At 41.9% G+C, this 52,328-nt stretch carries 66 protein-coding genes (1 of these 66 running past the window's edge); 45 read left to right on the forward strand and 21 right to left on the reverse strand.

The window, feature by feature from the left end; translation table 11 throughout:
• The 18 genes from P8629_RS02530 to P8629_RS02615 form a co-directional block, all read left to right on the forward strand.
• Window positions 1-823, forward strand: the 3' end of a protein-coding gene (locus P8629_RS02530; RefSeq protein ID WP_278164155.1) for an acetolactate synthase 3 large subunit. Its footprint begins 881 nt before the window's first position; the window shows 823 of its 1,704 coding nt (coding positions 882-1,704); its start codon lies beyond the left edge, outside the window; it ends in the stop codon at window positions 821-823.
• An 11-nt stretch (window positions 824-834) separates the two neighbouring features.
• Window positions 835-1,326: an acetolactate synthase small subunit gene (gene ilvN, locus P8629_RS02535; protein ID WP_278164157.1), complete on the forward strand. Its 492-nt coding sequence runs from the start codon at window positions 835-837 to the stop codon at window positions 1,324-1,326.
• Window positions 1,327-1,376: 50 nt separating this feature from the next.
• Window positions 1,377-2,393: a ketol-acid reductoisomerase gene (gene ilvC, locus P8629_RS02540; protein ID WP_278164159.1), complete on the forward strand. Its 1,017-nt coding sequence runs from the start codon at window positions 1,377-1,379 to the stop codon at window positions 2,391-2,393.
• 326 nt (window positions 2,394-2,719) lie between these two features.
• On the forward strand, window positions 2,720-4,114 hold the full coding sequence (locus P8629_RS02545) for an ExeA family protein (RefSeq protein ID WP_278164161.1): 1,395 nt from the start codon (window positions 2,720-2,722) through the stop codon (window positions 4,112-4,114).
• Window positions 4,115-5,839 (forward strand): pilus (MSHA type) biogenesis protein MshL, encoded by a 1,725-nt coding sequence (mshL, locus tag P8629_RS02550; RefSeq protein WP_278164162.1) that lies wholly within the window; start codon window positions 4,115-4,117, stop codon window positions 5,837-5,839.
• Entirely contained in the window at window positions 5,840-7,327 is a 1,488-nt protein-coding gene (locus P8629_RS02555) for a tetratricopeptide repeat protein (protein WP_278164164.1), read from the forward strand. It begins immediately after the preceding gene.
• Entirely contained in the window at window positions 7,324-9,006 is a 1,683-nt protein-coding gene (locus P8629_RS02560; protein WP_278164166.1) for a GspE/PulE family protein, read from the forward strand. Before P8629_RS02555 ends, P8629_RS02560 begins: the two co-directional genes overlap by 4 nt.
• Before the next feature lie 20 nt (window positions 9,007-9,026).
• Window positions 9,027-10,235, forward strand: coding sequence for a type II secretion system F family protein (locus P8629_RS02565; protein WP_278164168.1), 1,209 nt, complete (start codon window positions 9,027-9,029; stop codon window positions 10,233-10,235).
• Window positions 10,232-11,818, forward strand: a complete 1,587-nt coding sequence (locus P8629_RS02570) for a hypothetical protein (protein WP_278164170.1) — start codon at window positions 10,232-10,234, stop codon at window positions 11,816-11,818. The genes P8629_RS02565 and P8629_RS02570 overlap by 4 nt, the downstream gene beginning before the upstream one ends.
• The gene (locus P8629_RS02575) at window positions 11,815-12,453 is read left to right on the forward strand and encodes a hypothetical protein (protein WP_278164172.1); all 639 of its coding nucleotides are present in this window, start codon (window positions 11,815-11,817) and stop codon (window positions 12,451-12,453) included. Before P8629_RS02570 ends, P8629_RS02575 begins: the two co-directional genes overlap by 4 nt.
• Entirely contained in the window at window positions 12,454-12,945 is a 492-nt protein-coding gene (locus P8629_RS02580) for a hypothetical protein (RefSeq protein ID WP_278164174.1), read from the forward strand.
• Window positions 12,946-13,000: 55 nt separating this feature from the next.
• Window positions 13,001-14,443: a DNA recombination protein RmuC gene (gene rmuC / locus P8629_RS02585; RefSeq protein WP_278164175.1), complete on the forward strand. Its 1,443-nt coding sequence runs from the start codon at window positions 13,001-13,003 to the stop codon at window positions 14,441-14,443.
• A gap of 211 nt (window positions 14,444-14,654) precedes the next feature.
• Window positions 14,655-14,897, forward strand: coding sequence for a 30S ribosomal protein S16 (gene rpsP, locus P8629_RS02590; protein ID WP_278164177.1), 243 nt, complete (start codon window positions 14,655-14,657; stop codon window positions 14,895-14,897).
• 20 nt (window positions 14,898-14,917) lie between these two features.
• Window positions 14,918-15,463 carry a ribosome maturation factor RimM gene (gene rimM / locus P8629_RS02595; RefSeq protein ID WP_278164179.1) on the forward strand — a complete coding sequence of 182 codons (546 nt, stop codon included), beginning with the start codon at window positions 14,918-14,920 and terminating at the stop codon, window positions 15,461-15,463.
• A gap of 11 nt (window positions 15,464-15,474) precedes the next feature.
• The gene (gene trmD, locus P8629_RS02600; protein WP_278164181.1) at window positions 15,475-16,188 is read left to right on the forward strand and encodes a tRNA (guanosine(37)-N1)-methyltransferase TrmD; all 714 of its coding nucleotides are present in this window, start codon (window positions 15,475-15,477) and stop codon (window positions 16,186-16,188) included.
• A gap of 100 nt (window positions 16,189-16,288) precedes the next feature.
• A complete protein-coding gene (gene rplS, locus P8629_RS02605; RefSeq protein WP_278164183.1) occupies window positions 16,289-16,636 on the forward strand; it encodes a 50S ribosomal protein L19 in 348 nt (115 codons plus the stop codon).
• 102 nt (window positions 16,637-16,738) lie between these two features.
• A complete protein-coding gene (gene xerD / locus P8629_RS02610) occupies window positions 16,739-17,632 on the forward strand; it encodes a site-specific tyrosine recombinase XerD (RefSeq protein ID WP_278164184.1) in 894 nt (297 codons plus the stop codon).
• Window positions 17,633-17,711: 79 nt separating this feature from the next.
• The gene (locus tag P8629_RS02615) at window positions 17,712-18,431 is read left to right on the forward strand and encodes a DsbC family protein (protein WP_278164186.1); all 720 of its coding nucleotides are present in this window, start codon (window positions 17,712-17,714) and stop codon (window positions 18,429-18,431) included.
• 69 nt (window positions 18,432-18,500) lie between these two features.
• On the opposite strand, the gene P8629_RS02620 is transcribed toward P8629_RS02615, so the two are convergent.
• From P8629_RS02620 to P8629_RS02695, 17 genes are all read right to left on the reverse strand, one after another.
• Entirely contained in the window at window positions 18,501-19,721 is a 1,221-nt protein-coding gene (locus P8629_RS02620) for a hypothetical protein (RefSeq protein ID WP_278164187.1), read from the reverse strand.
• A 12-nt stretch (window positions 19,722-19,733) separates the two neighbouring features.
• A complete protein-coding gene (locus P8629_RS02625) occupies window positions 19,734-20,804 on the reverse strand; it encodes a hypothetical protein (protein WP_278164189.1) in 1,071 nt (356 codons plus the stop codon).
• 96 nt (window positions 20,805-20,900) lie between these two features.
• The gene (locus P8629_RS02630) at window positions 20,901-21,593 is read right to left on the reverse strand and encodes an RluA family pseudouridine synthase (protein WP_278164191.1); all 693 of its coding nucleotides are present in this window, start codon (window positions 21,591-21,593) and stop codon (window positions 20,901-20,903) included.
• Window positions 21,594-21,787: 194 nt separating this feature from the next.
• Window positions 21,788-22,906 (reverse strand): phage integrase Arm DNA-binding domain-containing protein, encoded by a 1,119-nt coding sequence (locus P8629_RS02635; protein ID WP_278164193.1) that lies wholly within the window; start codon window positions 22,904-22,906, stop codon window positions 21,788-21,790.
• Entirely contained in the window at window positions 22,876-23,112 is a 237-nt protein-coding gene (locus P8629_RS12860) for an excisionase (protein WP_442908688.1), read from the reverse strand. Before P8629_RS12860 ends, P8629_RS02635 begins: the two co-directional genes overlap by 31 nt.
• The gene (locus tag P8629_RS02640; protein ID WP_278164195.1) at window positions 23,109-23,639 is read right to left on the reverse strand and encodes a hypothetical protein; all 531 of its coding nucleotides are present in this window, start codon (window positions 23,637-23,639) and stop codon (window positions 23,109-23,111) included. The genes P8629_RS12860 and P8629_RS02640 overlap by 4 nt, the downstream gene beginning before the upstream one ends.
• Window positions 23,636-24,487, reverse strand: coding sequence for a DNA adenine methylase (locus P8629_RS02645; protein ID WP_278164197.1), 852 nt, complete (start codon window positions 24,485-24,487; stop codon window positions 23,636-23,638). Before P8629_RS02645 ends, P8629_RS02640 begins: the two co-directional genes overlap by 4 nt.
• Window positions 24,484-24,696, reverse strand: a complete 213-nt coding sequence (locus P8629_RS02650) for a DUF7220 family protein (RefSeq protein ID WP_278164198.1) — start codon at window positions 24,694-24,696, stop codon at window positions 24,484-24,486. The genes P8629_RS02645 and P8629_RS02650 overlap by 4 nt, the downstream gene beginning before the upstream one ends.
• Window positions 24,693-24,962: a hypothetical protein gene (locus tag P8629_RS02655; RefSeq protein WP_278164199.1), complete on the reverse strand. Its 270-nt coding sequence runs from the start codon at window positions 24,960-24,962 to the stop codon at window positions 24,693-24,695. The genes P8629_RS02650 and P8629_RS02655 overlap by 4 nt, the downstream gene beginning before the upstream one ends.
• Window position 24,963: 1 nt before the next feature.
• A complete protein-coding gene (locus P8629_RS02660) occupies window positions 24,964-25,479 on the reverse strand; it encodes a hypothetical protein (protein WP_278164200.1) in 516 nt (171 codons plus the stop codon).
• A 9-nt stretch (window positions 25,480-25,488) separates the two neighbouring features.
• Window positions 25,489-27,435: a DNA cytosine methyltransferase gene (locus P8629_RS02665; RefSeq protein ID WP_278164201.1), complete on the reverse strand. Its 1,947-nt coding sequence runs from the start codon at window positions 27,433-27,435 to the stop codon at window positions 25,489-25,491.
• Window positions 27,428-27,874 carry a hypothetical protein gene (locus P8629_RS02670; protein ID WP_278164202.1) on the reverse strand — a complete coding sequence of 149 codons (447 nt, stop codon included), beginning with the start codon at window positions 27,872-27,874 and terminating at the stop codon, window positions 27,428-27,430. Before P8629_RS02670 ends, P8629_RS02665 begins: the two co-directional genes overlap by 8 nt.
• 64 nt (window positions 27,875-27,938) lie before the next feature.
• Entirely contained in the window at window positions 27,939-28,160 is a 222-nt protein-coding gene (locus P8629_RS02675) for a hypothetical protein (protein WP_048810619.1), read from the reverse strand.
• A 169-nt stretch (window positions 28,161-28,329) separates the two neighbouring features.
• Entirely contained in the window at window positions 28,330-28,665 is a 336-nt protein-coding gene (locus P8629_RS02680; RefSeq protein WP_278164204.1) for a hypothetical protein, read from the reverse strand.
• Window positions 28,666-28,682: 17 nt separating this feature from the next.
• Window positions 28,683-29,042, reverse strand: a complete 360-nt coding sequence (locus tag P8629_RS02685) for a hypothetical protein (RefSeq protein WP_278164205.1) — start codon at window positions 29,040-29,042, stop codon at window positions 28,683-28,685.
• Between the two features lie 24 nt (window positions 29,043-29,066).
• Window positions 29,067-29,333 (reverse strand): hypothetical protein, encoded by a 267-nt coding sequence (locus P8629_RS02690; protein ID WP_278164206.1) that lies wholly within the window; start codon window positions 29,331-29,333, stop codon window positions 29,067-29,069.
• Complete coding sequence (locus P8629_RS02695; RefSeq protein WP_278164208.1) at window positions 29,330-29,527, reverse strand: hypothetical protein; 198 nt, start codon at window positions 29,525-29,527, stop codon at window positions 29,330-29,332. Before P8629_RS02695 ends, P8629_RS02690 begins: the two co-directional genes overlap by 4 nt.
• Window positions 29,528-29,661: 134 nt before the next feature.
• On the opposite strand from P8629_RS02695, the gene P8629_RS02700 reads away from it, so the two are divergent.
• Window positions 29,662-30,600 (forward strand): BRCT domain-containing protein, encoded by a 939-nt coding sequence (locus P8629_RS02700; protein ID WP_278164210.1) that lies wholly within the window; start codon window positions 29,662-29,664, stop codon window positions 30,598-30,600.
• Here P8629_RS02700 and P8629_RS02705 read toward each other — a convergent pair.
• From P8629_RS02705 to P8629_RS02715, 3 genes are read right to left on the reverse strand one after another with little or no spacing between them, the layout of a single operon-like run.
• Window positions 30,597-31,469, reverse strand: a complete 873-nt coding sequence (locus tag P8629_RS02705) for a DUF3037 domain-containing protein (RefSeq protein ID WP_278164212.1) — start codon at window positions 31,467-31,469, stop codon at window positions 30,597-30,599. The two genes, P8629_RS02700 and P8629_RS02705, sit on opposite strands and share 4 nt — an antisense overlap.
• Complete coding sequence (locus P8629_RS02710; protein ID WP_278164213.1) at window positions 31,469-32,344, reverse strand: hypothetical protein; 876 nt, start codon at window positions 32,342-32,344, stop codon at window positions 31,469-31,471. Before P8629_RS02710 ends, P8629_RS02705 begins: the two co-directional genes overlap by 1 nt.
• A gap of 3 nt (window positions 32,345-32,347) precedes the next feature.
• Complete coding sequence (locus tag P8629_RS02715) at window positions 32,348-32,794, reverse strand: hypothetical protein (protein WP_278164214.1); 447 nt, start codon at window positions 32,792-32,794, stop codon at window positions 32,348-32,350.
• A 108-nt stretch (window positions 32,795-32,902) separates the two neighbouring features.
• Here P8629_RS02715 and P8629_RS02720 point away from each other — a divergent pair, with 108 nt between their 5' ends.
• The 20 genes from P8629_RS02720 to P8629_RS02815 all read left to right on the forward strand — a co-directional run bounded on the left by P8629_RS02720 (window position 32,903) and on the right by P8629_RS02815 (window position 48,398).
• Window positions 32,903-33,139 (forward strand): hypothetical protein, encoded by a 237-nt coding sequence (locus tag P8629_RS02720; RefSeq protein ID WP_278164216.1) that lies wholly within the window; start codon window positions 32,903-32,905, stop codon window positions 33,137-33,139.
• Window positions 33,140-33,170: 31 nt separating this feature from the next.
• A complete protein-coding gene (locus P8629_RS02725; RefSeq protein WP_278164217.1) occupies window positions 33,171-33,599 on the forward strand; it encodes a phage regulatory CII family protein in 429 nt (142 codons plus the stop codon).
• Window positions 33,600-33,820: 221 nt separating this feature from the next.
• Entirely contained in the window at window positions 33,821-36,322 is a 2,502-nt protein-coding gene (locus tag P8629_RS02730; RefSeq protein WP_278164219.1) for a DUF5906 domain-containing protein, read from the forward strand.
• 279 nt (window positions 36,323-36,601) lie between these two features.
• Window positions 36,602-37,168, forward strand: coding sequence for a 3'-5' exonuclease (locus P8629_RS02735; RefSeq protein WP_278164221.1), 567 nt, complete (start codon window positions 36,602-36,604; stop codon window positions 37,166-37,168).
• Window positions 37,169-37,180: 12 nt separating this feature from the next.
• Window positions 37,181-37,717, forward strand: coding sequence for a hypothetical protein (locus P8629_RS02740; protein ID WP_278164222.1), 537 nt, complete (start codon window positions 37,181-37,183; stop codon window positions 37,715-37,717).
• 11 nt (window positions 37,718-37,728) lie between these two features.
• Window positions 37,729-38,259 (forward strand): DUF669 domain-containing protein, encoded by a 531-nt coding sequence (locus tag P8629_RS02745; RefSeq protein ID WP_011370092.1) that lies wholly within the window; start codon window positions 37,729-37,731, stop codon window positions 38,257-38,259.
• Window positions 38,260-38,263: 4 nt separating this feature from the next.
• Entirely contained in the window at window positions 38,264-40,441 is a 2,178-nt protein-coding gene (locus P8629_RS02750; protein ID WP_278164225.1) for a phage terminase large subunit family protein, read from the forward strand.
• Between the two features lie 9 nt (window positions 40,442-40,450).
• Window positions 40,451-40,885: a hypothetical protein gene (locus tag P8629_RS02755; protein ID WP_278164227.1), complete on the forward strand. Its 435-nt coding sequence runs from the start codon at window positions 40,451-40,453 to the stop codon at window positions 40,883-40,885.
• Window positions 40,885-41,049 carry a hypothetical protein gene (locus P8629_RS02760; RefSeq protein ID WP_278164228.1) on the forward strand — a complete coding sequence of 55 codons (165 nt, stop codon included), beginning with the start codon at window positions 40,885-40,887 and terminating at the stop codon, window positions 41,047-41,049. Before P8629_RS02755 ends, P8629_RS02760 begins: the two co-directional genes overlap by 1 nt.
• A gap of 184 nt (window positions 41,050-41,233) precedes the next feature.
• Complete coding sequence (locus P8629_RS02765) at window positions 41,234-41,779, forward strand: glycoside hydrolase family 108 protein (protein ID WP_278164230.1); 546 nt, start codon at window positions 41,234-41,236, stop codon at window positions 41,777-41,779.
• A gap of 1 nt (window position 41,780) precedes the next feature.
• The gene (locus P8629_RS02770) at window positions 41,781-42,086 is read left to right on the forward strand and encodes a DUF6527 family protein (RefSeq protein WP_278164232.1); all 306 of its coding nucleotides are present in this window, start codon (window positions 41,781-41,783) and stop codon (window positions 42,084-42,086) included.
• A 2-nt stretch (window positions 42,087-42,088) separates the two neighbouring features.
• Entirely contained in the window at window positions 42,089-42,607 is a 519-nt protein-coding gene (locus P8629_RS02775; protein WP_278164233.1) for a hypothetical protein, read from the forward strand.
• A 126-nt stretch (window positions 42,608-42,733) separates the two neighbouring features.
• Entirely contained in the window at window positions 42,734-42,970 is a 237-nt protein-coding gene (locus P8629_RS02780; RefSeq protein WP_278164235.1) for a hypothetical protein, read from the forward strand.
• Window positions 42,949-43,194 carry a gpW family head-tail joining protein gene (gene gpW / locus P8629_RS02785; RefSeq protein WP_278164237.1) on the forward strand — a complete coding sequence of 82 codons (246 nt, stop codon included), beginning with the start codon at window positions 42,949-42,951 and terminating at the stop codon, window positions 43,192-43,194. The genes P8629_RS02780 and gpW overlap by 22 nt, the downstream gene beginning before the upstream one ends.
• 8 nt (window positions 43,195-43,202) lie before the next feature.
• Window positions 43,203-44,651 carry a phage portal protein gene (locus tag P8629_RS02790; protein WP_278164239.1) on the forward strand — a complete coding sequence of 483 codons (1,449 nt, stop codon included), beginning with the start codon at window positions 43,203-43,205 and terminating at the stop codon, window positions 44,649-44,651.
• A 10-nt stretch (window positions 44,652-44,661) separates the two neighbouring features.
• Complete coding sequence (locus tag P8629_RS02795) at window positions 44,662-46,050, forward strand: S49 family peptidase (RefSeq protein WP_278164240.1); 1,389 nt, start codon at window positions 44,662-44,664, stop codon at window positions 46,048-46,050.
• Window positions 46,051-46,053: 3 nt separating this feature from the next.
• Window positions 46,054-46,398 (forward strand): head decoration protein, encoded by a 345-nt coding sequence (locus tag P8629_RS02800; RefSeq protein ID WP_278164242.1) that lies wholly within the window; start codon window positions 46,054-46,056, stop codon window positions 46,396-46,398.
• 28 nt (window positions 46,399-46,426) lie between these two features.
• Complete coding sequence (locus P8629_RS02805) at window positions 46,427-47,425, forward strand: major capsid protein (RefSeq protein ID WP_278164243.1); 999 nt, start codon at window positions 46,427-46,429, stop codon at window positions 47,423-47,425.
• A gap of 74 nt (window positions 47,426-47,499) precedes the next feature.
• On the forward strand, window positions 47,500-47,832 hold the full coding sequence (locus P8629_RS02810; RefSeq protein ID WP_278164244.1) for a hypothetical protein: 333 nt from the start codon (window positions 47,500-47,502) through the stop codon (window positions 47,830-47,832).
• Window positions 47,829-48,398 carry a hypothetical protein gene (locus tag P8629_RS02815; protein WP_278164246.1) on the forward strand — a complete coding sequence of 190 codons (570 nt, stop codon included), beginning with the start codon at window positions 47,829-47,831 and terminating at the stop codon, window positions 48,396-48,398. Before P8629_RS02810 ends, P8629_RS02815 begins: the two co-directional genes overlap by 4 nt.
• A 19-nt stretch (window positions 48,399-48,417) precedes the next feature.
• On the opposite strand, the gene P8629_RS02820 is transcribed toward P8629_RS02815, so the two are convergent.
• Entirely contained in the window at window positions 48,418-48,783 is a 366-nt protein-coding gene (locus tag P8629_RS02820; RefSeq protein ID WP_278164247.1) for a hypothetical protein, read from the reverse strand.
• A gap of 11 nt (window positions 48,784-48,794) precedes the next feature.
• On the opposite strand from P8629_RS02820, the gene P8629_RS02825 reads away from it, so the two are divergent.
• From P8629_RS02825 to P8629_RS02850, 6 genes are all read left to right on the forward strand, one after another.
• A complete protein-coding gene (locus P8629_RS02825) occupies window positions 48,795-49,289 on the forward strand; it encodes a hypothetical protein (RefSeq protein ID WP_278164249.1) in 495 nt (164 codons plus the stop codon).
• Between the two features lie 8 nt (window positions 49,290-49,297).
• Window positions 49,298-49,963, forward strand: a complete 666-nt coding sequence (locus P8629_RS02830) for a phage baseplate assembly protein V (protein ID WP_278164251.1) — start codon at window positions 49,298-49,300, stop codon at window positions 49,961-49,963.
• Window positions 49,960-50,307, forward strand: coding sequence for a GPW/gp25 family protein (locus tag P8629_RS02835; RefSeq protein ID WP_278164253.1), 348 nt, complete (start codon window positions 49,960-49,962; stop codon window positions 50,305-50,307). The genes P8629_RS02830 and P8629_RS02835 overlap by 4 nt, the downstream gene beginning before the upstream one ends.
• Complete coding sequence (locus tag P8629_RS02840) at window positions 50,304-51,200, forward strand: baseplate assembly protein (protein ID WP_278164255.1); 897 nt, start codon at window positions 50,304-50,306, stop codon at window positions 51,198-51,200. Before P8629_RS02835 ends, P8629_RS02840 begins: the two co-directional genes overlap by 4 nt.
• A complete protein-coding gene (locus tag P8629_RS02845; protein ID WP_278164256.1) occupies window positions 51,193-51,756 on the forward strand; it encodes a phage tail protein I in 564 nt (187 codons plus the stop codon). Before P8629_RS02840 ends, P8629_RS02845 begins: the two co-directional genes overlap by 8 nt.
• Window positions 51,756-52,328 (forward strand): hypothetical protein (locus P8629_RS02850; protein WP_278164257.1); only part of this gene is annotated, 573 nt, incomplete at its 3' end. The genes P8629_RS02845 and P8629_RS02850, both read left to right, overlap by 1 nt.

A 52,328-nucleotide genomic window follows, 5' to 3' on the forward strand; every position in this document is an offset into this window, starting at 1 on the left:
GGATGCGAAAGTCATTCATATCGATATTGACCCAGCATCGATTTCAAAGAATGTTGTGGTTGATATTCCAATCGTTGGTCCGGTTAAGCAAGTGCTGACTGAAATGTTGTCTTTGTTGAATAAATCGAAGAAACGCCCTGATCAAGAAGCGTTGTCGAGCTGGTGGGAACAAATTGAAAGCTGGCGTTCAACAAACTGTTTACGCTATGAGCAATTGGGACACAAAATTAAGCCCCAGGCTGCCATGGAAACGGTATGGCAGGTGACCAATGGTGATGCTTATGTTACGTCAGATGTTGGGCAGCACCAAATGTTTGCTGCACAGTACTATAAGTTTAATAAGCCTCGCCGTTGGATTAACTCGGGCGGTTTAGGCACGATGGGCTTTGGTTTGCCTGCTGCGATGGGGGTGCAAGCGGCTTTCCCTGATGCAACAGTGGTGTGCGTCACAGGGGAAGGTTCTATTCAGATGAATATTCAAGAGCTTTCAACCTGTTTACAGTATGGTTTGCCTATTAAAGTGTTGTGTTTAAATAATGGCTTCTTGGGAATGGTTCGTCAATGGCAAGAGTTCTTTTATGATCGTCGATATTCCATGTCTTATATGGATTCTTTACCTGACTTTGTTAAGTTAGCTGAAGCCTATGGTCATGTTGGGATTCGTATTGATAACCCTGAAACCATGAAAGAACAGCTTGAAGAAGCGTTTTCCGATAAATACAAAGATCGTTTTGTTTTCATTGATGTCATTACGGATCAACAAGAAAACGTTTATCCGATGATTCCTGCTGGTGCAGGGCTTGATGAAATGATTCTGGTATAAGGGGAAGACGAATGAAACATATTATTTCAATGTTAATTGAAAATGAATCAGGCGCCTTATCTCGTGTATCCGGTTTATTTTCGGCTCGTGGCTATAATATCCACGCTTTAACCGTTGCTCCGACCGATGATGAAACCATTTCACGCTTAACATTAGTGACGAGCGGAACAGAGCAACAGGTTGAGCAAATTGTGAAGCATTTGAATCGTTTGATTGATGTTATCAAAGTGGTAGATATCACGGAAGGTAGCCATATTGAGCGTGAACTGATGCTGGTGAAGCTAAAAGCTTCTGGCGCAATGCGTGAAGAAATTAAACGCTTAAGCGATATTTTCCGCGGCACGATTGTCGATGTGAATGCGAATATTTATACGGTTCAATTGGTTGGCGAAAGCCAGAAACTTGATGCGTTCGTAGATGCCATCGACGAAGGTCTGATTGTCGAGGTCGTTCGCTCTGGCGCAGTTGGATTAATGCGTGGCGAGAAGTCACTCCATCTGTAATCTAGCAATTTATAAAATTACTTTTTAACTTACTTTTTAAGGAAAAAACAATGCAAGTTTATTACGATAAAGATTGTGATCTTTCTATCATTCAAGGCATGAAAGTTGCGATTATCGGTTTTGGTTCTCAAGGCCATGCCCACGCAGCAAACCTACAAGATTCTGGGGTTGATGTCACTGTTGGTTTACGTTCTGGTTCTTCTTCTATCAAGAAAGCAGAAGGGTACGGTCTAAAAACTGCAGATGTTGCAACTGCGGTTGCCGGTGCTGATGTGGTGATGATTCTGACGCCGGATGAATTCCAGTCGGTACTTTATAAAGAAGAGATTGAACCAAATATCAAGCAAGGTGCTGTATTAGCCTTTGCTCATGGGTTTGCCATTATTTATAACCAAATTGAACCACGTAAAGACTTGGACGTTATCATGATCGCGCCAAAAGCACCGGGTCATACCGTTCGTTCTGAATTTGTTCGTGGTGGCGGGATTCCTGATCTTATCGCTATTCAACAAGATGCCTCTGGTAAAGCAAAAGAAATTGCACTTTCTTATGCGTCAGGTGTTGGTGGTGGTCGTACAGGGATCATCGAAACGACTTTCCGTGATGAGTGTGAAACAGATTTATTTGGTGAGCAAGCCGTTCTTTGTGGCGGTGCTGTTGAATTGGTTAAAGCTGGTTTCGACACGTTGGTTGAAGCGGGTTATGAGCCTGAAATGGCCTACTTTGAATGTTTGCACGAACTTAAGTTGATTGTTGACCTAATGTTCGAAGGTGGGATTGCAGATATGAACTACTCAATCTCTAATAACGCCGAGTACGGTGAGTATGTAACGGGCCCTCGTGTTATCAATGACGAGTCTCGTGCTGCGATGCGTGAAGCGTTGAAAAACATTCAAACAGGTGAGTATGCTAAGCAGTTCATTCTTGAAGGGCAGTCAAACTATCCTTCAATGACGGCAGCACGCCGTTTGAATGAAGAACACGGTATTGAAGTCGTTGGTAGAAAACTACGTGCGATGATGCCTTGGATTGCGTCTAACAAGATTGTTGACCAAGAAAAGAACTAATGTCATTGAAGAGGAGCATCTCCTCAATATGACTTTTTAAAAAGCCCGCTTCAAGCGGGCTTTTTTTATGTCTGAACTAAATAAAAATTCTCCAGGCCTGGGCTAAATGACAAGGGTTTAATTAAAGTAGCTAATGTTCCTAGAAGCGCTATTTATCAGGGTGGGGTGATCTTGTTGATCTTTATCAATTTCATTTTAAAGTTAGGTTATTTTTAATTTAAGTTGTTATCATAGTGTTGAAATAGAATTGAAAAAACGTTCTTCTCATCATAGGTTATAGCCATGAGAAGCTTGTATATAAAAATAAGTGTGGTAACGGTTAATTTATGTATTGTTCTTTTTTTGGGTTACAAAAATTACCATTTAAAATTTCACCAGATTTAAGCTTTTTCTATAAACAAGCTTCTCGTGATGAAATTGTGCAAGCTTTGCGCTATTCCGTTGAAAGAGGAGATGGCATTATTAAAGTGGTAGGCGAAGTCGGTGTTGGAAAAACGACTTTGTTGCGCCTATTGGTTGAGCAGTTACCCAATCATTATCAAAAAGTTTACATTTCTTCCCCTAATCTTTCCGCACTGGATTTACTGAAGTTTATTTGTTCCGAGCTCAACTTGGAAGCGACTCATGCCAACACAAAACTGGATTTAATCAATCATTTAAATACCTTTTTGATTAAAGAATATAGCCAAGGACGGCGCGTGGTGATGTTAATAGATGAGTCTCAATCTATGACGCTCGATACCTTGGAAGAAATCCGTCTGTTAGGAAACCTTGAAACAGAAGAGGATAAGTTATTACAAATGGTACTCTTTGGTCAGCCTGAGCTTGATCTAACATTGGAAGATTCTCGGATTAAACCCTTAAAAGACCGAATTGCATGTAATGTCTCAATCCCTCCTTTGAATGCAGAAGAAGTGATGCGCTATCTTAATTATAGAATGCGTGTTGCAGGTTATATGGGGCAGGATTTGTTTAATTTGAAAATTGCCAAGCATATCCAAAAACTCACTCATGGGTTGCCTCGTTCTATCAATCTTCTGGCGGATAAATTATTAATGGTCGCTTATTCAAAAGGCGACCATAAGTTAAAGCTAAAACATTTTAAGAGTTTAGATTCTGAATCTCCTAGACGCTATTTTCAATGGGGACTGAGTTTTGGATTAATGATGATTGTTGTGGTATTAGGTTGGGGGGGTTATAGTGAGTGGTTTAATGGCCTTGCGAAAGACAGTTTGGCCGCACAGTCAATTACATCTGAACCCCCAAGCCAAACGGCTCTCAAAGAGCTTCAAAAACCGCTCTCATTTATGACACCCCTTCAACTTTCCGAGAAGCTGGGTGTGGGGTTTGATGAGTTATCTAAAATGGTTATGCTCAAACAAAAAACAGAGCGTTTTATTCAAGAAGTTGATGGCAATGAACCTGTTATCTTGATGTCGGCCATGCCGATCAAGAGTTTTGATAGCGTTTATTCGACGGTTTTAGCAGGGTTAAGTGTTCAAAATAGAAAGTATTTGTTCGCAATTTTTAAACTGAACTATGCGACAAATCATTTTGAATATCAGTTGTTGTACTATCCCCGAGCAACCCGTTTTGACGTTCTGCAGGAAAAACAGCAGGATTTAGCAGCGATGACTGATGAGAGTCGCTCCAGCGTGATTTCTGCCACAGCGGTTGACCAAATGATTCAACAACTTAACAATCAAGGGAAAACACTTTAAATGTTGAACTCTAAAAAACAATTCAAACTTTTTTGTTTACGCTCTACTATTTTGGTCCCTTTAGTTTTGTTGATAGGGTGTAGCGGTGGAGAGGAAACGGTTAAAAGAGAGCCACTGGCACCACCTGTTTCTGAAAAATTCAAAATCAATAGTCATTTGGAGCCTAAACCTGCGATAAAAGATGTTGTTGAAAGTCCTTCTGACATTCCTGATTTGGTGACTGTGGATGCAATTAATGTGAATCCTTCTAAGCAAACAGTCGAGAAGCTTTATAGCATTTCTGCCATTGAAGTCCCTGTCGCCGATTTACTATTTAATCTGGCAAAGGATGCTGGTAAACAACTAGATTTATCGGCGGATGTTCAAGGTTTGGTGACCATTAATGCGATTAACCAACCATTGGAAAGCATTATGGAGCGTGTGGTTGATCAAGTTGGCGGCACTTATGAGATTACTTACGGTACCATTCGTATTAAGTTGGATAAGCCATATTGGAAAAGTTACGAAATTGATTATGTTAATGTAATTAAAAACATTAAAGACCTGACGGTCATGAAAATGTCGGTTGGTAATGTATCAAGAAATAACAGAAACAACTCAAATAATACCAACCAAGCAAGTGAGTTCACTTTAGAATCTTCCGCGATTCATGATTTTTGGGATGCTTTGCAGACCAATATTGCATCTATGGCAAGACTTGATCCTCAAGCCGTTGATAAAGAAGCAAAACAAACGACTCCAGCGGTAACCAATGACGCACGTGCGCAATTGTCATCGGCATCTCAGGCACGAAAACAGTTTCAAAATGTTGTTGTGAATAGAGAAGCCGGTATGCTGAGTGTTTATACCACCGCTAAAAAGCATCAACAAGTTAAAAATTACTTAGATGCCAGTTTAAATCGAACCAATAAACAAGTTTTGATTGAAGCGACAGTTGTAGAAGTTGAGCTAAGTGATCAATATCAAGCAGGTGTTGATTGGAGTGCGATCACTTCAAACTCAGGGGGATCTTCAGATATCTCACAAAGCTTACTCGGTACTAACTTATCTAAGAATCCAAATTTTTCAATTAATCTTTCCAGTATTGGCACTTGGAACTTTAATTTGGGTATCAAGATGCTTCAACAGTTTGGTGATGCAAAAGTTCTTTCCAGTCCGAAAATTATGGCAATGAATAATCAAGCTGCGTTATTAAAAGTCGTTAATAACGAGGTCTATTTTACGGTTGAAGTAAATCGTGAATCAGCGACTGCTGCCAGTGCGGGGGTGACGACTTATGAAACTACCGTACATACCGTTCCAGTCGGATTTATGATGCATGTTACCCCCTTTATTAGCGAAGATGAAATCTCATTAAATATTCGCCCAACTTTGTCTCGAATTGTAGCGTATGTTAATGACCCGAACCCTGATTTGGCGCGTGAGAATATTGAAAGTAAGGTTCCAGTTATTCAAGAAAGAGAAATGGATTCAGTTTTACGATTAAGAAACCGCCAGACAGCCATTATTGGTGGTTTAATCCAGGATACGCATGATAACCAACGTCAAGGTGTGCCGGGGTTAAGTGACTTGCCTTGGATTGGGGATTTGTTTTCTTATCGAGACGATACGGTTAAAAAATCTGAACTCATTATTTTTATTCGCCCCGTTATCATCACCAATCCTGATGTAGATTATGGGGATCTTCAAGCGTTTAAACCTCTTATGAAAACAAAGACGAATTAAATGAGTGTATTGTTAGAAGCCTTAAAAAAAGCGGCTGAAGAGAAGCACAGAAAAGGGCTTGGTAATGAAGACTCATTACCTGAAGAATATCGAGTTGCACCAACTCGAAAAGAGGCAATAGAAACATCGCATGATTTTGAATTTAACCCCAGAATAAACAACGAAAAAGAGGCCGAAAAGCCATCGCTTAATATCGATGCAGAGAGTGCTCCCTCAAACACGCATCCTAAAAATAAACCTTTAGACTTGGAAACCGCACTTGCGCTTGAAGAAACACCTCAATCAGACGCTTCGGTTTTAGGCAGGCAATCAGAGCAAGAAGAATTTTTGACGTCTGATACGCCTTCACACATTGATCAGTCAGTAGATAATGAGTGGAGTCTTAATAAGATTCCAGGGTACCAAGACATCGAAAATGACTCACAAAAAGAACCAAAATCTGCTGAAAATTTCATGAAGACAATCCAGTTTAAACAAGAAGGTGGGCTTAACTACGCCAAGATTGTTTTATCGATGTTGATGTTAATAGTCTTGTTTTTAGGGTTCGGTTACTACGGGGTATCTTATTTTCAAGACCAGTCTCAAAAAATGGCACAAGAGCTGCAACAATACCAAAGAGTCAAAGAGCCTATAAGAAAGCAAGACTTTGATTCCGTGGTTGATAATAAGTCTATAGCGACTGATAAAAACTTGACAGCATCTAATAATAACGTTGCCGAATCAGATGAAGTCACGAATATCTCGACCCCAAAGAACACTTCGTCGACAGTTTCTTCGTTACCGTCCAAACAGGCTTTATCCAGAGAAAAAAACTTAGCTGCTGTTGAAAAACAAAAAAAAGTGGACTTACAGTCGCACTCTATGCCAAATAAACAGTTGAAAATAGTGAGTTCAACTAAGGTGTCTGATGAAATGTTAGGGTATGAAGCCTACCAAAAAAATGATTATCGACAAGCTAAAATCCACTATTTAGACGCTCTGCAAAAAAATCCTAAAAATCTCACCGCGCTGTTTGGGCTTGGAGCAACATCTGCTAAACAAGGTGAAGTTCATGCGGCATTGAATTTTTACCGTCAAGCATTGAATGTCTCACCTTATAACAAACAAGCAGAAACGGCGGTTGCTATTTTAGAGGCATCTTTGGCTCAACCAGGGCAGTCTGATAAGCGTTTAAGGTTTATGATTAATCAAACGCCCAGCAACGCGAAATTACAGGCAGCGCTAGGCCATCAATACGCGAAACGAAAGGATTGGGTCAAAGCGCAAAAGCAATACTTCAAAGCGTACCAGCTCAAGCCCGAAAATGCAGATTATGCACTTAATCTGGCGATCAGCTTAGATCAAATGGGACAATATTCATTGGCAAAAAAATATTATCAACAGGCGCTTGTTCATTTTCCAGAAACGGGCAATACGACAAGCATCAGCAAGATTAAAAAACGTTTATTAACTCTGCAACAATATTTAGAGCAGGGAGGTGATCAGTGAAGAGTGAAGATCGCTTAGGAGAACATCTCGTTCAAAAAGGATTAATTTCTCCAGATCAGCTTCGTATTGCGCTGACAGAACAAAAAATTACCGGTAAAAAACTTGGAGAGGTCTTAATTACGTTGGATTTTCTGACGGAAGAGATCTCGCGAAAAGTGGTTGGGAATGCCGTCGGGTATTCCTCTATGTCATTGAAAGGCGTTGTCCCTGATTCGAATGCACTTAGACTCATTTCAGAGTCTTTTGCCAGAGCCAATTTGGTTATGCCAATCAGCTTTAATGACGAGCTTTTAAAAGTTGGGATGGCTAGTCCCGATGATATTTTGTTGTTGGATAAAATAAAACGTCACATCAAGCAAGATGTTCGTCTTGAACCTGTGCTGGTGGTTGAAAATGAAATTCAATATTCAATTGACCATTTCTATGGCTATGAATTATCGATCGATGGCATTTTACGAGAGCTTGAAACTGGACAGTCGAATGATTATGTCTTAACTGGACAGCATGAGTACTCTCAACCAATGGTTCGTTTGGTCGACAATATTTTGACAGATGCGGTTAAAAAAGGCGCTTCTGATGTGCATTTTGAACCCGAAGAATACTATCTTCGAATTCGTTATCGTATTGATGGTGTGTTACAAACGGTTCGTTTATTGCATAAAACTTTTTGGTCCGGTCTTGTGGTTCGTCTAAAGGTTTTGTCAGATTTAGATTTGACCGACCAGAGGATGCCGCAAGATGGCCGAATGGAACTGATTGTGCATGGCCGCCAAATCGACTTTCGTGTCTCATCTTTCCCTAGTTCACATGGTGAAAACTTTGTGCTTCGTATTTTGGATCGAGAAAAGGGGATTGTCCCTCTTGATGAATTAGGGCTCGATCCAAAAAGTTATCGAGAGCTTAAACTCATGATGTCACGCCCGACAGGGGTTGTTCTGGTGACGGGGCCTACAGGGTCAGGGAAGACCACCACGCTCTATTCTTTATTAAATGAAATCAATCAAGAAGGGGTTAATATTATGACCCTTGAAGATCCTGTCGAATATCCCATGAAAATGATTCGTCAAACCGCCATTAATGAAGAAATAGGCATGACGTTCGCTGCCGGGATTCGTTCTTTAATGCGACAGGATCCAGATATTGTCTTGATTGGTGAAATCCGAGACGGTGAAACTGCGGAAATGGCGCTTAGAGCAGCAATGACGGGGCATCAAGTTTTTACGACATTGCATACTAATTCCGCCATTGGTGCCATTCCTCGGTTATTAGATATCGGTATTTCACGTTCGATTTTGGCAGGAAATGTGATTGGAATTCTGGCTCAACGTTTAGCAAGACGGTTATGTCCCCACTGTAAAGAACCTTATGAACCTGATGGCTTTGAAAAGAAAATTGTCGGTTTTTCAGAAGGTGAACCTGCCAGGCTTTATCGAGCAACTGGGTGTCCTGCCTGCAACGATATTGGATATAAAGGTCGTTTGGCGGTATTGGAAATTTTACGTTTTTCGAAGGAAATGGATTATTTGTTGTTAGAAGGGGCTTCGCAGCACGATATTTTAGAGAAAGCGGTTGAGCAAGGGTTTACGGATTTGTTGCAAAATGCCTTGAGCGGGGTTCGTTCAGGCGATACCACCTTAGATGAAATCAGTCGCATTGTTGACCTGACAGAGCTGGTCTAGAGTTAAGGTGAGAGGCATACGTGAATAACTATCGATATCGGGGCATTACCCAGTCGGGTAAAAGGGTTCAAGGAGAAATACAAGCTTCTAACGAGCAAGATCTTGAACAGCGTTTACGCTCTATCAATATTGATTTGTTGTCTTTTAAGATGAAATCCTCACAAGGGTTTGGAAGATTGAAGCGGAGCAAGGTTACACGAAGAGATATTATCGTGATTACTGGTCAGCTTCGCCAGCTTCTAAAAGCGGGGGTGCCATTGATGGATATTTTAGATGACTTGCGTCGGACTTATGAAAATGATGCTGTGTGTGAAATCTTGTCATCTATTTATAAGTTCATGGAAGGTGGTGAGAGCTTTTCTTTGGCTCTAAAAAATTACGAAGCCGTTTTTGGAAAAGTCTATATCTCGTTAGTGGCAGTGGGCGAAAAAACAGGTCAATTAGATCGGGTGTTGGAAAATTTGGAACAGACCATGAAATGGGAAGAGTCGTTAGCGTCCAAAGCGAAGAAAGTCATGATTTATCCTGCCATTGTCGCCAGTGTTGTGATGGCGGTGGTAGTGCTGTTAATGGTTTTTGTCGTCCCTGAGTTACTTTCGTTTATTAATGAAATGGATGGCACCTTAGGGTTTGCAACGGTTTCTTTGATCGCGACGTCACATTTTATTAGAGAGTATATCGTCGTGATGGGCATATTATTGTTGGCTTCTGTTTATCTTTTAAAGTGGTGGTTAAAAAAGTCGCATGCGTTCCGTGTGAAGTTTGATCATTTTATTTTCAAAATTTATGTGTTTGGCCCCATTTTATTGAAATTGAAGATCGCTCGTTTTGCCAGTACTTTGTCAATTATGTATGGCGCAGGGGTTAATTTTAATGACAGTTTAAAATTGGCTTCAATGGTAACGGGGAATGCTTATTTAGAAGAGCGGATTTCAGAAGCTCGACATTTGATTGAGGAAGGTGAAACAATTTATAAAGCGTTTGATTTGTCTGGTCTGTTACCTCCTTTGGCGGTCAGAATGGTCAAAGTTGGCGAACAAAGCGGAAATATGGATGAAGCACTTCACAACGTCAGTGAATATTACGATACGGAAGCTAAAGATTTGATTGAAAAAATTGAACCCGCTATCGAACCTATTTTAACGGTAGCAATGGCGTTAATGGTTGGCTGGGTCATGATGGCTGTGCTTGGACCTGTTTACGAAACGATTTCGCAGGTGTCTCAGTGAACTATATTTTGTATGTGAAAGAAAAAGAAATTACCGTAATTGAGCAACAGACGTTTTGTAAGCTTGATCACGAGGTGTTGACGCTTGACTGGTCTGATGACTCAGCGGAAAAGTTTTTAAAAAGTCTTTCTAAATACAGTACGGTCACCGTGGTGTTGGATTTTATTGATGAAAATCTGCATTACGAATGGGTGCCCAAATTACTGCCATGGGAAAAGCCAGTCATGGTCGACCGTTTAACGGCCAAAGCGAAATCAGAAGGCAGCTTATTCGTTCATGCTAAATGGTTGCCTGTTTTTCGCACCAACGCTTCAGGGCGGGAGGAACAACAACTTTTAATTGCCAGTGTGTTGCGTTCTCCGGAAGTTGAGCGTTTGTTTGGCTTGTTCGAAACATTGAATGTGACTTTAATTGGTGTCTATTCTTATGCCTTTTTGATGGGCGACTTTTTCTTTGCTAAGGTCGCTCCACGTCTTCACATCAGTCGAAAACAACTTGCTCACCCGTTCTTGCTGGTTATAAGAGAAAGTCACTGTCATTTTCGCCAGATCTTTTTCCATCATGGGGTGTTAAAAATCAGTCGTCACATTGATTTGGAAGACGTCTCAGATGATGAAGCATTAATTGCATCTGCTTTAATTCATGAAACTAAAATTACGGTTAAGTATTTATACAATCAAAAGATATTACCCATTAATGCGGAAGTCGGGTTTGTCTACTTAGCGGTTGAACGTGATAATGAAAACCGTGTTGTTGAGTTGTTCAAACAGACAATTCCCTTTTCTAACTGGCAAAGTGACAACTGGTTTGCTAAAGCGGGCAATTTGAATGAACTCCTACATTTACAAGAGCATTGTCGCAATCAGGGTGCGATGAATGTATTAATGACCTTTTTGTTTAAGGTCAGGCCTGGTAGTTTTTATCATGTCCCTTATGCTGTACGCATTAAACGGTTCTTGGTGCTTCGTAAAGGTATGTACGTTATATGGATAACAGTGGCTTTGTTGGGGAGTTATGGTTTTATACAGCAGGGCATAGATAATTATCTGCTATCTGAAAAAACACAATGGATTGAAACCCAAAGTCACCAGCTACAATTAGAAAAAAGTCAGTTACAGCGCTCGATTGATTTGAAATATAATGCTGAAGATATCAAAGCCATTGTGGAGTTTTCGGAGGCTTTGTTGCATAAGCCATCTGCGATGATTGTTGAAGCTGATTTGGAATTTCTAAGTCAAGTTCTGCAACAGCATTCTCATATTTTGATGACTGACTTGAAGTGGCGAGTTAATCAGCAGTTTGATAGTGATACGCTTTTAGTATCCTTGTCAGGACAAGTAATCCCATTTAATAAAACCTATGAACAACCCGTTAAATGGGTAGATGATTTTGTTTCGAGCTTAGCGAAGTCACCCAAAGTACAATTCATTGACTTGATTCAAGAGCCGTTGGATCGACGAACTCAGAAATCTTTGCAGGTTGATGGCAAGTCAAACAATGACGATCAGGCGCTCCCCTTTGCAATTCGGTTTAATATTCAAAATTCTAGAAAGAATCCAGCTTCCTTAAAGGGAGAACCATGATGAATTCCCGTATTTTTTTTGTGAAACGGTATCTTGTTGTCGCGTTAGTGGCTTTAGGTGTGACACTATTGGTTTTTCTGGGTGGTAATTATGGGCTTTTTTTGCATAAACAACAATTAAAAGCATCGATTGATACTCATAAACAACAGCTTGAATCGGTTACACGTCAAGTACAGTTTTTGAGAGATCAAGTACAGCTTTCACAGATTTATGGCAAGAAATATACTGCGTTGACAAGTTTTGGTGCCATTTACAATTATGGCCGTGTTCTCTGGACAGATGAATTACTTAAAATTCAAAAAAAGTTAGCGCTTAAACCTTTTGTTATTCAGTTCGAACCAAGGCAAACATTATTGCAAAAGCAATTGGATTCGGTTCCTGTAGGGAAAGATATCTTTTATTTTACGCGCTTAAATCTGACCATCGGCATGCATTCAGATTTAGATCTTCTCAGGATATTTGACGAAATTACGGAAAATATTACGCCATTATATTTTATTGAGGGCTGCCATTTAATTGCTCGTCCAAGCTATGTAAAGTCTCCAAAATTTCGAGAGGATACTGCCGGCATTCGGGCTCAGTGCTCGCTGATTTTACTGGAAGCTGAACCAAACGCGTTCAAAAAGGGCTTATAGATGAAAAGATTACAGTGTATTTTTTTTATCGTATTGTGGGGTTTGAGTTATGGGAGTTCTGCCGCAGAGTTGAATCGGTTGTTTTTAACACCAGAGCAGCGCCTCTCAGTTGATTCCGAAAGGCAGGATTTTTTAAAGAAAACAACGGGTTCTGTTTTAAAAACGGAACAAACCAGTGGTAATAAAGCAATTTCAGCACGCGTTAATAAGCCGAATTCACTGCAGAAGCCTTTAAGCGTCTCGGCTATTATTATAACGCCGGATGGAACGCAGTATATTCGGTTGAACAATGATTACCGTAAGCTTCAGTCCACCCAGAAGAACCTAAAAATAGAGCAACTTCCTTTTGAAACACAATTTAAGGTTGATGAGAGACAAATTGTGATTCCGGTTGGGAATACCTATTTGCCCGATTCTAAAAAAATTATTAAAAACTATCAGTATAATCTGCGCAATAAAGCGGGAGAAACTTCCCCAAAAACCGAAAAGTGATTTATTCATTGGCGTTTTTTAAAATGCAGGCATAACAGTTAAAGGCAAACAATTAATGGACTTCATTCAGTTACTTTCTTCTCCTACGACATGGCTAATAACAGCGTTGATCGCGGCTGGTGTGTGGATCATTCGCTTACAGCAAGCACTGAACTTGGCGAATGAAAAACTACCAGGCCTGGCAGCAGTCGAAGCGGATAATCTTTTTTTAAAAGAGGAGAACGAACGTTTGAAATCAGAGATTTCTGACTTTCAGGTCATGAAAGGGGAGTCTAATCAAAGGGCAGAACAGTTAGAGCAGTTGAGAGCATTACAAAAAGAACAACAGGCAACCCACCAAGCATTGCAAACGCGTTATTCTGAAACCCAAGCGGAATTGGCCAGCATGAAAAGCCGTTTGGAAACCGAACGAGAGAGTAACGCTGAAAAACTGGCTTTACTGGACTCTGCCAAGCAAACCTTGACGCAGGAGTTTAAGGTATTATCGAATGAGATTCTGGAACAGAAGCAAAAGCAGATGGGGCAGCAGAGTAAAGAAACCATCAGTGGATTGGTGCAACCGATTCAAACCTCTTTGGATCAATTCAAACAGCGCATTGAAGCGGTGCACAAAGAAGATCTAGAAGGGCGAGCTTCTTTGACGGAACAGCTTAAACATTTAAAAGAGCTGAATCAGACCATGAGTCTGGAGGCGCAGAACTTGACTAAGGCGTTAAAGGGGGACCAAAAAATTCAGGGGAATTGGGGGGAGTTTATTCTTCGTAAACTTCTTGAGTCAACCGGGTTACGCGAGGGCATTGAATTTGAAACTGAGAAAAGCTTTAACCAAGAAGACGGTAAGCGGCTACGCCCTGATGTTATCATTAACTTACCGGATAGTAAGCACGTCATTATCGATTCAAAAGTGTCATTGGTTAGTTATGAAGCGGCGTTAAATAGTGAAACTGAGAGTGAAAAAACACAGCACGTTAAAAGTCATATTCAAAGTATCAGTAAACATATTCAGGCGTTATCGGAAAAACGCTACGACCACCTTGAGTTATTAAATGCACCGGATTTTGTGTTGATGTTTATCCCGATTGAAGGGGCGTATTTGATGGCGATCGAGCAGAATCCGGCTATTTTTGAAAATGCCTTTGATAAAAAGGTCGCGGTGGTGACACCGACGACTTTATTTACAACGCTGAAGACCATCGAACAGCTTTGGCGATATGAGCGCCAATCAGAGCATACCGTTAAGCTCATTAAGCGAGCGGCAGAAGTACACGATAAGTTTGTCGGCTTTGTTGATACATTTGAAAAGATCGGTAAGCAGCTTGGTACAGCGCAAGGCTCTTATGAACAGGCACGTAGGCAGATGTTACAAGGGAATGGTAACCTGGTGCGTCAAGCTGAAATGCTGAAAGAGTTAGCCGGCAAAACCAAAAAAGAAATCCCTCAACATATTTTAGATGAAGCAGAAGGCGAAAGGCTTTTGCATAACGAATCAGATTCGTAACTTTTTTCTTTTAGAAAAGGCATTCTTTTCTAGCAAAGTTCAAGTGAACTAAATGTCTGAAAAGATTGATAACTTTTCTAAAGTTGTATATAATCCCGCCTTTCCAGTTTCTAGAATAGATTTTTAGAGTCAAAACAAGGTGTTTTCACCTTAGTAGAAGAATTTGTTAACGGGAATTCCCGTTATCGCCGATCAAGATAGGAGATTTAAAATGGTCGTTATTCGTTTAGCCCGTGGTGGCGCAAAAAAGAACCCTTATTACAGAGTAATGGTGGCAGATCAACGTAAAGGCACTAATGGGCGTTTTATCGAGCAAGTTGGTTTTTATAACCCGACTGCACGTGGCCAAGAAGAGCCTCTTCGTCTTGATATGGCGCTTATTGAACACTGGGTGGGCAAAGGCGCTCAATTAAGCCCTCGTGTTGCAAAACTTGTTAAAGACGCTTCTAAGTAATTGGGCGTTAGACTGAGTTTATGATGTCTTCAAAGCAAGACGAGAAAATCATCCTCGGTCAAATTAATGGTATTTATGGCGTTAACGGTTGGGTGAAAATTTTCTCTCATACTGACCCTCGTCAAAATATTTTGAGTTATTCTCCTTGGCTCGTTAAAGTCAAGAATGAATGGCGTACCTTTCAAGTAGAAGAAGGTCGTTCTCAGCAAGGTGGCAAAAGTGTTGTCGCCAAGCTGGAAGGGATTAATGATCGAGATGTTGCACGCGACTATATTGGGTGTGACATTGCGATTCTTCCGGAGCAGTTACCTGAGACGGAAGAAGGCTTTTACTGGATGCAATTGATTGGCTGTCATGTGACCAATTTAGAGGGTGAAGACCTGGGTCAAGTGACAGAAATCGTTGAAACGGGTGCGCATGATGTCCTTAGAGTAGAGAAACAATCTGATAGAGGATTGATTTCTACTTTGGTTCCTTTTGTGATGGATACTTTTATTTTAGAAGTGGATGTTGAGTCCAAACAAATAAAAGTTGACTGGCAATTGGAAGATGCAACGGAATCCTGAAGTTTTTACTGATGCGCTTTGATGTGATTACGCTGTTTCCCGAAATGTTTTCGGCTTTAATCGAGTCGGGCGTTTCACGGAGAGCTTTTCAAGACGCGCTTTATCAGTTTAAAGCCTGGAATCCAAGAGCTTATACGACGGATCGTCATAAGACGGTGGATGATCGACCTTATGGGGGCGGTCCGGGGATGCTGATGATGTACCCCCCGTTAAAGAAAACGGTTGATGCGATTACCGAGGAGGTGGGAGAAAAACCCTACGTGGTTTATCTTTCTCCTCAAGGACAGCCGTTGACTCAGCAGAAGTTATCAGAGTTGCAGTCTCATGCTAATTTAACCTTAGTGTGTGGTCGTTACGAAGGCATTGACGAACGTTTTATTGAAACGGTGGTTGATGAAGAAATCTGCGTTGGAGACTTTATTGTGAGTGGGGGAGAGTTACCCGCCATGATGTTAATGGACGGGGTGATTCGATTGATCCCAGGTGTATTAGGTCATAACCAGTCAGCGGAGCAAGATTCTTTTTCTGATGGCTTGTTGGATTGCCCTCACTATACTCGACCGGTTGAGGTTGATGGTATGGGGGTTCCAGATGTGTTGCAAGAAGGGCATCATGCCAAAATAGAACAATGGCGCCATGAACAAAAACTTCTCAGGACGAAGCAAAAGCGTCCTGATTTATATACCGCTTATCTGGCAACGCATACTGCGAAGCAGGATAAATAGGTTTACAATTCGGATTCAACCTCTGGCAGCCTGGTCTGTGAATTGTTGGATAAAATTCATTTCAGCAAATATAAGCTGATTTATTTTGGAGTGCTTAGAGATGAGCGATATCATCAAGCGTATTGAAGCAGAACAGATGACAAAAGAGTTACCTGAGTTTGGTCCAGGGGATACTGTTGTTGTTCAAGTAAAAGTAAAAGAAGGTACAAACGAGCGTTTACAGGCTTATGAAGGTGTTGTAATTGCTAAGAAGAACCGTGGCCTAAACTCTTCTTTTATTGTTCGTAAGATTTCTCATGGGGTAGGCGTTGAGCGTACTTTCCAAACTTACAGTCCACTTGTTGACTCTGTAGAAGTTAAACGTCGTGGTGACGTGCGTCGTGCGAAGTTGTACTATCTTCGTGACCTATCTGGTAAGGCAGCACGTATCAAAGAAAAAGTTAAATAAGTTTTATAACTTTTCTGGAAAGGCACTCAATCGAGTGCCTTTTTTGTTTCTGCCTCTCTAAAATCCTTTCCCGCCTTTTTCGTATTATGCTATCTTTATAGCATGCTAAACCAACTGACACCTGAGATTACCGATTTTATCCAATACTTAAGACTGAATGAGGGGTTGAGTGAGAATACCTTACAGGCTTATCAGCGAGATCTTAAAAAGGTTCAGCTTACGCTGGGCGAAACCGATTTAAGTCAAGCCTCTCGAGAACAGCTCGAAGATTATCTTTTTCAGTTACATGTCGATCAGGTGAATCCAAGTTCTATTGCTCGGTGTTTGTCTGCATTAAAACGTTTCTATTTGTTTTTGATTTTTCATAACCGAATTCAATTGGATCCTGCCGCACAAATTAAAGCGCCCCAACTGATTAAAAAAATACCCTCCGTTATTTCCGAATCCCAAGTGGAAGCTTTATTAAATGCCCCTGACTTAACCACGCCTTTAGGGATAAGAGATAAGGCGATTCTGGAGTTAATGTACGCATCCGGCCTCCGCGTGTCTGAACTTGTTAATTTGCCGTATGAGCAGCTCAATTTATCAGCTGGGTTGGTTCAGGTAACCGGAAAAGGCAATAAAGAACGTATTGTTCCTATTGGTCAAATGGCAATTGAAGCGATTGAAGCTTATTTAAAATCAGCTAGGCCTGCTTTGGTTGGAAAACAAAAATGGGTTCCGACGTTATTTGTTTCTAGAATAGGGCGAACGATGACACGACAAACGCTTTGGCATCGTATCAAAAACCTGGCGCTTATCGCGGATATTCGCAGTCAGTTATCTCCGCATGGATTACGACATGCATTTGCAACGCACTTAATCAATCATGGTGCTGATCTGAGAACCGTTCAATTATTATTAGGTCATTCAGATCTTTCCACAACACAAATTTATACTCATGTTGCCAAAGAGCGCTTGCAAAGTATTCACCATCAGCATCATCCACGCGGTTAAAGTCAATCTGTTGTCATGATCTTAATATTATTTTGGGTATAATCTTTGCCAGATACATTTTAATGGTAAGGAATGAACGATGAACCCGATTTCAATAGGTAAACAACTAAGCCTAAGCATGATAATTTTAGCCGCGTTCAGTCAGGTGAATGCAGATGAGGAAACGATTCAAAAAAAATTGAACCAATTAATCCCCAATGCGCTGGCGGCTAATATCAAAGAAAGTGTCATCCCTAATTTGTATGAAGTGTCATTGGGTGCCAAAATCATTTACATGAGTGGGGATGGGCAATACATTGTGAATGGCAATATTGTTAATCTCGATACACGAGAGAATCTGACTGAAAAAGCCTTAAGTAAAGTGCGTAAAACAGCATTGGACAAGCTGTCTGCCAACAGTATGATTGTGTATTCTGCTAAAGGGTCGAAAAAGCGCACCATTACCGTTTTTTCAGATATTGATTGTCCTTATTGTCGGAAGCTGCATAAAGAGATTCCTGCTTTGAATCAGGCGGGTATTGAGGTGCGTTATATGGCTTATCCTCGGGCGGGGGTTGGCTCGGATGCTTATAAAAAGGCTGTTTCTGTTTGGTGTGCTGAAGATTCTGCCAAGGCGATGGATGATGCCATGACAAAGGGGCAGGTGGTTTCAAAAACCTGTCAGAATCCTGTCCAGAAACATATGAAACAAGCTGAAATGTTTGGTGTAACAGGGACGCCGAACATTGTGTTCGATTCAGGCAAAATGATTCCAGGCTATGCGCCTGCTAAAGAACTGATTAAGTTATTGGTGCACTAGCCATCTTAGAAAATGATTTAAAAAATTAAAAACGGCGAAGCAATCGAATATGTTTGCTTCGCGTAGAGTTTACTCGTTGATTGTTTCAACCGGTGGTTCTTCAGAGCGGTAGCTATAAGGTTGCGGTCTTTTAGCTAATTCTTGAGTGACATTTTCAAGCCCTTGAACTTTTTTCTGAATATGGTCTTGCTGGGTTTTTAATTCACGAACTTGTGTACTTAAATGCTTTAAGCTCGCATCAATTTTGTTGAGCGCCTTAGGAGTCTTATCTGGCGCAGTAGCCTTAGCAGGTTTTTGAGCGCTCAATGTTTTTTGAATTTCTTTTAACAGTTTGCGCTGAGTGCTAACAGCCCAAGCGATTCCATTCAGTTTTTTTACTTGCTCATCGGTCAAACCTGAAGAGACAACCGTGGTTGTCGGCATGGCTTGTTTTTTGGAGGCTTGGTGTAAGGCGGTTGCCTGAATTTTTTCTTGGGCGTTAAGGATTTGATCCAACAACCCTTGAATGTGTTTCAGTTGTTTTTCACGCGAGCCTGAAAGTTGATGCATTTCGTTTTTTAACTCTGTAAAGTCTGGACGGATGGTTTTAGCGTCCATTGCCGAAGCTTGGTTTTCTTTTGAGTTGGCAGTCGGTTCAGCTGATTTTTCGGGCTGATTTTTCGGTTTAGCTTCTGGTTCAGGTAATGAAGGGCGTTTTTCTCCTCTCGCAGGCATTCTGTCTTGTGCAGGCGTTGAACGGCTTAATCTTTGAATATCTGCAGCAAGCGCTTCAATTAAAGACGATAATTGATCTATCTTGAGGTTTAAGTTTTTATTAAATAAAGTGTTTTCAGTATTGATGATATCGAAAACATCTCCTTTTAAAGTTTCATTTTTTTTATTCAAGCTATTTAATAGCCAACCCATGATTCCAACGGAAATGACACTAAAGACAATAGAGACAGTCATCATGGTGGTGACGGCATTTCTTGCCGATTTTAGATCATTCGATGCCGTCCGAAGCGATTGACGCCAAGCAATATTTGAATCCGATAACTCCATCACTTGAGCTTTCTGTTCGTGCGATAGTTTGATAGCGGCATCCGCAGCATTCTGACTTTGTTCCGCAGCAAGCTGTGCGGTTTTTGCCGCTTCTAATGAAAGTGCTGCGGAATCTAAACTGTCGGCATTCCCTGATTCTTCAAGCTTTTTATTATTATCAGATGCTGTTTTAACCTCTTTTTGCATATCTGCAGAAGCGTCCTCCAGTTGTGATAATTCATCTAATAAATCGTCAGCAGTGTCACTCATAGTGTTTCGCCTTTATTTCTTTGCCAGTGAGTCAATTCGACTTTTTAGGGTGTTGTTGATATCTCTTAATTCTTTATTTCGCTGACGAATATCGCTCAAAATTGAAATCAATTCATCATTGGAAATCGGCGTAGAGAGCTCGCCAAGTTCAATCTCATAGCCCGCTTGCTTCGCCGCTTCAAAAGCTCGTTCAGTGGCTGCAAAAGTCGCTTCTATTGCTTTCTGAGTTTTATCGGCCGAGGCTTGTGCTTTTTTAGTGACTTTTACCGCTAAGCGTGTCGCTTCTTGTGCTGTATTACTCACTTCAGAGCCGATTTGTTTGATTTCATCATCAATAGAAATCGCTTCTTCCATGTTTTCAATTGATTCAGCCGTTTGTTCAATTAATGGCGTTGCGTCAGTCGTCGCTTCACTCAGATCTTCTGTTGTCGTCTGAGGTTCAGCAGTCTCTTCAGGCGAAGCTGTCTCAAGCTCTTCTGGCATGTCGGTTTCGTCAGAAAGGTTGGTTGCTTCCATATCGTCTTCAGCACCATTCTCAGTCTCCATGTCGTTGAAGCCATTCATGCCTTCAGCGACCTGTTCAGAAATATCTTCTTCAGGCAATGCCAGTTCAGCTTCTTGTTCTAAAAGAGGCTCTTCTTCTATTTCAGCAGTATCTTCATCTTCAGGGGGTTCTGAAGAGGTAGCAGGTTCATCGTTAAAGTCAGTTTCCGAAGTATCCATGTCATCGGCTAAATCATCTGCATCCTCAACGGCTTGTTCGGTGTCAGATTGTTCTGAAGGAATGTTGTCGGTTTCTTCTAAATCAGTTCCGAGTGCTTCATCCAACTCAGTTTCAATCGTTCCGGAATCTTCAATTTCTGTAAGGTTGTCAGTCACGTTATCATTTTCTTCTATCGGCATCTCATTCGCCTCATCTGTCGTTTCTTCCTCAATCTGACTGCTTTCAGCTTGGTCTAGAGCATCCAAGAGATCATCCGCCTCATCTTTTGAAGCAGTGTCTTCTGAAACTGGATCAGGCTCGCTCATCATCTGTAGCATTTCCTGAGTTGCTAAATCATCTTTATCAGCGTCAATCGTCATGATTCAATCCCTTTGAATACTTAATTCAATGTTTATTAGCGCATAATGATTATGAGTGTAAGGTCGCACCAATCATTAGACTTTTATTGTACGTCCTTAAGCAGAAAATGTGCCAGATAAAAAATTATCGAGTGTAATGGGATGTTCAAAAAGCATTATCTTTTCAGTTGATGGATGGGTTATTTTCAAGCTGGCAGCATTGAGTAGTAACCGCTTGGAGGCAACATAGCTTTTCTTGTCTGCATAAAGGTTATCTCCTAAGATAGGGTGACCAAGCATCTTCATGTGTAGTCTTAACTGATGTGAGCGCCCAGTAATAGGAGTAAGGTTAACTTCAAAAGCATCACGATACTGTGCGATGACTTCCCAGAGTGTTGAGGCATACTTCCCTTGTTTAAAATCAATCATCTGTAATGGTCGGTTTTCCCAATCACAGCGCATGGGCAAGTTAAGGTGTCCTTTCAAACTAGAGGGCTTACCAAAACAGATAGCCTGATATGTTTTCTCGGTCAAACGATCTTGAAATTGAATGCTCAAATGCCGGTGGCTGGCTTTGTTTTTTGCCAAGATCATGATGCCGGAGGTGTCCATGTCTAATCGATGCACAATGAGAGCTGAAGGAGCATGCTTTTGGGCTTGAGCTAATAAGTTTATTTCCGGGTCAAGGTCTTTTCCTGGAACAGAAAGAAGTCCTGCCGGTTTGTTTACAACAAGGATGTCATTGTCTTCATAAAGTATCCAGTCAGCTTGAAAGGGCATGGCCTTTAATTTGGGTTTCGGTTTTAGCATAGAAGAATCGTTTTTGGTTCACTGGCGTGCATACGTTAAAATAAAGACTTATTGTAAAAGAGAAGTGAGTATGAGTCATAAAGTTTCAGTTATTTTTGTTTGTCTAGGCAATAAACACGTAATTACGCAACTTATTGATTTTAAATAAAAAATATTTCTTCCCCAAAACTTCCCCAATTCCTCCCCAAATCAGATTAGTGAATTTTGGTGATTCCCATCTCTACGGCTACCCATTCTGAGCCGCGTGCATCGGTATAAATTTCGGTGGATTTTGCTGACTTATGACCGAGCACTTTTTGTTCTGAGATATTACCTTGTGCTTTGTATAGTCTTGCAGAAAGTGAACGAAGTTCATGGAAGGTCGGCAAGTTTTGCCCATCGACTACTTCACGGACTAGCCAGGTGAATCGTTTACTAATAGTCTGTTCATGACAGCTTGTCCCTTTTTTGGCAAGACCTTCATTTTTGGTATGGTGGACAAGGTGTTTGCTGATGACATTATCACGGCATTTGTTGATGATGTCTCCAAGCGTCATATTTAAAGCATCAAGCTTGATGTCTTTGTGGTATTTGTATCGTTTTTCTGGCGCGCCTTGTCGGTTCTTTTTCTGGATGACATAAAGGTATTCGCCATCGAAGTCTTTGAATTGCATCTTGGCAATATCGCTTACACGTTGTCCTGTGATTAGTGCGATAAGAATTGCATTTTCAAGCCAAGTCTCTTTGTTTATTTCCAGCACTTTAAGCACTTGATTAAGGTTAAAGCGTTGGCGTTTTACCGGAACATTTGGTGCTCTGGTTTTTTCAGCCGGGTTATCTTCAACAATTCCTTGGTGAATTGCTTCTTTGAATGCATCTTTTAGCGTTGATCTGATGGCGCTGGCCGTTCTTCTTTTGTCTTGATCGATGTAGTGGTTAATGATATCAGCTACGTCTTTGACTCGAACTTCATTCAGTGGTGTGTTGCCAATGAATGAGTAGCAGGCCTCATATTGGCTTTTGCGTGTTTTGATGGTGTTTGGTTTTAGCTTTCTATCATTCATGGAGTCAAAATAGATTTGCCAGAAATCACGAAATAGAATGCATGCAGGTTTTTTCAGCTTTTCAATTCTGCTTTTTTGGATGGCATCGTAGATGTTGTGGTTAAGGGCCACAGCATCGTTTACCGCTTGGTTTTTGTCTGTACCAAAGCTGTAGAATTTGCCATCAAGAGGCGACTTGTATTGATAGTAGGTCTTTCCGTTACGCTTGTCTTTTTTAGCGTAGAGGTTTGGTGGTAGACCTAAGCTGATCTCTCTTGGTTTTGGTGACATTGTAAAACCCTTTTTGCTGCATCGGATAGTCCTGCAACTGATACCGATGGTTGAATGTATTCTGCTTCTGAGTCAACATACCATGTATTGCCGACTTTTATTGGCTCTGGATAAATTGATGAACTTTTAATCCAATTCCTAAGTATATGCTGTTTAGGTGGTGGGTCGAAGTTTTTTGATGCCCAGGCATTTAGTGTGATATTCACGTTTCACCTCCATTTGCTTGGTTGAAAAATTCTTCTGGTGACATTGGTTCGGTATCGTATGCACCTGGTGAGTATTTGTATGCTTCGTAATCTTTGACTGATTTTGCTTGTAGTTCAGCTAAAGCTTGTTGCGGGGTTTTCCCGCCTGTTTTATTGTAGGTTCTGACTGCCGATACTAAAAAATCAGAAATAATGCTACCTATAGGCAGCGCTCCAACAGCAAGAGAACAACTGCGCGATAAGTTTTCGCAGTTAACATACAACTCGTCACGATCTGAAATCAAGTCAAGAATGTTGAGAACTAACTGGTCTGGTTCAGATTGACTAATTGATTCTGAAGCTTTCTTTTCATCGAAAGTGAAATTGCTTACTTCCCTGATTCTTACGAGAAGTGATTCAAAAGAAAATACTTCTTCCTCTAGCTCAACAAAGCGCGATTGAACTTCTTTTATTAACAGGTCGGCTTCAATTTTGTTTGGACATAAGACTAAATTTTGAAGCAGTTCATGAAGTGGTTTTTGGTTCATAGTGCCTCCTTAAAAAGTGATTGTTGTCCTTGTTGTTCTGCAGTTTTTGGATTCATCCAAAGGCACTCGATACGAGTTTCTGTTCCTCTATTTGAAGAAATTCTTGATGATTTTTGTCTCTTTTTCCATCCATTATTAAGTAGCCGGTCGTAAATCTCATGGTCATAACCTGAGATAATTACAAATCCTTTCAACTGCAGGATAAGATCAATAAGCTGATCATGCTGATCATCGGTCATTTCTTCTCGATAATATCCATATGCTCTAGCCGTCCTTGTATCTAAAACATAAGGTGGATCTAGATAAAAAAGAGTTTGTTCTGTGTCATATTTCTCTATTAAATCCAGTGCATTTTTGTTTTCAACTTGAACGCTGGCCAGACGATTGGTGAACATATCAAGCTTGCCTGGTAGTTCAGTCCATAGATGAGTAGGATTTTTATAATTTCTAAAAATATCTGTTCTAAATCCACTTTTTCCTTTAGTAGCGCTTGCTGATCCAAATCCTGCATAGGCTCTAAATAAAGTTCTACGTGCTTTTTCAATAGGACAATCTGTTTTCTCGTATGCAAGCTCAAATTCATCTCTAGAGAATGGTGTTAGTTCACATAGGCGTATAAGCTCTTTTGTCTGCGATCGATCGCGCAGAACTTTAAATAGATTGAATATGTCTTGATCAAGGTCGTTATATACTTCTCCGTATGATCGTTCTTTTTGCATGAGAACGGCAGCGCTACCACCAAAAGCTTCAACGTAGTATTTATGCTTTGGGAAGAACTGAATTACCCATGGCGCTAAACGCCACTTAGCACCGTGGTAACGCATGATTGGTGATGTGACTTTACTCATGTCTTTTCCTTGTTAAATAGTCTTCTAATCGCATAGCTTCGCAAGTAGCTTGCAATGAAGAAAATACCAGTTGAAATAGTGGCAACTTGTTCTTGTGGCAAGAAGTCAAAGAGTGGAAACAGAAAGTACACAATGCACCATCCGATGATGATGCCTACAACCTGATTTGCCGAGACTTCAATATGGGTTTGTTTTTTTGTTTGGCTCATTGTGTATCTCCAACAAATTCCATAAAGGAAATGAGTTCACCAATATTTATGAAGTCCAAATATACTGGGTAGGATGCACCTTTATTAGCAATCAGATGAACTGGTCTTGTCATGCTTCCATCATCAGGTAGAGTATAAATTGATTCATCAACTACCATTTGATCAGCATAGGTTTCAATACCTGCTGAAAAAATCAGTTTGAACTTAGCAGGACTATTAACCTGCTCGATGACCATTCCGTTTTGTAGTGCTAGTATTTGGCTCATATCAAAACTTCTTTCCATGCGCTTTGGCACGGTTTTCTGGTTGGTGGTCTGGTCGAGTCTTGTTGAATTCAAGTTTCTCTATCATGGCACTTTCGATGTCGTAGCCTTGTTGGTCAGATACTTGTATAAGATTTTTAACCAACGATGAATACCACATTTCCTGCTCGCGCAAAGTGCTATCAGAAAACAAAATTAGCATGCGGTTTAGAAATAGGTGCTTGCGGCCTATCGTCCAGTCTTCACTTACTACAGACCACTTCGGATAAAAATCATATTTAAGCCCCAAATATCCTCCTAAATCTAAGGTACGAATCAGCGCATCTGCAAGCTCAACCTCACCCATCTTGCGATGTGGTAATTTGTCATCCATTAGGTCTTTACGCTCGCCCTTTGTTGCTTCTGCGATCTCGGTAGAGATAAGCTGCATTTTGGTGTAGATACATGGTTCACCTTCCCACCATCCAGCAGCAATATTATTGGCGTGAATTTCTTGCGCCCATTCGTTTAAATCTCTCATTGTGATTCCTTAAATAGTTGCCCAGTTTTGATTTTCAACGCTTGCTGAAACTACCAACGGCTGTACCCATATCGGCATTGCACTCAGCATGAATGTTTCGCCGGCTTCTGCGAGTAGGATTGTTTGCCCCATTACGGATGCAATGGCTGCTGCGGTTGGTGCCGGTACTGCATTGCCAATACGTTCACGCCATGCAGAGTCTGATCCGCCGAATAGGTGCAGAAATTCTTCCGGGTCAACCAGACCTTGAAGCGCAGCTAGTTCTAGCGTGGTAAATGGGCGGTGCCAAGTGTTATCTAGCGATTGGATAATGAATGCACCTTTATCTTTTTCGCTTGGTAGGTTGAAGTTTTCAGCATCTTGGATGCGTGGGTCGGCAACGGACCAAGGGCCGCGATCAAGTTTTGCTTTGCCAGGTACTGCATAGGAGTGTGAATCCCATGGTCGTACACCATAATGACCAGCGGTTTGGTAATGTTCACGATTTCCATCTTTTCCAAGTCCTGGTCGTGGATCTGCGACAGCAAATGCTCCTTGTCCGGTAGTGCTTCCAGAAATAACAGTTTTGGCATGCTTGTCAAAATCTGTTACTGAGTATTTGCCTCCAAACTTTCCACCTCTAGGGTCAGCAACAGACGTGGCAGTGCCGGCAACATGCTTGGCACCTGTTACGGTGTGAGCCTGTCCATTGAAGTCAACAACGCGATAGAATCCGTTGTGACGGTTTTTGTTGGTATCTGGCATTCTTGGGTCTGCAATCGTCAATCCGCCTGCAGTTGGTCCAGTACCGGATGTTACGGTCGGTGAATGTCCATCCATCTGCACAACTTTGAATACGTTTTTATGGCGTTCGCCATTAATGCGTGGATCTGCTATGGCATAGCGTCCACCGCCAACTGCAGATTGCCCGCTGACGGCACCGCTGGTTTCATCAAAGTTTCTGACGCCAAGCTGACCGTATTTATGGGTTCCGGTCCATCGTGGATCAGCAACTGAATAGGCGCCATTGCTTGGTGTTGAGCGCCCAGCAACTGTTCCTGTTGGTTCTTCCCACTTTTTAACGCCATATACGGAGTTGTGATATTGCTCGTTCGGCATGATGCCAAAGTCGGTTAAAAACCCATTCTGTACGTTTAGGTTTTGGAGTGAACGCCAATCCTTACCGGCTTCAACAAATGCAAGGCGCACCCATGTTTTCCATTGTAGGTTTGGAATGCGGTGCATAGGCCCGGCACTTTCATCTCCTGGCATTGGAAGGTTTTCAAGAATGTCACCGACTTTTTTGAGTGATTTGGTTTCCGGCTCATAAAGGAATGGCGGGATTTTTTCTTGATGACGTGCAACCAGAAGGAAGCGCTTGCGACTTTGAGCCAAGCCGCCAATTTCACCACAGTCATGCGTTGTTTCGGCAACGGCATATCCGTGTGATTCAAGAAGTTCAATAATTTCATCTATCAGGTAGCGGCCACGTGTTGCAATGCGTGGTACGTTTTCAAGGATGAAGAACTCAACCGGATCATCTTGCCATGCCTCAAGTGCAAGCTTGATTCCACGGGTGGTAAGTCGGTTTAATGCTTGGTACTTGTCTGTTCCACTCTTGGTTTGTGATAACAGACCAGAAAACCCTTTACATGGTGGGCTGGTGAATACGATATTTGGGCGTTCGTAGCCAGCAGCTCGGCGAATATCTTCCGGTGTTGCTTCTTTCCAATCTTCTGGTGGAAGGTGACCATGCCAATCAAGGTATTGGGGAGCATCGAATAAGTCCATGACAGTGCCTTTTGCACCGGCAAGCTGATTGAAGTCTTGTATTGCTGCAGCATCGGAGTCAATGCCACCAATACAGCGAAATTCTGCTTCAATCTGACCGACTTTTGCTTGGCCCATGTTGAAACCTTTTGCGCCACCACCCAATCCGCAAAATAAGTGAAAGTGATTTATTGTTCTTTTATACATTGGTTTTCCTTTCAAAATTTATGCATGCATCATCATTGGTTATTTGAAATGCTTTTGTTTCTCTGCCTGCAGCGACGAATGAAAGGCATGAGAGTGCGATAGTGGACGCATAGTGCTGCCTTTTTCTTTCAGATGGTAGGCTTAAGATTGATTTTTTAAGTACATTGGCCGTTTGTTTATATTCATCTTGGTCTAGCTCAATAAGTTCAATGAACTTGTCGATTGAGTGGTAAGTCATGCTTGCAAAGGCGGTGATGTAGAAAACATTCCAGAATAATCCTCTGTCATCAAATCCATAGATGATTGCGGCAAGCATTGCAAATAGACCTGATAGCCCGGTCATGACTCTGAATGTTTTATCTTCAAAATTCAGGGCAATAAATGGCACTATTAAGGCTGCGAATAAAAGTGGCCCTATTACTTCGATATGCTCTGTCACTGTGTTGCTCCTTTCATAAAATCAGTTATTGCGAATATGGCAATTAGCCAGGCGATAAACCAAATCATTGCTTCACCGTAAAGTTCATGCACTGCACGATTGATTCGTTGCCGCGTGTTTCGATGACTGGCATTTGCTCAAAGTCTAGGTGGTCACACTTTCTTTGAAAGTGAACGCAGCGCAGACAGTTTTCAGCTTTTGGCTGGTGTGTGCGATTGCGTTGCTGAAACAGGCGCCATTCTTCATCTTCAATGTTTGGGTAGTCGTTTACTGTTGTTGCTTCCATGGTATCTCTCCATTTTTTCCATTAAGAAACGCACTCGGAAGTGCGCTTGTTAATGGATGCCACTCTCGCGTGGCTTGCGGTACATCATCACTTCGATCTGGACACTATCAAGGAGCATGTGACTGTACTGCCGGTGTTACATCCCCACCGCCGGCTGGGGTATCTTTCCTCACGGACGCTTATTTCTTAGTTCCCATTTGCTGGCGCAGTCGCCGTCGCAAAATAGTTTTGGCTCGATGACATCATCGCCACAGTGATGACATGATCCGTCATGTTTGATTTTGGTGAATCCTTGCTGTTTGGCTGCTTGGATTGCTTGGTTTGTTTGCATAAGCTCTTGATTTTGAGCGCGGTCGATTTCATCCATTACTGTTTTTCCTGTTTTGGTCGTTTTTTGTTGGTTTGCTTCTTTAATTATTTGGTAGAGCCTGGCAAAGTGTTCACGCGGAGTCATTTCATCACAAAGCATTAGTTGGTCTGGATTACAAGGTTTGCATGTTGCCATTGCTGTTCTCCCCGCTCTTATGTCATTTGTCTACTTTGAGACCATGAATTCATGACGATTTGTTGGTTTTCGCCATGAGATATTTCTATTTCAAGGTTGAGTGCTTCGAGTGCTTTGGCGGCACTTTCTGATTCGTTTACGGTTTGTTTGAATTCTTCCCAGCGTTTTTGTGCTTCACCTAGGGTCCTGATTTCTTCAGCGTCATAAAAAAGATAGTCAACAAGCCCAAAAATAAGTTGCATTTGGTTGACGAATTCGGTTGATCGCTCAAGCTCTGCATTGCGAAGCAGGGCGATGGTAATATCTTGTTGCTCAAGTTGTTTTTGAAGTTGTTTGACTTCTTTCTTGAGTGCCATGTTTGATTTGAGAGTTCTCATATCAATCTCATTAAAGGTGTTAGATCAGCACTGGATGCAACAAACAGCATCAGTATGATTAAGAATGTTGCTAGTTGCTTGATGTGAGAAAGTAGTGTCATTGAAATTTTCCTCTACAAATCTGTTGAATTTGGCAAATGACCAGTTAGCTATTTCTTGTTTGATTAGCTGGATGGCATCTTCTTTTTCCATGCCAAGGTAGTCATCGTTTTGTTCGTATTCGATTTCAATGGCTTCTTGGACGATGGCATGCCATGCTTGCTTGGTTGCTGAGTTGATTGGCTTGCTCATAATGCGCTACTCATTAGGTCCATAATTCTGTCGCCGTGGTCGAAGATGTCTGCCATCTCTGACTGGTTTGGCTTGGCAATAGTATCGATGCATGAGATGTGCTTGAAGACTCTTGCAAAACGCCAGAATGTCATTTGTTTTTCTAGTCCGGATTTGTGGTATTGCTCAAGAATCAGTTTGTTTAGATCGTTCATTTGTTGTCCTTATTTATTGCCAAAATCTGCCAGGCCTGGTTGTTGTTTATTTAAAGTTTATCTAAAAGATAAATATTATGTCAATAAAAATTTATAAAAAAGATAAACATTGTGAAAATTAAGTTTATTTATTTATGGTCGTTGGTATGATGTTTATTAATTTAGTAAAGAGATTTTTTGCAATGAATCTTGACGTGAACGGTCAGCCTGTAATGGCTTTTAACTTTCGTGAAAATGTAGATAAAGCTTTTGAAAACTTGATGGGGATTTTGTCGGGTATTCAAGCTGATGAAGCTATGACAAATGGTGAGGTTGTTTTTTTGCAAAACTGGCTGTCAGATCAGAAGTATTTGCATAATGATCCTGATGTTTTCGATTTGCTGGACTTGCTGAGCTCTATTTTGGAGGATGGTATTATCACCAGCGATGAAAAAGCTGATTTATCTCAGCTTGTTTCTGATGTATTGGAATATCGCGATGATTATGTCTATATGGATGATGTGGACAAAGATGCTTTTAGACGTGCCTTGGGTGTTTTTTCTGGAATAGCTGCTGATGATGAATTGACTGATGTGGAAGTGAGTTATTTGAATGAGTGGCTTGATTCACATGGTGAGCTGATATGTCACTGGCCGATCAGTGAAGTAAATAGGTTGGTGAAATCTGCTTTAGAAGATGGAGTTATCACAGGTGAAGAACGTGAAAGCATATTGTCAGTGTTGTATGAAGCGCTTGGCGGTGCATTTTCCGATGATGGTGCAGCATCAGGAAAGACAACAACATTGCCATTGGATGACATTGAATGCGTCGAGTTTGATGGCCGTGTATTTTGCATCACTGGAACCTTTGCCTATGGTACAAGAAAAGAATGCCAGGATTTGATCCTGAGATTTGGTGGAAAGGTATCAAAAGGAATTACAAAAAATTTGGATTATCTAGTAGTTGGTCCGGTAGCAAGTAGGGATTGGTTTAATACTTCTTATGGCAGAAAGATTGAAAAAGCCGTTGGTTACCGTGATGAAGGCTATGGATTGAAGATTATTTCTGAAGAAGTATGGCGAAAAAGCTTTTAAGCAGCAATCCAATTTCCTGCAGCATCAATTAGTGCATTAGTTTGAGTTTGAATTTCAACATCGACATTTTTCCTGACGAGTAGTTCTGCTTGCTGGTCGATAGCACTATCAATTTTCCGGATGGTTTTTTGTGATAGCCCTGATTCCTCATCTGGTCGAAGTATAAACAGGCCAAGTTTTTCATCATATAGGTAGTCTTTTGCTGTTCTAATATCAAGTACGGCTTCATATAGGCTTACTTTTACTTTTTCATCAGAAGAATACCATCCTGAAACTATTGTTCCTGCTCTGTTCTTGCTTTGATTTCTTAGGGGTAGATCCAACGAAACAGTAGCGGCTTCATTTGGGATATTTATTTTCCATTTGTTAGCATGGATATATTGCTTGCTAAGTTCTTCTCCAAGGTTCTTTTTTATGCCAGCGAAAACTTTTGCTCTTAGCTCTGATGTTCTGATTGTTTCGAATTTTTTCTTACGCTCTTTTTTTTGCGGGATTCCAACTGGAACCATTTGCTTAAAAAGTCTATCAAGAACTTCTTCGTATGAATTTCCTTTGGTTGGCTTCATATCTGAAAAACTGATGTTTTCAAACATGTTAAGTTCTTCAAGGATATCTACGCTTGCACCATCCATAAAGGTTTGAAATACAGAAATTTTGTTTTCGAATTCTGCGCTGTCAATGTCATCGTACAGGCAGTTTAAACGGTCTAAATTCTTGGCTACTCTGGCATGTACTATGCCGTTTTCATCAAGCATTGCAATGCCAATATTTATTTTTTCGCCAGTGATAATATTCGGGGTTAATTGGATTTGAGCCCATTTTCCCCTAATAAGTTTATTTCCACTGATATTTTGCTTGAATTTGTTCACTATATTAGCCTGTTGAATTTGCTTTTATACTCTAATTCATCTTTGCCTCTGATGCCCATGTATTCGTCAACTGATTGGAATATTTTGTTTGGGTTGATGGCATTAAAGTCGGCGAGGAATTCTAACACGTCTTTTGATGGTTTAGAGTGTATTAAACTGATTATTTCGTCATATTTCAAGCATGCTGAATCAATGACGTTTTTAGGTAAATTAAGCTTTAGGTTTGCTATGAGTTCTCGTATTTTGTGGTGGTGTTGCTTAGTGGCAATATTTTTTAGTGATGATGACCAGTTTTTCCCGCCAAATATTTGTCCGTGATCAATTGCTATGAGAACATCTCCAAATAGTATATTTCCAATATTTCTATCTACATTTGCAAAAAAATAGTCAAATGCACATATTGGCCCAAAGTGATCTTTTTTAAAGGATTCTTCCATCGCTGAAATGAGTTGTTTTTCTAATTTCTTTTGATAGAGAACTTTTGATTTTTCAGAGAGTTCTAAGTATTTATCTATGCTGAAATGTGCGAGAAGTGATGGTGCATTTTCCTTGCTTGTCCACCATCCAATAGCTTCTGATTGATTGGATATCCATTGGTTTTTTTTAGGTATGAACTTTGGTTCTAAATCTTTACCATCTCCAATTTCTATTTCAACAAGACCTGCTTGTGCCGGAACTGGTAGTTTTAGCTCTTTAGCAAAAAGATATCCTATAATTTCATTTACCATTGAGTCTTCGTTATCTGGATAAATTTTTACATAGCATTCTTTAATGCCTTTTTCTGTATTTAAGTTTGCTAGGTGGGTAAAGTCATTTCCTTGAGTAGATGGAACTAAAAGGAAATCTGTGTATTTATCATTGGCTAAATATTCCATTGATCAACTCTTTTTAAATCGTCCATCTTGTTTTTGTGGAGATATTGATTTTAGAAGTGCTCTAAACGCATCTGCCTGTTCGTCGGAGATTTCGTTGTTTTCTATGGCTTTTATAATTTCTTGAATGAGTGATTTTTTTGATTCACTGGTTAAGGCAAATAAAGGTGATGAATTAAGATATTCGCCAGGTTCTGATTGAACTGTTCCGCTGGATAAAAATGTTTTATTTTCAATTGTATGGTCTTTATCCATCCAGCCATCTGGTAATTTGAATTCTTTTTCAATTCTACGGGCGATATTTTTACCCATATTTTTTTCAGGATATTTTTCACTTCTAATTACGCTGATAACTGAAGCGTCTGAGCCAATCTTGTCAGCTATAAATGCAGCACTACCATGCTCTATTATCAAAGCTTCCAAGTTTTGTAGTCTTATTTGGCTGATATCCATCTAAATTCCCTTTTTGTATCATTATCCGTTTATTTATCTTTTTAATAAATGAGAAAAAATATAAACTTTTCTTGCCAAGTGTTTAGCTTTTAGATAAACTTCTTCGACATGAAAACATTAATTGATATCCCTACTTCAAAACTGGCTGGGTTTTTAGAGTCATCAGACCCTTATGCAAGCAATGTCAAAGCTGGCAGACAAAAAGTGTCATCTAAAGTTGCTCTGAAAATCCATAAATATTTCGGAATCCCTCTTTGGGAAATCAGACCAGATATTTATCCGCGTGAATTATTTGGGTCTGATTCCGAAGTAGATGGTTTAAGTTTAGATAAAAGCGAAATTTAGAAAAACGAGTAACTAACAGAGGTTTCACACTATGGACACATTACTGAACGCTATTCATAAGACTGTTCCTTATGGTCATGCTGCAAAGCTGGCTGACAAAATTGGCATGAGTCAGAAGATTTTGAGCAATAAGGTAAACCCTGATAACGAGCACCATCAATTAACGGTATTGGAACTTTGTCGACTCATGCCTGCCGCTGATGATTACCAGGTGCTGATTGTTATGGCTGATATGTTTGGATTTAAGATCGAGAAGAAGCAGCCAAGCACTGTGAAGAATATTATCTCGGCGTTACTTACTGTTGAGTCTGAGCATGGTGATGTTTCCCGAACTCTTGGAGAGGCACTGGAAGACGGTCGATTGACTCGTGATGAAAGAACTGCGATTTTGAGAGAGGTCAATGAGGCGATTGATTCGCTTCATGGATTGAAAGAAAGCGTCCATGGATCAAAGGTTTAATCCTTTGCGATTTTCTATTACTTATTTTTCCCCGGTCCCCTTGTTTGGTATGTTCGCGCGCGTTGCTGGTGTGCAACTAAATCGCGTTCGTTCATGTGCTTATAAGAAGCAACCAAGAGTATGGGACCCTGAGTGCAGTGAACCGTTTACGGGTGTAAAAGGTCGCAGTTTGTCTCTAGGCGATGGGTTTTTTTTTAAGGCAACTATAAGAAAGATGGCCTATGTTTGAAAATTACAATGATATTTTGAACCAGCTTAAAGGTGCTGGGCTAATAGTAGGTGACTTAAAAGTTGATACGGCAAAGCCGGTTCGGTGCGGAATAGACAATTCACAATGGGGGGTTGATGCTGCAAAGGCAAAATCAGCCGGGTGGTATCACCTGGCAAGTTACCTTATTGAAGGAAAGACATACATCATCGGTGCATTCGGTGTCTGGAAGGGTGCTGACAATAATCGAACCAAGCTTGAGCTTGACAAGAAATACAGCCTGACACTGGAACAAAAAAAAATACAGTCGGCGCGCATTCGTGAATTGAATAAGATTGCAGCCGAAGAACGCAAGCGAGAAATTGAGAAGGCAGCAAGTCGTGCTCAGTTCATTTGGAGTAAGTATCTTTCAACTGGATCTAGCGACTATCTTGAACGAAAAGGTGTTCAAGCACATGGAATTAGATTTGACCCTAAAGGATATGGAACAATTGCCATTCCGATGTCAGATGTAAAAGGCAAGATTTGGGGTCTGCAGTTGATTCGATCAGATGCGGCCATCAAGGGAACAAAGAAAATACAGAAGAAGTTTGAGCCAAAGGGATTGGGGATGCGCGGTCATTTTCACATGATCGGTTCACCGAGAGAAGTTCTTTTGATTGCCGAGGGGTATGCCACGGCTGCCACCATTCATGAGACAACCGGGCTGCCAGTTGCCGTCGCATTCAATGCAAACAATCTTGAGCCAACGGCGAAAGAGCTCAAAAAATATCATCCAAATACCAAGTTCGTTATCTGTGCAGATGATGACTACATTCAAAAATGCCAGCTATGCAAAAAGCCGACATTCGTTTCTGACCAACAATGCCAACATTGTGGCATGCCGCATAATCAAAAGAACCCCGGTATTCACTATGCTGAAATGACCGCAAATGCTGTCGGTGGAATGGTCGTTGTGCCAAATTTCATCATTGATGGTGTTGATATCAGAAATGGTAAAAAGCTGACAGACTTTAATGATTTGGCTATGCACCAGCAAGGCGGTCATCACTTGGTTCGTGCGCAAATAGAAGCCATCACAAAAGAAATTTCAGGTGGAAATTTACCGATTGCAACAGCTGCGGCTTCGCAATCTAAGGGGGAAGGGGAAAGGCGACCAACCGCACTTTCTATTATGCCGGTAAATGATCTTGTCAAACGTTTCATTTATGTCGACGATATTCATGGCGATAACTGTTTTGATACCTGGACCGGGGAAGTCGTCAAAGACAAAAAGGTTAAAAGCCTTCTTCCACAGTTTGTGCGCTGGGATGACGTCAAGTCACACCCTGAGTGGCAAGGCAAAGCTGTTTACAGAGACCAGATAGGGTTTGATCCAACAGAATCTGATTCAAATATTATTTGTAACCGATGGAATGGGTGGCCGACGAAGCCAAATGAAAACGTCACGGTTAATAAATCTGGCGTTCCGAAAGAATGTGAACATTTGATCTTATTACTTAGCTATCTATGTGATATTGAAAGAAATGGAGATGATGTTTTTAAATGGGTTCTATCTTGGCTTGCCTATCCAATACAGAATCCAGGTGCAAAACTTGATACGGCACTCATTTTTCATGGCCCACAGGGTACTGGTAAAAATTTGTTTTTCGAAGCTTATGGTGAGATTTTTGGCGAACATTTTTCCGTCATCACTCAGGATACCATGGAGGATCAGTTCAACTCAGACTGGGTTGATCGGAAATTGTTTGTGCTTGCCGATGAAATTGTCGCTGTTCAAGAAAGAACGCATGTCAAAAATAAACTCAAGACCATGATCACTGGAGACCGCATACGTATCAATCAAAAGATGATTGCTGCCTACCCGGAAAAGAATTTCTTCAATATGGTATTCCTTTCAAATGAAGCCAATCCCGTCGTGCTAGAGAAGCGAGATCGACGATATCTTGTCATCTGGACGCCAGAAGCGATGCCGGAAGGATTTTATAACCTTGTCAGGCAAGAAATAGACAAAGGCGCAAGCAAAGCACTTCACAATTATCTACTTAATTTCGACATTGGTGAATTTAAGCCCTGGTCAAAACCGCCTATGACCAGGGCAAAACAAGACCTGATTTTGCTCAATGCAGAAACACCATACGTTTTTTTGCATGAATGGATGATCGGAAATCTTGATATGCCATTCTGTCCAGCTCCTGCAGGGCTCGTTTATAAGGTGTATCACAAATGGTGCCAGGAAAATGGAGAGAAGTGGCCAAGGACAAGCCGTCAGTTTCTATCTAGCATCCGTTCAGAAGGCATTAGATCAGAAAAGGAAAACCACTTTTCTGACTATAAAAATAAACAAGACAACAAACGGACGCAGTTCTACATTCCAAGTGAAAAGCTGATGACGTATGCAAAAGAGCATGGGGAGCACGTCATTGAATGGGATCAATCCTCAAAAACAAAAAAAGACTTCTTTACTGAGTGCTTTATGGAGTTCGGCAATGCCTTCGATAAAAAGTATGCATAAACGCAAGATTTATACCCTAAGCATGGTCGGAATATACCCAGCTTATACCCTAACTTATACCCTAAGAAGCAGCGTATATACCCTTTATACCCTTATTTCACACATGCGCGCGCGCACATGTATTAAAAAGTTTTTCATTCAAAACATATCCTCTCGCGTGAGAGTGAATGCATATTTTTGGGTATATAGGGTATATGCGGGTGATTCAAGGGTATAAGTAAAGGTATAAGAGGGGTATACATAGGGTATACGTTAAAAAATAAATGAAAAGGTAAAAAAATGATTCAAGCAATGATTGACATAGAAGCTCTTGGTTTAAAGCACAAAAGCGTGATCGCTTCTATTGGCATCGTTATTTTTGATGCTGTTTCTATCAAAGGTATGTTTCACATCCGTCTGGATGTTGCAGAAAGTGCAAAGCTTTGTCTTGATATTTGCGACGACACAGTTGCCTGGTGGTCAGAGCAATCTGACGAAGCCCGTACTGAGTTGGATGGAACAACAGCGCCATTGGTTGCGGTCAAAGAGGCATTCGATTTCTTACTGCACTACAAACCAGAGCGCATCTATGCAAGATCACCACAGTTTGACTTGGAAATGCTTAAACATCATGCCGATGTGCTTGGTCTTGACGTTCCTTGGCACTTCCGCCAAGAAATGGACCACAGAACCTATCTCAAGGCATACGAAGAAACTCTCCAGCTAATGCCACACAAAGCAGATGAAAAAAAGCTGGTAAAGCACAACGCTGTTGATGATGCATTAATCCAAGCTTATGAAATCATGTCTGTTCAAAGTCAGGCAGCGGATGTGCAAAAAGTTCACTCAAGTTTTTTTTCATCATAGGTTGGAGAAAATATGTCAAACGTCGTTTCAAAAGCAGAGTTCGCAAGACAACAAGGTGTAAACAAGTCAACGGTCACTCGCTGGGATAAAGCCGGGCGATTGGTTCTGAATGAGCGTGGCAAGGTATTGGTTTCCGAGTCAATTAAGCTGCTTGCAGAAACAGACGGGCATAGAACAGATCTCAAAGAAAAACATGCTGATAGCAGAGGGAAAAATATCGGAAAGCCATCATCAGAGCAGACAGATCATGATTATTCTGATATGGAAGCCAAAGAGGAAGACATCGGCAAAGACAGAGCACATTGGAAAGCAATGACACTGGATAGTGAAAACCAGATGATGCTTCTCAATCAAGCCATTTCAGAGGGTGACCGAGTCAAGCTTGAGGATGTCATCGGAGATATCAGCGGCCTGGCTAAGTCAATTAAGCAGGGAATTCAAAATCTTGTCGACAACCTGACACCACAAATTGCAAACATTTCGGATGAAGCTGAAAAAAAACAGCGCATTGAGTCCGAAGTGCAAAAACTTATTCAACAACTGTCATAGGAGAAAAAATCATGGCAAATTTAGGCGGTACATTCGACCCACAACAACACCAACCAGTCAGCTTTGAACCATTGCAAGACGGTTACTATCAGGCACAAATCGTCGCGTCTTCAACGCACCAGACAAATAATCTTCAAGGTTACTACCTAAAGCTTGAGATGGAAGTTATCGAAGGTTCATTCAAAGGCCGTAAGGTTTGGGATCAACTCAACCTTTGGAACCCAAGCCAAAAGGCTGCGCAAATTGCGCAGGGTGTTTTATCCTCCATTGCCCGTGCATTGAACGTTGGCGCATTTGAAGACTCAAGCGTGCTGCACAATAAACCGCTGATGATTTATGTGCAGACCAAAAACGGCAATACTGAAATAAAAGCCTACAAGCCACTTGGTTCTGATCCATCACAGGCATCACCTGGCAGAGCATTTGCAGAGCAAAACCAACCTGAACAAACGCCATCACCACAAAATGCGCCAACAGCAAACCAAGCGCATCTGAATGAAGATGGTTCACCAAAATCCCCACAACAGATGATGCAAGGATAAAACCATGGCAACCCTGGCAAAAGCACAACTCGAAAGAGATAAGATTAAGGCAAAGCAAGCTCGCAAGTCTTATGAGTTGGCTTTGTCAGAATCCATGAAAACCGAGCAAGCGGAGACGGTTAAAGCCCTGATCCGAAAGGCGGTTACCAGTCAGTTAAAAAAACTGACCAAAGAATTCAGCCAAGTCGTCGATGGCCAGCAGGATGAAACGCAAATTCATTACTTGCTCAGTGACTACTCGCACGACTGGCTCAAGAGCCTTGGCCATCAGGTCAAAAAACAGCTTGATACCAAAGCACTTGGCAATACTTTCAAGCAATCTGTCACACCGCGCCAGCTGCTGTCGGTCAGTCAATGGGCTGAAAAAAATCGTTACATGAAAACAGGCACCAACTTACCTGGTCCATGGCGCAATGCCAATGCACCGCATGCCGTGGAAATCATGGACAGTTTGTCAGTTCATTCACCTGTACGCACGGTTACATTTATGAAGGCATCCGGTATCTCCGGCACCGAGATCGGTTTGAATTGGATCGGCTATGTTATCGACTATGCGCAAATGGACATGATTTTTGTCGTGCCGACGCTTGAGCTTCGAGACAGAACATTCAACCCAAAGCTTAAACGCTTATTGACTGAGACACCTTGCCTGAATGATTTGTCATCCAGTCTAAGTCGAGATGAATCCAATCGAAAAGACATGCTTGAATTGGGGCCAATGCGACTAATCAAATCTGGTGCAAACTCTGCAGAAAGCTTCCGTGCCGAGCACGTACCTTATGCCTATGGTGATGAAATCGATGCCTTTCCACTGGATGTCGGTGGAGAGGGTGATCCCGTCACCCTTATTGAAAACCGTCAAAAGACCTTTTCACGCGCCAAGTCGCTTTATACGTCGACACCAACCGAGAGAGATTTCTCATTGGTTGAAGACCTGTTTGAGTCAGGTGATCAGCGTTACCGTTACATTGCATGCCCTGAGTGCGGTCATCGCCACACACTTGCATTCAAAAACTTCAGATGGAAGCTAGATGACAAGGTACAACAGGAAGAATGCGGCAAGAAGATTGTATATCGCGCATACTTCGTTTGCCCATCTTGCGATGCTGAAATCCATGAACACCAAAAAAATAAGCTTCTTGATGAAGCGGTTTGGATTCCAAATAACCCAAGCGTTACGAAGCATCGAAGCTATCACCTGAATTCATTTTATATAAAGTTTGGCCTTGGTTTGACTTGGAAAGACATTGCGCAAAAGTGGTTGGATAGCCAAGGCGATACCAACAAACTTAAAGCATTTACCAACACTTATCTTGCCGAAACATGGCGAGAAGATGCTGAGCGTATGGATGCCATTTTATTGCTATCACGTATCGAGTCATTCCCGGAAGAATTGCCACGGCCAACCACGCGCATCGCGTTCACTGACGTGCAGAAAGACCGCCTTGAGCTTACTATCATCGATTTTGAAGACTCAGAAGAAGCATGGGATCAGCAACATATCATACTGCCTGGTGAAACGGCATTGCCAGATGTATGGGATTCACTTGATGAAGAACTCGCCAACCAAAACGTCGTGGTCGCTGGTATCGATGCCGGTTATAACACATCCATGGTCACAGACTTCTGCAAAGGCAAAAAATGGTGCATTCCAACCAAAGGGGTTGGCGGTGAGCATCGGCCACTGGTAGAAGACAAGGTAAAGCGTAACCAGCGCCTGCGCCGCCGCCGTAAAAAAGGCATGCCAATTGAACCAATCGGAACAGACCAAGGCAAGGCACTTTTATTCGCGCGCCTAAACTTAAAACCAAATACAGAGCGCGTTATCGATGAAGAAAGCGGCGAGATTATCGAAACGATCTATCACTCAACGCCTGGTTATATCCACTTTAACAACGACCCAAGTCTGGATGATGAATATTTCAACCAGCTAACTGCAGAAGAACTGCAAACCAAAAAGCGTGCCGGCCGTGAATATCGCCAATGGGTCAAGACTCGACCACGTAATGAAGCATTGGATTGCTTTATCGGCGCTTTAGCAATATTCCGCATGGCGAAAGAAATGCCAACCATACGCCGCAAAAAGTTTGTAGAACAAACATCTCAAGAAGAAGGCATCACAGAGCAACAACCACAACCAACCAAAAAACCAATCCGTCAAAGACGCAAGCTAAGAATATAGGAGAGCGCCATGTCAGAAACAGTCTATGTAGAAGATGACCTATCCGTTGTCGAAAGAGTCAATCAAGCCGTTGGTTTTAACGCTACAAATGAACTATGCGCCAGATTCGGGGGCCGAACTTTTTATGTGCCGGCCAACCCATCTGACAAGCACATCATCACCATTCTGCTTGGCAAGCAAAAAGCTATGCGGCTTGGTGAATTGATCGGTGGCCAGTCAATCGAGCTTCCGGCACTGCGTGAAGTGCGCAAGATAAAAGAAGAAGACAGAATTTGTAGACTTTATGCCGTCGGTGCGACCGATCGGGAGATATTCGACACCTTCGATATTTCAAAAAGCCAACTGGACCGACTGAAAAAACGCAATAAATCACTGATTGAAGCATACATCATAATCATTGATAAAAACTGCGGACTGTTTTCTTCTTTAAAGGGTGGAAAGTGATGTTTGAAAAAGCCAAAAAATATAATTGGATAGGTCAAAAGGAAAGACTTGTATATCTTGGAAAAGAAGGTGTATGGCATCAGTTTGCACTGGTTGAAGAGCCATGGAAAGTTTGGTGTGAAGTTTTAGAGCAAGATTTGAATATGCTGGAGAAGTCAGAATGATAACAGTTGAAAGTTGACATAATGTTAATGATATAGGCATGTAGCCATAGCTTATCAAAAAATCCAGGCCCGGCAGATTTTAAGCATAACCCTGTTAACGAGTAACTTTACAAATTTTCACAACTTCCCACAGGCGCATATTGCGCCTTTTTTTTATTCTAGCCTTAAATAATTGAGGTTAGTCATGAGTTTTGATCAATCATTCCCGAAAGTCATCAAGGTTGAAGGTGGTGACTCTGACAATAAAAACGATTCCGGTGGTAAGACAAGGTTTGGCATTACGCAGGCCGTTGCATCCGCACATGGAATTGATGACGTCAGCAAGATTACCATTCAGCAAGCTAAAGAAATCTACAAGTCTGACTACTGGGATATTCTTCACCTGGATAACATTGACCTTCTAAGTGATCAGGTCGCTTTCGAGTTATTTGATACGGGGGTCAATCAAGGTGTTGGCACAGCAGCCGTATATCTTCAGCGCAGCTTGAATGTGTTGAACGATCAGCAGAGATATTACCAAGACTTAAAAGTTGACGGTCACATCGGTGCAAAAACCATTTATGCCTTGACTGTCTATAAGGGTGTGCGTGGTCAAAAAGGCCTGAATGTATTACTGAGAATGCTGAATTGCCTGCAGGGTGCTTTCTATGTAGAGCTTTGTGAAAAGCGAGAGAAGGACGAAGACTTCATTTATGGCTGGTTTAGAAACCGGGTTTCCTTGGAGTCATAACGTGTCAAAGTTAAGAAAAGTTCATCATCAAGATGGGGCGTTAGCAGGGTATTCAATGTGGTGCCCAGGGTGTAAAGGAAAACATTTTATTCATACTTATGATCCTACTGGAGATTATGACACTTGGCATTTTAATGGTGATGTTAAAAACCCAACTTTCAGCCCATCTTTGCTTTGTCATCGTATTGAGCATTTGCCACGTTGCCATAGTTTTATAAAAAACGGTAAGTGGCAGTTTTTAAATGATTGTGACCACGAATTAAAAGGTCAGATAGTCGATATGGTTGAAATACCAGCAGGAGAATAGAGATGGATTTAGGAGACACATTTAAAAACATAGTGAGTGCTGTTGCCCCTGTTATCGGTACGGCGCTTGGCGGTCCACTTGGTGGTGCGGCTGCTTCTCAAATATCACAGGCATTGCTTGGAAAACCTGATGCGACAAAGCCTGAAATTGAAAAAGCTATTCAAGGTGCGACACCTGAGCAGCTTGCTTCGTTGAAGAAGATAGACAACGACTTTCAAATCAGGATGCAAGAAATGGGGCTTGATCTTGAAAAGATTAATCAGGCAAATACAGCCGATGCTCGTGCGCGTGAGATTGCTGTCAAAGACAAGATTCCAGCGGTTCTGGCAATACTGGTTACCGTTGGTTTTTTTGCCACACTTTATCTGGTTTATGCCGATTCAAATTCTCAAAGCGATGCATTGAAAATCATGCTTGGTTCTCTTGGCATGGCTTGGGCGTCAGTGATGAATTATTACTTTGGTTCGTCAAGCGGAAGCGCGAAAAAGAACGAACTTTTGGCCAGAGCACGGGGAAAGTGATAGATGGCTGAAAAGATTGAATGCTTTCTCAAAAGACATACATGGTTTTGCCATGTTTTAGGTTATGTCATTGGTTCTGTGCTGGGAAATTTAATCATTTATGCAGTTGCAAGTTAAGGATAGACGGTGAACGATCACATCAAAAAACTCATTTTTACAGTCGCATCTGCATTGATTATTTCCGTAATTGCAGGGGCATTTAATGTCTTTTCTGAAAGGAAAGCTGATGATGTTCGTCTGGATGGTATGGATTACCGCATCACAAACAATTCTGAAAGTATTAAACAAATCACGCGTGACTTATACAAGCCACGATTTTATGACGATAAAGTGGATATTAAATGGCAACACAAGCAGAAATAGAAGCAGCCACGACAAGACGTGACAACCTGCAGGCTGCATACGATGCTTTATTGATGGGGGATCGTGCAGTTGAGGTTAAGTTTGAAAATGAGTCTGTCACTTATCAGCAGGCCAGTGCAAAGCTTCTGAAAGATGAATTAGTGAAAGCAAAAAAACTGGTTAATCAGTTGACAGGTGTCCAACGTGGTCGCCCGACGCTTATCAAGCATAAAGCAGGGTATTGAGGTATTTCATGACGCAAAGGCTATTTGTAAAAGCAAAAACAGACGTGCAGACAAGCTATGTGTTTAAGGCTGATTCTCAGGCTTATCAGGCGTCCAGTACGGGTCGGCGCTTGTCGAATTACAGTGCACCTGATTTGGGGCCAAACTCGGCTAGCTTATCTGAGATTGATACCCTGAGAAACCGAAGCCGGTCGGCAGTAAGAAACAACCCTTGGATAAACAATGGCGTTCGTGCTGATGTTGCCAATGAAATCGGCACCGGAATCGTACCACGCCCAAAGTCGCCTGATAAGGATTTCAACAAGGCTATCCGAGAATTGTGGAATGATTGGCTTTATCAGGCAGATGCTGATGGTGTGGCAAACGTTTACGGCTTGCAGGAGCTTTCTGCACGTGCACGACGTGAGAGTGGTGAGGTATTTATTCGACAGCGTAAGCGCAAGCTAAAAGACGGTTTGATTGTGCCTTTGCAGTTTCAGCTTTTGGAGGCTGATTTTTGCCCATCACACTATAACGGGATTGCCAGCAACGGCAATGAAGTGATTGCCGGTATCGAGTTTGACAAGATCGGTAAGCGCGCAGCTTATTGGATGTATCGCCGGCACCCGGCAGATAGAATCACCAGTTTTGAGTTGAATAATCTGGTGCGCATTCCAGCTGATCAGATTCAGCACCATTTCATTCCAAGTCGTCCGGGTCAGATTCGTGGCGAACCGCAAACCATTCAAGGGTTGGTCAAGGCGTATCATTATGATCAGTACGAAGATGCTGAAATTGAGCGCAAGAAAACCCGAGCGAATTATACCGGGGTGATTGAAAAGAATTTCCCTGATGAAGATTCCGGGCAATGGAAGTATGACCCTATTACAGGTGATCCAGTCAGTGAAGATGAAGCGGGTCAAAGCTACATCGATGCAGAACCCGGAAGCTTCCCGTCTTTGTTGCCTGGTGAAAACATCAACCTATTTGATGGCGATGCCACGGGCAATGGTTATCAAGAATTTACGCGCCAACAATTACTCGGCATTTCTGCCGGTATTGGTGTGCCCTATGAGTTGGTATCCGGTGATTACAAAGATATCAATGACCGGATCTGGCGCGCGATCATGAATCAGTATCGACGAGTCATTCAGCAAGACCAGTCGCTCTGGACCATCAATCAAGTGTGCTTGGGAATGTGGCATGCATTTGTCGATATGGCGGTATTGAGTGGGAAGATTGCAGCGCCGGCAGACTTTGATGTGAATCGCCATCTTTATCTTCGCGTTGACTATATTCCCCAGGCCTGGGAATACATCAACCCATTACAGGATGTGAGTGCGTTGCTCAAGGCAAAAGATGGTGGGTTGGATAGTCGACAGCATCTAACTGCTTCTCGCGGTCGTGATGTTGAAGATGTTGATGAACAACGTGCAGAAGATAAGAGACGAGAAGAAAATCTCGGACTGGATAAATAAGGAGAATGAAATGCAAAAATCAAAAGTCATGACGGCTATTGCAAGAGTGTTTTCAAAATCTCAATCAACCCATAGTTTGGTTGGTGAGGTTTACAAGCACGCAATCGGCAAGCCTTTATTGGTTCATGCTGAGTTTGGGGCCAACAGCATTCGCGGTTATCTGGATGCACCGGTGGCGAATGATAATGGTGATGTGGAAGATGACGTTATCAAGCATGAAAATATCGGTGTCATCGATATTTCAGGCCCGATGGTAAACCGTCCGATTCGTGGGTTCTGTTCCAGTGGACCGGCGTCCTATCAGGATATTAAAGAAGACTTTGACGAGCTGATGGTCGACGACAATATCAAGACCATTGTCTTGCGCTGTGATTCTCCGGGTGGTTCAGCCTCTGGAGTGATGGACTTGTCAGATCATATCTTCCATTCACGTGGCCAGAAAAAAATTATCGCAATTGTTGATGATATGGCGTATTCGGCGATGTATGCCATTGCTTCTGCGTGTGATGAAATCTATGTCAGCCGTACCAGTGGTGTTGGCTCAATCGGTGTGGTGACTTATCACATTGATCAAAGCGAGTTTGATAAGAAGATTGGCGTCAAGGTTGAGTTTATCTATGCCGGTGACAAGAAAGTGGCCGGTAATCCGCATGAGCCATTATCTGATCAGGCGCGTACCGATATGCAAACCGAGATTGATCGTTTGTATGACATCTTTGTGTCTACCGTCGCCCGTAACCGAAATATGGATGAACAAAAAGTTCGGGAGACACAGGCTGGCTGTTTTTACGGAGATACTAGTATTTCAGTTGGACTTGCCGATAAGCTTGGAACTTTCAGCGAAGTGATCGGAAATCTGGTATCGGTTTCTGAAAATGTTGATGACAGTGCGGGTATGTCGTCGCAAGCATTAGATGACAGTGAAGGAATGAGTGCTATTCAGGACAACGCGCAGGTTGAAGGTGTTGGTGAATCAGAAGGAGAGTTAGAGGCTGGTTCTGGCGATGAAAGTGAAGAAGAAGTAGATATTGCCGCCACGGAAAACAATCTACCACAGGTAGACGCAAGTGTAGTTGGTAACAATACACTCAACGCAGAAAGCGAATCGACTCATGCTGAAAAAGCGGCACAAACTGAAAAAGTATCTAAAGACACTAAGGTGAAATCAGATGCTGAAATCAGAGCTATTTGTGCAGCGGCAGGTATTCCGGATGCTTCGGCTGAATACATTAAGGCCGGAACTTCAGTTGACCAAGTACGAAAAGACTTGTTTGAAGCAACAACCGCTGGCGAAACTGAAATTTTGACGGCCGCACCGGTGGCCTTGCACCCACAAGCATCGCAGCCGAAAACGCCAAATGCGAACAATATTTATGCTAAACGAAGAAAAGGGAGATAACCCATGTTAACTGAAAAGAATCATCCAGGTGAATTCATTCTAAGCGAGGGGAATGGTCATATCTCCCGCGAAATCATCACGATTGAAGCAGGTCAGGTCGATGTTCTTTACCCAGGGCAAGTGCTTGGGAAAGTAACGGCAACCGGTAAGTATTCTGTGTATGACGTGAATGCCACTGATGGCACCGAAACCGCTGCCGCTGTTCTGTATGACAAAGTCGATGCGACTGGTGCTGATATGGATGCGGTGGCAATCGTTCGTCTTGCGGAGCTAAAAGAGCTGGTTCTGACCGATACAACTCAGGCAGTGAAAGATGATTTCGCAAGCTTGAACTTATTTGTTCGCTAAACAAAATCTAATCTAAAGGGAGAGAGTTATGCCGACATTAGATGTTTTTAATAATGATGCGTTTTCGGTTACCAGCCTGACAGCATCAGTCAATGAAATGGATCAACTGCCAACAAAGCTTGGTGGTGAAGGTCTGTTCGAAGAAGATGGGGTCACCACCACAACCATTCAGGTTGAGAAGAAAGGTGATAGCTTGAAGCTTGTTTCCGCAAAAGAGCGCGGTCAGTCAGGTCAAACAGGTTCTAACAACAAGCGCAGTATGGTGCCATTCAACTTGGTTCATTTGCCGCAGGAAGATGCCATTCTTGCGGATTCCATTCAGAATATTCGTGCATTTGGTTCTGAAAGCGATGTTGAATCTGTTATGAGTGTAGTCAATAGCAAACTTGTTGAGTTGAAGCGTAATAATGACGCGACACTTGAATGGCAGCGTATGGGGGCCATTAAAGGTAAGATTTTGGATGCTGATGGCACTACAGTGCTTGAAGATATCTACTCTCGATTTGGAGTAAGTCAGCCAACAAAAACCATTGCAGTACAGACTGATGGTACAAAAATCCGTAAACTGGTCAATGAAGCCAAAACAGCAGCAAGCAAAAAGCTTGGTGGTGTTGTTGTTTCGCAATGGCGTGCCAAGTGTGCTCCTGATTTCTTTAACTCACTGATTGAAAATACAGAGGTCAAAGCGGCTTATGATCGATGGATGAATGGTGAAGGTCTTCGCTCTGATATGCAGGATGGATTCATGTATGCTGGTGTTTTTTGGGAACCTTATGATGCGATTGTTGATGGAAAGTCATTCATTGCATCTGGTGAAGCTTACCTTTACCCGGTGGGTGTTCCTGGTATGTTCATCACTCGATTTGGTCCGGCAGATTACATGGAAACCGTCAACACGAAAGGTCTTCCATATTACGCTAAGACAGAGCGCATGAAGTTCGATAAGGGAGTTGATATTGAAGTTCAATCCAATACCTTGTCTCTGTGTACGCGTCCAGCGGCCGTGACTAAAGTCAAAACAGTTTAATAGTTTATTTGAGTTGATTACAGAAGCCCATTCCATGAGTGGGCTTTTTTGATTTAACTTGATGGAAAAAAATCATGTTTGAAGTTGATAAAACAAAAGCCGCAAAAACTATTCTAGCCAAGGGTGGAGAGCTTATTCAATCTGGTGCTAACGAAGTCACTGCATTAGTGCGGCGTGAACGCTTAGACTCTGATCTTGGCGGAATCAAGACGGATTTTGTTCTGGAAGAAATTTTTATCTTGCCGTCGGATGTCAATTTGATAGGTGATATTGTTACCATCTCAGGCACTGACTATGAGGTGGTTCCGTTCACGTCAAAAGACCAGTATAACGGTTTGCATCGTATCAGACTCAAAGAGTTAAATGATGCAGATAAGATGCCGGCTGTTGGAGATACCTGGAAATGATTGATTTGAATCTTGATGCCACTAGTGGGGATATCGGAACTCATGTCAGTTTATTGCGTGATCTGTCAAATCATGGTCTGCAGAAAGCGATTAACCGAGCAAGTAAAAAAATGGCTCGATGGCTTCAAACGCATATTGCCAGACAAGCGGCAAGACTTATTGGCATGAAGATCAGCAGTTTCAAGAAGTATCGTATCAAGTTGAATATGCGTGATTCCAGCGGTATCAATAAGGTTTGGATTGGAACTAACCCGATAGCAGCGCATCATCTTCAAAACCCAAGATGGAAAAGACAATGGGCTGGTGCCAGAGCTGGTGGGCAAACATTTGATGGCGCATTTATCGCTGATTCTAAATCTGGCGGTAATAGAAACGGTATGAAGGTCTTTCGACGTTTGCCTGGTCAATATAGCAGTGCTGGGAAAGAGAAGTTAGAAAAGGTTAGTATCGCCATTAATGACGATGTAAAAGAGGCGATCTATCGTCTGCAGAACAGAGCCAATGCACGGTTTAAAGAGTTGTTACTGCAAGAGATTCGTTTTGAGTTGAGTAAGTTGAAAAGCTGACATCAGGCCTGGTCGATGCTCAGACTGAGATGGCAAGAACGGTCATCGAAAATGAAATGGCGAATAGTTTCCCTGCCGTTAATGGTTCTTTTCTTTTTTTAATCATCCCTCGATAATATGGCTTAATGACTTCCGGATTAATGATCAGCGCGGAAATAAAAATAATGGTTGCCCTGAACCAGTTATCTCCGGCAAGCATTACTAAGCCAATGAGTGCAATCATCAATGAGCAGATCCAGAAAAATATCATTCTGAATGTAGTTCCAAAATAAACCATATAGTCTGCAACTATTTCGCTTGAAGGCTTGTCATGCTCTGTCATGCCGATTCCTTTCATATCATCATTTAGACACTTTACCACAGGATAACGCTTTTTTGGTTGCATAAACTAGCCATATGAGCGACATCATCACTTACCACGACAATATAAAAGCCGTTATTGAGGCCACGTTTCCGAGTTTGAAAACGGTGGCGGCTTATCGCATTGGTGAAAAGCTAAATACCCCGGCTTTGCTTTATGAAGTAGAGCAAATGGATTTTGGCCAGCGCATCAGCAATGGCAAAACGCCTGTGAATTTGAACGTGGCTTTGCATTGTGTTTTGAGTGCAAAAACCACAAATGTTGGGCTACAGGTAAGAAGCTTTGCAACGATGGTGATTGATCTGCTCAAGGATGAATACTTCGAGCTGCCAGATGATTGTGAAGCGCCTTATAACATCCAAGCATTACCGGGTGAGTTCAAGCCGGGAAAAGATGGGTTTGAAAGTTTTGTGGTGACATTTAACCAGGTTCTTTATGTTGGCGATGCGGAATTTGATTTCAGCGGTGTTGCAGTGTCAGAAATCACTTTCACATCGGCTGATGGCGATACAACCACTTTGACGCCATAGGATTGATAATGATTGAGTATGGAAAGATTGAACAACAGGATTTTTCAGGAGATGTGCTGATGTATCGCGTGCGTATGAGTACCGGCGAGCTTTCTCCTTGGATGATTGCTACAACTCAATCTGCTGGAACTTCTCGTAAAAATGCACCGCTTTCAAAGGGAACACAGGTTGCAGTATTCATGCCATCTATTTATGAGGGCATTATCTTTGGTGCAATCAATTCAAAAGATGCTAAGGCCGTCTCGCAAAGCGACAAGATTGACCGAACAGAATATGACGATGGTGCGGTGATTGAATACGATCAGGAAACCCATTCACTAAAAGCGACTTTGCCTGCCGGCGGTAAAACACATTTAGATAGCAGTGGCGGCATTACATTTGATGGCGATATGACCCTGAATGGCAATATGGATATTCAAGGCGACCTATCCGTTTCAGGCGATACCAGTATTGGTGGCAAGATTGATGTTACAGGCAATGGTTCTATTGGCGGAAATCTTTCTGTTGCTGGTATTTGCGGTGTTGGAAGTTTGGCTGCAGCATCAGGAGGTGGTGCAGTGCCTTGTACTGGTGGTATGGATGTTACGGACGGTGACTTGGTGGCAAATGGTATTAGTCTGACAAATCACGCCCATATCGACTCGCAGGGCGGAACTACGAGCGTACCATCATGATTGGCATGGATAGAAATACCGGAAAGGTTATTTCCGATGAAGTTTATTTAAAAGACAGAATTCAAAGCTGTCTTTCCATGCGCTTGGGTACGCACCCGATGCGGAGAGAAAAGGGGTCGCGCATTCCGGATTTAATCGACGCCCCGACCAACAGTGCGAATTTGTTTGAAATGAAAGTGGCTGTTGTTGATGCGTTGAATAATAGCGCCAATGGGTTTTCTGATTTGAACGTGACAAAGATCATAATTAACCCTGTAACAAATCCTGGCACCGTGACGTTTGATATTGTTCACAAACAAAATGGCGTTGCTGAAACATTAAGTGGAATTGAGGTTTCTCGATGAATATAGACCTGAGCAAATTACCAGCGCCGGAAGTCATTAGTACGCTGGATTATGAAACGATTCTGGAAGAAATGAAGTCTGATGCCACAATTAGATTGGCCGCGATTGGCATCACCTATTCCGGTGAGCCTCATGATCCGATTACAAAAGAGCTTGAAACAGCTGCTTTGCGTGAATTGAAAATCAGGCAGGATCATAACGAAAAAGCCACACAAATCATGCTTGCCTATGCAAAAGGAACCAACCTAGATGCATTAGGAGCTTTGCCATTCATTGACACACCAAGACTGACCATAATGCCAGAAGACAAAACCACCACACCGCCAACGCCTGCAGTGAAAGAAGAAGATGAACCTTATAGAGACAGAATGCAGCTTTCATACAACAAGATGACAACTGCCGGTTCTGCTGGAAGCTATAGATATCATGCAAAAACGGCATCTGGTTCCGTGAAGGATGTGAGCGCTATTGCAGGCGGTTCCGGGGTTGTTTTAGTAACGATTTTGAGTAATGTCGGTGATGGTGCTGCTAATCAGGCGCTTATAGATCTGGTTCAGGCTTATCTTGACCCAGAAGATATTCGTCCTTTGTCGGACACGCCACAAGTACAATCTGCTGAGATTTTGACTTATACCATCAACGCCAGTCTGACGCTTTATCCTGGAACTGTAATCGATACAGTTTTAAGTGAAGTCAATGCGTCTATTGCCAAGTTTTGCAGTGATAAGCATAAACTCGGCTACGATATTACACTCTCAGCAGTACATGCAGCATTGAACCTATCTGGTGTTCAGAATGTCACACTAACAGAATTCAATGAGGTTTCGTGCAATGAACAGCAAGCCCCCTATTGTTCATCAGTAAATGTCACTGTCGGAGGTACAGGTGTCTGATATTGAGTCAATACTACCATCTAATAGTACGCCGCTCGAATTGGCACTTGAACAGGTAATAAACAGACCAATTCCAAACCTGATTGGCGATATGTGGAACCCAGACACTTGCCCGGCTGAATTGCTTGGTTATTTGGCATTCAGTCTGGCAGTTGAAGTTTGGGATGATGGCTGGACTGAGTCCATAAAACGACAAGTCATCAAATCATCGATTCCTGAATATGAAATAAAAGGAACGGTCGCAGCTGTGAAGCTTGCTCTTTCTAAAGCTGGGCTTGGTGATAATCAGATCGTTGAAGGGCGCAATAACTTCACATACGACGGTTCAGCAAGTTATGACGGGTTTCCTTTGTATTCCGATTCTGATGGGTGGAATGAGTACAAAGTCATCTTGCAGGGGTTATTAAGTGTTGACCAGGCAAATATAGCCAAGGATTTATTAGCAAAAGCAGCCCCGGCCAGGTGTGAGCTATGGGGTTTTGACTTTACACAAGCAATACCGCTCTATAACGGCGAGATTAACTACGACGGAATTTATACGATGGGAGTAGTCTGATGACAGATTTAGTTGAACAATCACAATTTGATACGGTTTATCAGTTAGAAACGACTGATAAGGTTTTGGCTGGCCCTGGCGGCATTGCTAACAGGCAGGCACAGCAGCTTGCTAATAGAACAAAATGGCTGAAAGATCAGCTTGATGCACTTGTCAGTGGTGCGCCTGGTGCGCTCGATACGCTGAATGAGTTAGCCGCTGCCTTGGGTGATGATGCAAACTTTGCATCGACGGTCACCAATGCTTTGGCAACCAAGGCAAGCTTGGATCATGTTGATAAATACCGTCAATCAACGACTGTTGACTTTGCAAGTGATGCTCAACTTGACCTGACAGCTGATGCTTCACAAGAGTTCGGTATCATTCTTATGACTGATACTGGTGGAGTGCTTACTGCCCAACAAAACGTATTGATGTCTTCAACTCAAAGAGATTTTGTTGTCTATAACAACACAGCTCAGACTTTGATATTCAAAACATCAGGTGGAACAGGTATTGATGTTCCTTCCAATAGCTTTGATTTATTGCGATGTGATGGAGCAAACATCACAAGACAGTTAATGGCTCCTGCC

The organism is Hydrogenovibrio sp. 3SP14C1, assembly GCF_029625905.1.
In the GTDB taxonomy this organism is placed as follows: domain Bacteria; phylum Pseudomonadota; class Gammaproteobacteria; order Thiomicrospirales; family Thiomicrospiraceae; genus Hydrogenovibrio.

Bases quoted from the DNA above. Each gene is read 5' to 3' on its own strand.
- ilvN (WP_278164157.1), top strand. From the start codon at position 835: ATGAAACATATTATTTCAATGTTAATTGAAAATGAATCAGGCGCCTTA.
- ilvC (WP_278164159.1), top strand. From the start codon at position 1,377: ATGCAAGTTTATTACGATAAAGATTGTGATCTTTCTATCATTCAAGGC.
- P8629_RS02545 (WP_278164161.1), top strand. From the start codon at position 2,720: ATGTATTGTTCTTTTTTTGGGTTACAAAAATTACCATTTAAAATTTCA.
- mshL (WP_278164162.1), top strand. From the start codon at position 4,115: ATGTTGAACTCTAAAAAACAATTCAAACTTTTTTGTTTACGCTCTACT.
- P8629_RS02555 (WP_278164164.1), top strand. From the start codon at position 5,840: ATGAGTGTATTGTTAGAAGCCTTAAAAAAAGCGGCTGAAGAGAAGCAC.
- P8629_RS02575 (WP_278164172.1), top strand. From the start codon at position 11,815: ATGATGAATTCCCGTATTTTTTTTGTGAAACGGTATCTTGTTGTCGCG.
- P8629_RS02580 (WP_278164174.1), top strand. From the start codon at position 12,454: ATGAAAAGATTACAGTGTATTTTTTTTATCGTATTGTGGGGTTTGAGT.
- rmuC (WP_278164175.1), top strand. From the start codon at position 13,001: ATGGACTTCATTCAGTTACTTTCTTCTCCTACGACATGGCTAATAACA.
- rpsP (WP_278164177.1), top strand. From the start codon at position 14,655: ATGGTCGTTATTCGTTTAGCCCGTGGTGGCGCAAAAAAGAACCCTTAT.
- rimM (WP_278164179.1), top strand. From the start codon at position 14,918: ATGATGTCTTCAAAGCAAGACGAGAAAATCATCCTCGGTCAAATTAAT.
- trmD (WP_278164181.1), top strand. From the start codon at position 15,475: ATGCGCTTTGATGTGATTACGCTGTTTCCCGAAATGTTTTCGGCTTTA.
- rplS (WP_278164183.1), top strand. From the start codon at position 16,289: ATGAGCGATATCATCAAGCGTATTGAAGCAGAACAGATGACAAAAGAG.
- xerD (WP_278164184.1), top strand. From the start codon at position 16,739: ATGCTAAACCAACTGACACCTGAGATTACCGATTTTATCCAATACTTA.
- P8629_RS02615 (WP_278164186.1), top strand. From the start codon at position 17,712: ATGAACCCGATTTCAATAGGTAAACAACTAAGCCTAAGCATGATAATT.
- P8629_RS02620 (WP_278164187.1), bottom strand. From the start codon at position 19,721: ATGAGTGACACTGCTGACGATTTATTAGATGAATTATCACAACTGGAG.
- P8629_RS02625 (WP_278164189.1), bottom strand. From the start codon at position 20,804: ATGACGATTGACGCTGATAAAGATGATTTAGCAACTCAGGAAATGCTA.
- P8629_RS02630 (WP_278164191.1), bottom strand. From the start codon at position 21,593: ATGCTAAAACCGAAACCCAAATTAAAGGCCATGCCCTTTCAAGCTGAC.
- P8629_RS02635 (WP_278164193.1), bottom strand. From the start codon at position 22,906: ATGTCACCAAAACCAAGAGAGATCAGCTTAGGTCTACCACCAAACCTC.
- P8629_RS02640 (WP_278164195.1), bottom strand. From the start codon at position 23,639: ATGAACCAAAAACCACTTCATGAACTGCTTCAAAATTTAGTCTTATGT.
- P8629_RS02645 (WP_278164197.1), bottom strand. From the start codon at position 24,487: ATGAGTAAAGTCACATCACCAATCATGCGTTACCACGGTGCTAAGTGG.
- P8629_RS02650 (WP_278164198.1), bottom strand. From the start codon at position 24,696: ATGAGCCAAACAAAAAAACAAACCCATATTGAAGTCTCGGCAAATCAG.
- P8629_RS02655 (WP_278164199.1), bottom strand. From the start codon at position 24,962: ATGAGCCAAATACTAGCACTACAAAACGGAATGGTCATCGAGCAGGTT.
- P8629_RS02660 (WP_278164200.1), bottom strand. From the start codon at position 25,479: ATGAGAGATTTAAACGAATGGGCGCAAGAAATTCACGCCAATAATATT.
- P8629_RS02665 (WP_278164201.1), bottom strand. From the start codon at position 27,435: ATGTATAAAAGAACAATAAATCACTTTCACTTATTTTGCGGATTGGGT.
- P8629_RS02675 (WP_048810619.1), bottom strand. From the start codon at position 28,160: ATGGAAGCAACAACAGTAAACGACTACCCAAACATTGAAGATGAAGAA.
- P8629_RS02680 (WP_278164204.1), bottom strand. From the start codon at position 28,665: ATGGCAACATGCAAACCTTGTAATCCAGACCAACTAATGCTTTGTGAT.
- P8629_RS02685 (WP_278164205.1), bottom strand. From the start codon at position 29,042: ATGAGAACTCTCAAATCAAACATGGCACTCAAGAAAGAAGTCAAACAA.
- P8629_RS02690 (WP_278164206.1), bottom strand. From the start codon at position 29,333: ATGAGCAAGCCAATCAACTCAGCAACCAAGCAAGCATGGCATGCCATC.
- P8629_RS02695 (WP_278164208.1), bottom strand. From the start codon at position 29,527: ATGAACGATCTAAACAAACTGATTCTTGAGCAATACCACAAATCCGGA.
- P8629_RS02700 (WP_278164210.1), top strand. From the start codon at position 29,662: ATGGTCGTTGGTATGATGTTTATTAATTTAGTAAAGAGATTTTTTGCA.
- P8629_RS02710 (WP_278164213.1), bottom strand. From the start codon at position 32,344: ATGGAATATTTAGCCAATGATAAATACACAGATTTCCTTTTAGTTCCA.
- P8629_RS02715 (WP_278164214.1), bottom strand. From the start codon at position 32,794: ATGGATATCAGCCAAATAAGACTACAAAACTTGGAAGCTTTGATAATA.
- P8629_RS02720 (WP_278164216.1), top strand. From the start codon at position 32,903: ATGAAAACATTAATTGATATCCCTACTTCAAAACTGGCTGGGTTTTTA.
- P8629_RS02725 (WP_278164217.1), top strand. From the start codon at position 33,171: ATGGACACATTACTGAACGCTATTCATAAGACTGTTCCTTATGGTCAT.
- P8629_RS02730 (WP_278164219.1), top strand. From the start codon at position 33,821: ATGTTTGAAAATTACAATGATATTTTGAACCAGCTTAAAGGTGCTGGG.
- P8629_RS02735 (WP_278164221.1), top strand. From the start codon at position 36,602: ATGATTCAAGCAATGATTGACATAGAAGCTCTTGGTTTAAAGCACAAA.
- P8629_RS02740 (WP_278164222.1), top strand. From the start codon at position 37,181: ATGTCAAACGTCGTTTCAAAAGCAGAGTTCGCAAGACAACAAGGTGTA.
- P8629_RS02745 (WP_011370092.1), top strand. From the start codon at position 37,729: ATGGCAAATTTAGGCGGTACATTCGACCCACAACAACACCAACCAGTC.
- P8629_RS02750 (WP_278164225.1), top strand. From the start codon at position 38,264: ATGGCAACCCTGGCAAAAGCACAACTCGAAAGAGATAAGATTAAGGCA.
- P8629_RS02755 (WP_278164227.1), top strand. From the start codon at position 40,451: ATGTCAGAAACAGTCTATGTAGAAGATGACCTATCCGTTGTCGAAAGA.
- P8629_RS02760 (WP_278164228.1), top strand. From the start codon at position 40,885: ATGTTTGAAAAAGCCAAAAAATATAATTGGATAGGTCAAAAGGAAAGA.
- P8629_RS02765 (WP_278164230.1), top strand. From the start codon at position 41,234: ATGAGTTTTGATCAATCATTCCCGAAAGTCATCAAGGTTGAAGGTGGT.
- P8629_RS02775 (WP_278164233.1), top strand. From the start codon at position 42,089: ATGGATTTAGGAGACACATTTAAAAACATAGTGAGTGCTGTTGCCCCT.
- gpW (WP_278164237.1), top strand. From the start codon at position 42,949: ATGGCAACACAAGCAGAAATAGAAGCAGCCACGACAAGACGTGACAAC.
- P8629_RS02790 (WP_278164239.1), top strand. From the start codon at position 43,203: ATGACGCAAAGGCTATTTGTAAAAGCAAAAACAGACGTGCAGACAAGC.
- P8629_RS02795 (WP_278164240.1), top strand. From the start codon at position 44,662: ATGCAAAAATCAAAAGTCATGACGGCTATTGCAAGAGTGTTTTCAAAA.
- P8629_RS02800 (WP_278164242.1), top strand. From the start codon at position 46,054: ATGTTAACTGAAAAGAATCATCCAGGTGAATTCATTCTAAGCGAGGGG.
- P8629_RS02805 (WP_278164243.1), top strand. From the start codon at position 46,427: ATGCCGACATTAGATGTTTTTAATAATGATGCGTTTTCGGTTACCAGC.
- P8629_RS02810 (WP_278164244.1), top strand. From the start codon at position 47,500: ATGTTTGAAGTTGATAAAACAAAAGCCGCAAAAACTATTCTAGCCAAG.
- P8629_RS02815 (WP_278164246.1), top strand. From the start codon at position 47,829: ATGATTGATTTGAATCTTGATGCCACTAGTGGGGATATCGGAACTCAT.
- P8629_RS02820 (WP_278164247.1), bottom strand. From the start codon at position 48,783: ATGCAACCAAAAAAGCGTTATCCTGTGGTAAAGTGTCTAAATGATGAT.
- P8629_RS02825 (WP_278164249.1), top strand. From the start codon at position 48,795: ATGAGCGACATCATCACTTACCACGACAATATAAAAGCCGTTATTGAG.
- P8629_RS02830 (WP_278164251.1), top strand. From the start codon at position 49,298: ATGATTGAGTATGGAAAGATTGAACAACAGGATTTTTCAGGAGATGTG.
- P8629_RS02835 (WP_278164253.1), top strand. From the start codon at position 49,960: ATGATTGGCATGGATAGAAATACCGGAAAGGTTATTTCCGATGAAGTT.
- P8629_RS02840 (WP_278164255.1), top strand. From the start codon at position 50,304: ATGAATATAGACCTGAGCAAATTACCAGCGCCGGAAGTCATTAGTACG.